The organism is Myxococcota bacterium, assembly GCA_039030075.1.
Lineage (GTDB): Bacteria > Myxococcota_A > UBA9160 > UBA9160 > SMWR01 > JAHEJV01.
Genome location: JBCCEW010000028.1, coordinates 1 through 56,773, shown reverse-complemented (window position 1 = coordinate 56,773; position 56,773 = coordinate 1). Strand labels below are relative to the sequence as shown.

54 protein-coding genes (1 of these 54 cut by a window edge) are annotated in these 56,773 nt (G+C 70.4%); 20 read left to right on the top strand and 34 right to left on the bottom strand.

The features are described 5' to 3' along the window. Positions 1 to 181, top strand: the final stretch of a protein-coding gene (locus tag AAF430_22625) for a rhomboid family intramembrane serine protease (GenBank protein MEM7413045.1). 1,904 nt of this gene lie to the left of the window's left edge; the window shows 181 of its 2,085 coding nt (coding positions 1,905–2,085); its start codon lies beyond the left edge, outside the window; it ends in the stop codon at positions 179 to 181. On the opposite strand, the gene AAF430_22620 is transcribed toward AAF430_22625, so the two are convergent. From AAF430_22620 to ispD, 6 genes are all read right to left on the bottom strand, one after another. After that, positions 127 to 2,439, bottom strand: coding sequence for a DNA internalization-related competence protein ComEC/Rec2 (locus tag AAF430_22620; protein ID MEM7413044.1), 2,313 nt, complete (start codon positions 2,437 to 2,439; stop codon positions 127 to 129). The two genes, AAF430_22625 and AAF430_22620, sit on opposite strands and share 55 nt — an antisense overlap. 83 nt (positions 2,440 to 2,522) lie before the next feature. Then, positions 2,523 to 2,885 carry a hypothetical protein gene (locus AAF430_22615; GenBank protein MEM7413043.1) on the bottom strand — a complete coding sequence of 121 codons (363 nt, stop codon included), beginning with the start codon at positions 2,883 to 2,885 and terminating at the stop codon, positions 2,523 to 2,525. Positions 2,886 to 3,093: 208 nt separating this feature from the next. Next, positions 3,094 to 4,965 carry an excinuclease ABC subunit UvrC gene (gene uvrC, locus AAF430_22610; GenBank protein MEM7413042.1) on the bottom strand — a complete coding sequence of 624 codons (1,872 nt, stop codon included), beginning with the start codon at positions 4,963 to 4,965 and terminating at the stop codon, positions 3,094 to 3,096. 2 nt (positions 4,966 to 4,967) lie between these two features. Then, on the bottom strand, positions 4,968 to 6,959 hold the full coding sequence (uvrB, locus tag AAF430_22605; GenBank protein MEM7413041.1) for an excinuclease ABC subunit UvrB: 1,992 nt from the start codon (positions 6,957 to 6,959) through the stop codon (positions 4,968 to 4,970). Next, a complete protein-coding gene (ispF, locus tag AAF430_22600; GenBank protein ID MEM7413040.1) occupies positions 6,956 to 7,441 on the bottom strand; it encodes a 2-C-methyl-D-erythritol 2,4-cyclodiphosphate synthase in 486 nt (161 codons plus the stop codon). Before ispF ends, uvrB begins: the two co-directional genes overlap by 4 nt. Then, on the bottom strand, positions 7,438 to 8,106 hold the full coding sequence (ispD, locus tag AAF430_22595) for a 2-C-methyl-D-erythritol 4-phosphate cytidylyltransferase (protein MEM7413039.1): 669 nt from the start codon (positions 8,104 to 8,106) through the stop codon (positions 7,438 to 7,440). Before ispD ends, ispF begins: the two co-directional genes overlap by 4 nt. 105 nt (positions 8,107 to 8,211) lie before the next feature. Here ispD and AAF430_22590 point away from each other — a divergent pair, with 105 nt between their 5' ends. Further along, complete coding sequence (locus tag AAF430_22590) at positions 8,212 to 9,825, top strand: TolC family protein (GenBank protein ID MEM7413038.1); 1,614 nt, start codon at positions 8,212 to 8,214, stop codon at positions 9,823 to 9,825. 38 nt (positions 9,826 to 9,863) lie between these two features. After that, positions 9,864 to 10,385 (top strand): polymer-forming cytoskeletal protein, encoded by a 522-nt coding sequence (locus AAF430_22585; protein MEM7413037.1) that lies wholly within the window; start codon positions 9,864 to 9,866, stop codon positions 10,383 to 10,385. Positions 10,386 to 10,447: 62 nt separating this feature from the next. Here AAF430_22585 and secF read toward each other — a convergent pair whose 3' ends face one another. The 18 genes from secF to AAF430_22495 form a co-directional block, all read right to left on the bottom strand. Then, complete coding sequence (gene secF / locus AAF430_22580) at positions 10,448 to 11,506, bottom strand: protein translocase subunit SecF (protein ID MEM7413036.1); 1,059 nt, start codon at positions 11,504 to 11,506, stop codon at positions 10,448 to 10,450. 12 nt (positions 11,507 to 11,518) lie between these two features. Then, the gene (secD, locus tag AAF430_22575) at positions 11,519 to 13,102 is read right to left on the bottom strand and encodes a protein translocase subunit SecD (GenBank protein ID MEM7413035.1); all 1,584 of its coding nucleotides are present in this window, start codon (positions 13,100 to 13,102) and stop codon (positions 11,519 to 11,521) included. Beyond that, the gene (gene yajC / locus AAF430_22570) at positions 13,099 to 13,449 is read right to left on the bottom strand and encodes a preprotein translocase subunit YajC (protein MEM7413034.1); all 351 of its coding nucleotides are present in this window, start codon (positions 13,447 to 13,449) and stop codon (positions 13,099 to 13,101) included. The genes secD and yajC overlap by 4 nt, the downstream gene beginning before the upstream one ends. Next, entirely contained in the window at positions 13,446 to 14,528 is a 1,083-nt protein-coding gene (locus tag AAF430_22565; GenBank protein ID MEM7413033.1) for a SpoIID/LytB domain-containing protein, read from the bottom strand. The genes yajC and AAF430_22565 overlap by 4 nt, the downstream gene beginning before the upstream one ends. Positions 14,529 to 14,555: 27 nt before the next feature. After that, on the bottom strand, positions 14,556 to 15,719 hold the full coding sequence (gene metK / locus AAF430_22560) for a methionine adenosyltransferase (GenBank protein ID MEM7413032.1): 1,164 nt from the start codon (positions 15,717 to 15,719) through the stop codon (positions 14,556 to 14,558). A gap of 175 nt (positions 15,720 to 15,894) precedes the next feature. Further along, on the bottom strand, positions 15,895 to 16,197 hold the full coding sequence (locus tag AAF430_22555; GenBank protein ID MEM7413031.1) for an HPr family phosphocarrier protein: 303 nt from the start codon (positions 16,195 to 16,197) through the stop codon (positions 15,895 to 15,897). After that, on the bottom strand, positions 16,194 to 16,604 hold the full coding sequence (locus tag AAF430_22550) for a PTS sugar transporter subunit IIA (GenBank protein MEM7413030.1): 411 nt from the start codon (positions 16,602 to 16,604) through the stop codon (positions 16,194 to 16,196). The genes AAF430_22555 and AAF430_22550 overlap by 4 nt, the downstream gene beginning before the upstream one ends. After that, on the bottom strand, positions 16,601 to 17,464 hold the full coding sequence (rapZ, locus tag AAF430_22545) for an RNase adapter RapZ (GenBank protein ID MEM7413029.1): 864 nt from the start codon (positions 17,462 to 17,464) through the stop codon (positions 16,601 to 16,603). The genes AAF430_22550 and rapZ overlap by 4 nt, the downstream gene beginning before the upstream one ends. After that, positions 17,461 to 17,970, bottom strand: coding sequence for a hypothetical protein (locus tag AAF430_22540; protein ID MEM7413028.1), 510 nt, complete (start codon positions 17,968 to 17,970; stop codon positions 17,461 to 17,463). The genes rapZ and AAF430_22540 overlap by 4 nt, the downstream gene beginning before the upstream one ends. A gap of 2 nt (positions 17,971 to 17,972) precedes the next feature. Next, positions 17,973 to 18,434 carry a PTS sugar transporter subunit IIA gene (locus AAF430_22535; protein MEM7413027.1) on the bottom strand — a complete coding sequence of 154 codons (462 nt, stop codon included), beginning with the start codon at positions 18,432 to 18,434 and terminating at the stop codon, positions 17,973 to 17,975. A 30-nt stretch (positions 18,435 to 18,464) separates the two neighbouring features. Next, on the bottom strand, positions 18,465 to 19,985 hold the full coding sequence (gene rpoN / locus AAF430_22530; GenBank protein ID MEM7413026.1) for an RNA polymerase factor sigma-54: 1,521 nt from the start codon (positions 19,983 to 19,985) through the stop codon (positions 18,465 to 18,467). Between the two features lie 36 nt (positions 19,986 to 20,021). Further along, on the bottom strand, positions 20,022 to 20,747 hold the full coding sequence (lptB, locus tag AAF430_22525) for an LPS export ABC transporter ATP-binding protein (protein MEM7413025.1): 726 nt from the start codon (positions 20,745 to 20,747) through the stop codon (positions 20,022 to 20,024). Then, positions 20,744 to 21,727, bottom strand: a complete 984-nt coding sequence (locus AAF430_22520; GenBank protein ID MEM7413024.1) for an LptA/OstA family protein — start codon at positions 21,725 to 21,727, stop codon at positions 20,744 to 20,746. The genes lptB and AAF430_22520 overlap by 4 nt, the downstream gene beginning before the upstream one ends. Then, complete coding sequence (gene lptC, locus AAF430_22515; GenBank protein ID MEM7413023.1) at positions 21,727 to 22,263, bottom strand: LPS export ABC transporter periplasmic protein LptC; 537 nt, start codon at positions 22,261 to 22,263, stop codon at positions 21,727 to 21,729. The genes AAF430_22520 and lptC overlap by 1 nt, the downstream gene beginning before the upstream one ends. 75 nt (positions 22,264 to 22,338) lie before the next feature. Continuing rightward, positions 22,339 to 22,602, bottom strand: a complete 264-nt coding sequence (locus AAF430_22510) for a hypothetical protein (protein MEM7413022.1) — start codon at positions 22,600 to 22,602, stop codon at positions 22,339 to 22,341. 161 nt (positions 22,603 to 22,763) lie between these two features. Continuing rightward, a complete protein-coding gene (gene asnB, locus AAF430_22505; protein ID MEM7413021.1) occupies positions 22,764 to 24,623 on the bottom strand; it encodes an asparagine synthase (glutamine-hydrolyzing) in 1,860 nt (619 codons plus the stop codon). A gap of 2 nt (positions 24,624 to 24,625) precedes the next feature. Next, the gene (locus AAF430_22500) at positions 24,626 to 25,303 is read right to left on the bottom strand and encodes a CmcI family methyltransferase (protein ID MEM7413020.1); all 678 of its coding nucleotides are present in this window, start codon (positions 25,301 to 25,303) and stop codon (positions 24,626 to 24,628) included. Beyond that, positions 25,300 to 26,571, bottom strand: a complete 1,272-nt coding sequence (locus tag AAF430_22495) for a hypothetical protein (protein ID MEM7413019.1) — start codon at positions 26,569 to 26,571, stop codon at positions 25,300 to 25,302. The genes AAF430_22500 and AAF430_22495 overlap by 4 nt, the downstream gene beginning before the upstream one ends. A gap of 31 nt (positions 26,572 to 26,602) precedes the next feature. On the opposite strand from AAF430_22495, the gene AAF430_22490 reads away from it, so the two are divergent. After that, positions 26,603 to 27,601: a glycosyltransferase gene (locus tag AAF430_22490; GenBank protein MEM7413018.1), complete on the top strand. Its 999-nt coding sequence runs from the start codon at positions 26,603 to 26,605 to the stop codon at positions 27,599 to 27,601. Here AAF430_22490 and AAF430_22485 read toward each other — a convergent pair. From AAF430_22485 to AAF430_22470, 4 genes are read right to left on the bottom strand one after another with little or no spacing between them, the layout of a single operon-like run. Next, complete coding sequence (locus AAF430_22485) at positions 27,526 to 28,773, bottom strand: glycosyltransferase (protein MEM7413017.1); 1,248 nt, start codon at positions 28,771 to 28,773, stop codon at positions 27,526 to 27,528. The genes AAF430_22490 and AAF430_22485 overlap by 76 nt on opposite strands. Beyond that, a complete protein-coding gene (locus AAF430_22480; GenBank protein ID MEM7413016.1) occupies positions 28,770 to 29,639 on the bottom strand; it encodes a hypothetical protein in 870 nt (289 codons plus the stop codon). The genes AAF430_22485 and AAF430_22480 overlap by 4 nt, the downstream gene beginning before the upstream one ends. Positions 29,640 to 29,650: 11 nt before the next feature. After that, positions 29,651 to 30,247, bottom strand: coding sequence for a DJ-1/PfpI family protein (locus tag AAF430_22475; GenBank protein ID MEM7413015.1), 597 nt, complete (start codon positions 30,245 to 30,247; stop codon positions 29,651 to 29,653). After that, a complete protein-coding gene (locus tag AAF430_22470; GenBank protein ID MEM7413014.1) occupies positions 30,238 to 31,227 on the bottom strand; it encodes a helix-turn-helix domain-containing protein in 990 nt (329 codons plus the stop codon). The genes AAF430_22475 and AAF430_22470 overlap by 10 nt, the downstream gene beginning before the upstream one ends. A 226-nt stretch (positions 31,228 to 31,453) precedes the next feature. Here AAF430_22470 and AAF430_22465 point away from each other — a divergent pair, with 226 nt between their 5' ends. After that, complete coding sequence (locus AAF430_22465; GenBank protein MEM7413013.1) at positions 31,454 to 31,705, top strand: hypothetical protein; 252 nt, start codon at positions 31,454 to 31,456, stop codon at positions 31,703 to 31,705. Positions 31,706 to 31,729: 24 nt separating this feature from the next. Here AAF430_22465 and AAF430_22460 read toward each other — a convergent pair whose 3' ends face one another. Next, entirely contained in the window at positions 31,730 to 32,455 is a 726-nt protein-coding gene (locus AAF430_22460; protein ID MEM7413012.1) for a DsbA family protein, read from the bottom strand. Between the two features lie 224 nt (positions 32,456 to 32,679). Here AAF430_22460 and AAF430_22455 point away from each other — a divergent pair, with 224 nt between their 5' ends. Together AAF430_22455 and AAF430_22450 are read left to right on the top strand one after the other, a co-directional pair. After that, a complete protein-coding gene (locus AAF430_22455) occupies positions 32,680 to 33,801 on the top strand; it encodes an SGNH/GDSL hydrolase family protein (protein MEM7413011.1) in 1,122 nt (373 codons plus the stop codon). 215 nt (positions 33,802 to 34,016) lie between these two features. Next, entirely contained in the window at positions 34,017 to 35,156 is a 1,140-nt protein-coding gene (locus tag AAF430_22450; GenBank protein ID MEM7413010.1) for a PilZ domain-containing protein, read from the top strand. On the opposite strand, the gene AAF430_22445 is transcribed toward AAF430_22450, so the two are convergent. After that, positions 35,131 to 38,328, bottom strand: a complete 3,198-nt coding sequence (locus tag AAF430_22445) for a S8 family serine peptidase (protein ID MEM7413009.1) — start codon at positions 38,326 to 38,328, stop codon at positions 35,131 to 35,133. The two genes, AAF430_22450 and AAF430_22445, sit on opposite strands and share 26 nt — an antisense overlap. 82 nt (positions 38,329 to 38,410) lie before the next feature. On the opposite strand from AAF430_22445, the gene AAF430_22440 reads away from it, so the two are divergent. The 5 genes from AAF430_22440 to ilvN all read left to right on the top strand — a co-directional run bounded on the left by AAF430_22440 (position 38,411) and on the right by ilvN (position 44,410). After that, a complete protein-coding gene (locus AAF430_22440; GenBank protein MEM7413008.1) occupies positions 38,411 to 39,535 on the top strand; it encodes a hypothetical protein in 1,125 nt (374 codons plus the stop codon). 48 nt (positions 39,536 to 39,583) lie between these two features. Continuing rightward, complete coding sequence (locus tag AAF430_22435) at positions 39,584 to 40,774, top strand: alpha/beta hydrolase (protein MEM7413007.1); 1,191 nt, start codon at positions 39,584 to 39,586, stop codon at positions 40,772 to 40,774. 35 nt (positions 40,775 to 40,809) lie between these two features. Beyond that, entirely contained in the window at positions 40,810 to 41,850 is a 1,041-nt protein-coding gene (locus tag AAF430_22430) for an LLM class F420-dependent oxidoreductase (protein ID MEM7413006.1), read from the top strand. Positions 41,851 to 42,129: 279 nt separating this feature from the next. Beyond that, positions 42,130 to 43,845 (top strand): biosynthetic-type acetolactate synthase large subunit, encoded by a 1,716-nt coding sequence (gene ilvB / locus AAF430_22425; GenBank protein MEM7413005.1) that lies wholly within the window; start codon positions 42,130 to 42,132, stop codon positions 43,843 to 43,845. A 43-nt stretch (positions 43,846 to 43,888) separates the two neighbouring features. After that, positions 43,889 to 44,410 carry an acetolactate synthase small subunit gene (gene ilvN, locus AAF430_22420; protein MEM7413004.1) on the top strand — a complete coding sequence of 174 codons (522 nt, stop codon included), beginning with the start codon at positions 43,889 to 43,891 and terminating at the stop codon, positions 44,408 to 44,410. A 12-nt stretch (positions 44,411 to 44,422) separates the two neighbouring features. On the opposite strand, the gene AAF430_22415 is transcribed toward ilvN, so the two are convergent. Beyond that, the gene (locus AAF430_22415; protein ID MEM7413003.1) at positions 44,423 to 44,908 is read right to left on the bottom strand and encodes a hypothetical protein; all 486 of its coding nucleotides are present in this window, start codon (positions 44,906 to 44,908) and stop codon (positions 44,423 to 44,425) included. Between the two features lie 30 nt (positions 44,909 to 44,938). After that, a complete protein-coding gene (locus AAF430_22410) occupies positions 44,939 to 45,748 on the bottom strand; it encodes an SDR family NAD(P)-dependent oxidoreductase (protein MEM7413002.1) in 810 nt (269 codons plus the stop codon). Positions 45,749 to 45,928: 180 nt separating this feature from the next. Here AAF430_22410 and AAF430_22405 point away from each other — a divergent pair, with 180 nt between their 5' ends. From AAF430_22405 to AAF430_22390, 4 genes are all read left to right on the top strand, one after another. Further along, a complete protein-coding gene (locus AAF430_22405) occupies positions 45,929 to 46,615 on the top strand; it encodes a hypothetical protein (protein MEM7413001.1) in 687 nt (228 codons plus the stop codon). A gap of 14 nt (positions 46,616 to 46,629) precedes the next feature. Continuing rightward, positions 46,630 to 47,280 (top strand): HAD family phosphatase, encoded by a 651-nt coding sequence (locus AAF430_22400; GenBank protein MEM7413000.1) that lies wholly within the window; start codon positions 46,630 to 46,632, stop codon positions 47,278 to 47,280. 89 nt (positions 47,281 to 47,369) lie between these two features. Next, complete coding sequence (locus AAF430_22395) at positions 47,370 to 48,410, top strand: aminoglycoside phosphotransferase family protein (protein ID MEM7412999.1); 1,041 nt, start codon at positions 47,370 to 47,372, stop codon at positions 48,408 to 48,410. Positions 48,411 to 48,482: 72 nt separating this feature from the next. Continuing rightward, positions 48,483 to 49,226, top strand: a complete 744-nt coding sequence (locus tag AAF430_22390) for a hypothetical protein (GenBank protein ID MEM7412998.1) — start codon at positions 48,483 to 48,485, stop codon at positions 49,224 to 49,226. 7 nt (positions 49,227 to 49,233) lie between these two features. On the opposite strand, the gene AAF430_22385 is transcribed toward AAF430_22390, so the two are convergent. Further along, the gene (locus AAF430_22385) at positions 49,234 to 49,836 is read right to left on the bottom strand and encodes a hypothetical protein (protein MEM7412997.1); all 603 of its coding nucleotides are present in this window, start codon (positions 49,834 to 49,836) and stop codon (positions 49,234 to 49,236) included. 151 nt (positions 49,837 to 49,987) lie between these two features. Between AAF430_22385 and AAF430_22380 the strand changes: the two genes are divergently transcribed. The 4 genes from AAF430_22380 to AAF430_22365 all read left to right on the top strand — a co-directional run bounded on the left by AAF430_22380 (position 49,988) and on the right by AAF430_22365 (position 55,492). Beyond that, entirely contained in the window at positions 49,988 to 50,845 is an 858-nt protein-coding gene (locus AAF430_22380; GenBank protein ID MEM7412996.1) for a PEP-CTERM sorting domain-containing protein, read from the top strand. A gap of 36 nt (positions 50,846 to 50,881) precedes the next feature. Beyond that, entirely contained in the window at positions 50,882 to 52,423 is a 1,542-nt protein-coding gene (locus AAF430_22375; protein MEM7412995.1) for a M48 family metalloprotease, read from the top strand. A 72-nt stretch (positions 52,424 to 52,495) separates the two neighbouring features. After that, the gene (locus tag AAF430_22370) at positions 52,496 to 54,541 is read left to right on the top strand and encodes an acyltransferase family protein (protein ID MEM7412994.1); all 2,046 of its coding nucleotides are present in this window, start codon (positions 52,496 to 52,498) and stop codon (positions 54,539 to 54,541) included. Between the two features lie 162 nt (positions 54,542 to 54,703). Then, the gene (locus AAF430_22365) at positions 54,704 to 55,492 is read left to right on the top strand and encodes a PEP-CTERM sorting domain-containing protein (GenBank protein ID MEM7412993.1); all 789 of its coding nucleotides are present in this window, start codon (positions 54,704 to 54,706) and stop codon (positions 55,490 to 55,492) included. Here the strand turns inward: AAF430_22365 and AAF430_22360 are convergent. Then, positions 55,489 to 56,469 carry a 3'(2'),5'-bisphosphate nucleotidase gene (locus AAF430_22360; GenBank protein ID MEM7412992.1) on the bottom strand — a complete coding sequence of 327 codons (981 nt, stop codon included), beginning with the start codon at positions 56,467 to 56,469 and terminating at the stop codon, positions 55,489 to 55,491. The genes AAF430_22365 and AAF430_22360 overlap by 4 nt on opposite strands. Between the last annotated feature and the right edge of the window lie 304 nt (positions 56,470 to 56,773).

Genomic DNA, 56,773 nt, shown 5'->3' with positions numbered 1-56,773 from the left:
GAGCGCCGACAAGCCGATGCTCGACCGCCTGCGCGCGCTTGCCGAAGCCCTGCTGACGACCGGCGCCGTCAGCGCGGTCACGTCCTTCGACGGGGCGCCGCCGAGCTTCGCCAGCCTGGACGCCTATCAGCGCGAGCTCCTCGGCGTCGCCGAGGCCGGCTCGCCCGACCCGCACGCGTAGGCCTCACCGCTCGACTTCGGAAGCAGCGGACCGCGCAACGGGACGCGGAGCGCTCCATCGCGTCCGGTCCAACCCCAGGGAATCTCGCGACCGGCCAGTCGGGCCCGCACCGCGACGTGGGGCAGCGCGAAGCGGCCGCGGCACGGGGCCGATACCCAGGCCCAGCGCGGTGCGACGGCGCGCAACAGCGCGTTCGAACTCGATCCGCCGCTGCCGTGGTGCGGGAGGAGCAACAGCTCGGCGTCGAGCGGCGCCGCGGTCGCGATGAGCGCAGCTTCGGTCTCGACGTCGATGTCCCCGGGAAGCAGCACCCGCGCGCCCCCTTCGAGATCGATGCGCACCACCAGCGAGCGTGCGTTGCGCGATCCCGAGCCTCCCCGCGGCGGCCAGAGGGGGTCGACGAGCAGATCCCCGAAGCGCCGGCGCGGACTCCCCCTCCCGACCTCACGGACGGTCACCCCGCGCTCGCGCGCGCGCCGCACGAGCGCGTCGAAGCCCGGGTCGGCCGGCGCGCCGTGGGGCAGCCAGAGCTCCCGGGTGGGTACGGAGTCGAGCACCGATCCGAGGCCACCACGGTGATCGAGATCGGCATGGGTGGCGATCACGAGATCGAGCCGCTCCACGCCGAGTGCCGCGAGGCCGGGGACGACGCGGAGGGCCCCGGCGTCGCGGCCATCCGGATAGGCGGGCCCCCCATCGACCAACACCACCGCGCGTCGGCCGCGCACGAGCGTCGCGTCGCCCTGGCCGACGTCGAACGCCACGAGTTCGGGGCTCGCTGCGGGAGACACGGAGATCGTAATCCAAAGCCAGGTTAGGCATACGAACAAAGCTCTCCGCCCGAGCCCCGGACTCCACCAGGCCGCTGCCCACAGCGCGGCCAGCAGACCCCATCCCACCGCGCCCAAAGCGGGAGCTCGCGGCAGGGGGATCCACTCGGCGCCGTCTCGCAGCGCCGCCAGGCCGTGCTCGCTCGCCGCCGTCGCGGCCCGCACCCACTCCGCCTCGGGCGCCACCCCCACGAGCAGCGCGGCCGCGCCGAGGAACGCGAGTGGAAGCACGCCCAACGCAAACAGGGGAAGCAAGACGAGATTCGCCAACACGCCGGCCGGCGACGCGGCCAGCCCGTGGGCCGCCAGGATCGGAAGGCTCGCCATCCACGCGACGAGCGGTGTTCGCACCCAGACGAGGCGGAGGTGCTCGCCCTGCGGACGCGGAGCCCACAGCAAAGCGGCCACGACCCCGAACGACAGCTGCGCGCCGAGCGCAAAGAGCTCCGCCGGTGCCGAGACGAGCACGGCGCCACCAATGCAGGCGAACGCGGGAGCGGGCCGGACGGGTCTCCGCAGCCACTGAGCGACGACGCCCGCCACGAGAAGACCCGCGGCGCGCTGTACGGGGACCGCGCCGCCTGCCAGCGCCGCGTAGCCCAACCCGCAGAGCGCCGCGGGGCCCAGCGCCGCACGACGCGTGTCCCCGCGCCGACCCGCGCGAGCACTGCGCGCGAACAACGCGGCGAACACCGCAAAGCTCACGACGCACCACCACGCCAGGTGCCAACCCGAGACCGCCAGCAGGTGGGAAAGACCGAGTCGCCGAAACGCCTCGCGGGCCCCGGGCGCGATCGCCCCGCGATCCCCGAGCACCAGGCCGCGCCAGAGGCCGCTGTCGTCCCCGGCCGCCTCCATGCGCTTCGCGAGAGCGACGCGCGCCCGGGCGATGCTCCCGCTGGACCGCGGTGCCGCGCCGCGGCGTACCGCCAGACCCGGGTGCCGGAGGGACGCGCGCTGGCCGATCCCGCGACGCGCGAGTCTGCGGGGGGACGGCCCGCCTGGATTGCGCGCCACCCGCTCGGGCCGCAGCGTGACGCGCAGACGCCAACGCTCGCCGCGACGGGCCTGCGCTTCGAGCGCCGAGATCGCGCCGTAGACCCGCAGCCGGGCGCCGGGGAGCCCGCGCAGCGACGCGAACTCGAGCCAATGCGGCTCGACCAGCCCGCTGCGCCCCGTGACTACGCCCTCGAAGACCGCCCCTCCAGCAGGCGCTGCACGCGCCCCCTCTGCGCGGGCCAGCACGCCCTGCTGCGCATCGTGACCCGCGAGGAAGGCCAACAGCAGCGCTGCGAGGGCGCGTCTCCGCGGCCCCAGGCCCAGTCCGATTCCCAGGGCTGCCGACGCGCTCCAGGCGGCCGTCGAGAGGCCGCCGAGATCGGCCGCAACGATGCCGAGGGCGACGCACGACGTGAGCGCTACGAGCACGCGCACACTCCGCGGGACCGGAGTGGCGAGACGTTACCGCGCGCGACTTCCGTGCGTCGACGCGCCCAGCAGGACTCGTGGGATCAGTGCAGCGTCTGGTCGCGGCTCCCGCGCGTCTCGTCGCGCAGTCGGACCAGATACGCGGTGAGCACGCGCAGTCCCTCGTCGAGCTTCTTCAACTCGCTGGCGAAGTCTTCGAGGATCGGGGTCAGGCTCGAGGTGCCGCTCTCGTGGATGCCGCTCCCGGCGCGTCGCAGGCGCTGGCCGAGCACGACTCCTTCGACGAGCGCCCGATACTCGGCAGCCGGCAGCTTCTCGGCCATCCGGAGCAGTTCGCCGGCCAGGGGCTCTGCCTCGTCGCGGGACAGGCCGAGCCGCACCAGCTCCTCGCTGAGCTGGACGCGGTGGGGGTCCGGGGTGTGCAGTTCGAGCGGTTTTCGTCCCATGGGACGAGAAAATGAGCAAGATCGATGCCACGGCCCCAGGCGTGTGCAGCTGCGACGCCAAGTCCCCGAACCCCGGGACCTTCCCGCGCCGCGATCCGATCGGGCGTCTCCCCCGCCCACGACCGCCGAGGGAAACGAAGCACCCAGCCAAGGGAAACGAAGCACCCAGATGGGCAGTCGCCTTCCCTCGCTGGATGTGGCGGTGGGCTCAACCGGCCTGCCCTTCGCCGCCGCGCAACGCCGCGAAGAAGCCGTGGATCGTCTCGGCGTTGGCGCGCGAGATGCCGGGGAGCGCGGCCAGTGTCTCGGGCGATGCCTCGCGAATCGCGCGCAAGGTCCCGAGCTCCTTCAACAAGGTGCGCCGCTTCCCCGGACCGATCCCGGGCAGCTCCTCGAGGATCGACGTGAAGTTCTGCTTCGAGCGCAGGGAGCGCTGGAACTCGATGGCAAAGCGGTGCGACTCGTCGCGCACGCGCTGCAGCAGCAACAGCCCCCGCGCACTCGGCGGCAGCTGGATCGGGTCTTTTCGATTCGGGAGGAAGATCCGCTCGGCCTTGAGCCCCCCCGAGCGGCGAACCCGGAACTGGGGCGCGTCCTCGTCGCGTTCCTTCGCGATCGAGGCCGCGGGAACCTCGCGCCCCGCGTCCGCGAGCGCTGCCGCGACCACCGCGAGCTGGCCCTTGCCGCCATCGATCAGCAGCAGGTCCGGCAGCGGGTCCGTGTCGGCCTTGGCGAGGCGCCGGGTGAGCACCTCGCGCAGGCAGGCGTAGTCGTCGTCGGGCGGCGCCTCGCGAATCCGGTAGCGCCGATAGCCCGCCTTGTGGGGCTGACCGTCGACGAAGCAGACGCGACTCCCCACGGTGAGCGTCCCGTGCAGCGTCGAGATGTCGTAGCCCTCGATCGTCCGCGGCGGCTCGGGGAGCTGGAGCGCACCGCGGAGCTCCTCCAGGGTCGCGGCCACGCTCTCCTGGGCTTCGAGCCGGCGCTGCAGTCCGAGCTGGGCATTCTGGTCGGCCATCTCGACCAGCTCTCGGAGCGCACCGCGCTGAGGAACCCGAACTCTCACGCGATGTTCAGCAAGATCCGTCAACCAGGACTCGAGGGCCTCACCCGCCTCGAGATCAACGGGCGACACGACCTCGCGCGGGATCTGCCGGCCCGTCCCCACCGCGTAGTACTGCCCCAGGAAGGAGCTGACCAGATCGGCGTCGCCGAGCACGACGTCGTCGAGGCCGTAGCCCTGCGCGCCGATCACCCGACCCTCACGAACATGGAGCACGTGCAGCTCGACGTCCCCTCCGCGGCGCGCCACGCCGAACACGTCGCGATCGGCCTGGCGCTCGCCCACGATCTGCTGGCGTTCCACCGTCCGCTCGACGGCGCCGATGCGATCGCGGAGCCGCGCCGCCTCTTCGAAGCGTTCCTCATGCGAGGCGCGCTGCATGCGTTCGCGCAGCCGGTTCACCAGCTCGTCCGAGCGACCGCGGAGGAAGAGCGAGGTCCCCTGCACCAGCTCGGCGTAGGTCTGGGCATCCACCTTGTCGCAGCAGGGCCCGAGGCAGCGCTTCATCTCGAACTCGATGCACGGGCGTCCGCGCCGGCGGTAGTCCTTGAAGGTGCCTTCGCTGCACGACCGCAGCGGGAAGATCCGCCGCAGATTCGAGAGCGCCTCGTGCATCGCGACGCTCGAGGTATAGGGTCCGAAGTAGTCGGCGCCGTCGTCGGCGAACTTCCGGACTTCGCGCAGCCGGGGCCAGGTCTCGCGCGGGTGGAGGCGCAGCGCGAGATACTGCTTGTCGTCGCGCAGCCGCACGTTGAACGGGGGCTTGTGGCGCTTGATCAGCTCGTTCTCGAGCAGCAGGGCGTCCTTCACGTTGGGCGTGACGATCACGTCGACGTCGCGCGCACGGTCCAGGAGCTTCGGGATCTGATAGCGGCCGTCGCCACCGCCGACGTACTGCTTCACCCGGCTGCGGAGGTTCTGGGCCTTGCCGACGTAGAGGACGCTCCCCTTCTCGTTCTTGAACAGGTACACCCCGGGACCGGTCGGCAGCCCGTCCGCACGTTCGGCCAGCGACACGCCTACCCCAGCCGGATGCGCTCGCGCTCGAGCGCCTGAATCCGGTCGCGCAGCTCGGCGGCCTTCTCGAACTCGAGCTCGCGCGCCGCTTCGCGCATCTCCTTGCGCAGGCTCTCGACGAGACGCGGCACCTCGTGGGCCGGCACGCCCTCACCCGGCGCCTCGGCCGGAACCGTCACGTAATCCTGCTCCCAGATCGATTCGCGAATGCTCGTGATCCGCTTCGAGACCGTGCGTGGCGTGATGCCGTGCTCCTGGTTGTAGGCCTCCTGGATCTCCCGGCGCCGCTGGGTCTCGCTCAAGGTCTCGCGGATCGAGTCGGTCTCCTGGTCGGCGTAGAGGATTACCTGTCCGTTCACGTTGCGGGCCGCGCGGCCGATCGTCTGGATCAGGGACCGCGTCGATCGCAGGAACCCCTCCTTGTCGGCGTCGAGGATCGCGACCAGAGACACCTCGGGGATGTCGAGGCCCTCGCGCAGCAGATTGATCCCGACCAGGACGTCGAACTTGCCTTCGCGGAGCTCGCGGATGATGTCCATCCGCTCGAGGGTCTGGACTTCGCTGTGGAGGTAGCGCACCCGGATCCCGAGCTCGCTGTAGTAGTTGGTGAGCTCTTCGGCCATGCGCTTCGTCAGCGTCGTGACCAGGACCCGCTCGCCCTTCTCGACGACGGCGCGAACCCGCTCGAGCAAGTCGTCCACCTGGCCCTGGGCCGGTCGCATCTCGACCTTCGGGTCGACCAGGCCGGTGGGCCGGATGATCTGCTCGACGACCACGCCCTGGGAGTGCTCGAGCTCGTAGTCCGCTGGGGTGGCCGAGACGTAGATGCGCTGGGGGGCCCGCGATTCCCACTCGTCGAAGCGCAGGGGCCGGTTGTCGAGCGCCGAGGGGAGCCGCCAGCCGTATTCGACCAGCGTCTCCTTGCGCGCTCGGTCCCCGCGGAACATGCCGCCGATCTGGGAGACGCTGAGGTGGCTCTCGTCGAGCACCACGAGCAGGTCTTCGGGGAAGTAGTCGTAGAGGGTGTAGGGGGTCTCGCCGGCCGCACGTCCGTCGAGCCAGCGCGAGTAGTTTTCGACGCCGTGGCAAAAGCCCATCTGCTCGAGCATGTCGAGATCGAACATGGTGCGCTGCTCGAGGCGCTGAGCTTCGAGCAGCTTGTTCGACTCGCGGAAGAACTGGAGCCGCTTCTGCAGCTCGTCGCGGATCCCCGAGATCGCCCGCTTCAGGATGGCTTCCCCCGCGACGTAGTGACTGGCCGGGTAGATCATCGCCTTGCGCGGCCGTGAGAGGACCTTTCCGCGCAGCGGGTCGATCTCGGCGATGCTGTCGATCTCGTCGCCGAAGAACTCGATGCGCAGGGCCCGCTCGGCCTCGTACTGGGGGAACACCTCGACGACGTCGCCGCGCACGCGGAAGGTGCCGCGGTGGAAGTCCATGTCGTTGCGCTCGTAGAGCATGTCGATCAACTGGCGCAGGAACTCGTCACGCACGCAGGGCATGCCCGGCTCGAGGTAGGCGTGCATCGACCCGTAGTGCTCGGGCGCCCCCAGGCCGTAGATCGAGGAGACGCTCGCGACCACCAGCACGTCCTTCCGGGTCAGGAGCGAGTGAGTAGCCGAGTGGCGCAGCTTGTCGATCTCGTCGTTGATCGACGAATCCTTCTCGATGTAGGTGTCCGTCGTCGGGATGTACGCCTCGGGCTGGTAGTAGTCGTAGTAGGAGACGAAATACTCGACGGCGTTGTCGGGGAAGAGCTCCTTGAACTCGGCATAGAGCTGCGCGGCGAGGGTCTTGTTCGGTGCCATCACCAGCGTCGGGCGGCCGAGCTGCTCGACGACGCAGGCGATCGTGAAGGACTTCCCGCTGCCCGTGACCCCGAGCAGGGTCTGGTGCGGATCGCCCCGCTGCACCCCCTCCACGAGCTCCTCGATCGCGCGGGGCTGATCGCCGGTCGGAGAGAACTCCGAGACGAGCCGGAAGCCGTCGCTCATGAACGCGCCTCCAGCAGCACCACCGCCATCGCCGCGATGCCCTCCCCTCGCCCGAGGAAGCCGAGATGATCGGTGCTCGTGACCTTCACGTTGACCCGGTGACGCCCGGCGCCGAGCACGTCGGCCAGCGAGGCGCGGAGCTTCTCGAGATGGGGCCCGAGGCGCGGCTCCTGGGCCACGACCGTCGAGTCGACGTTGGCGATCGCGAAGCCCGCGTCGCTCACGCGCTGCATCACGCGCTCGACCAGCACCCGGCTCGCGATGCCCTCGAGGCTCGGATCCGACGACGGGAAGTGGGTGCCGAGATCGCCGTCGCCGAGTGCACCCAGCAGTGCGCTGGCCACGGCGTGCAACAGGGCGTCGCCATCCGAGTGTCCGGCCAGACCCTTGTCGTGGGGGATCTCCAGTCCGCCGAGGACCAGCGGGCGGCCCTCGGCGAGGGCGTGGACGTCGACGGCCTGACCGATGCGGAACCCGCTCACGCTCGCTCTCCCAGGATGCGCCCGGCTGCCTCGAGATCTTCGGGGTAAGTGATCTTCCAATTGTCGCGGTCGCCCTCGACGATCTCGACCGGCACACCCAGCGCCGCGACGAGCTGGGCACAGTCGGTGCCCTGCCGCCCTTCGGCGCGGGCCTTGTCGAGCGCTTCGCGCAGCAGTTCGACCCGGAACACCTGGGGCGTCTGGGCCGCCCAGAACGACTCCCGGGGAGGCGACTCGACCACGCGGGTCCCCTCGACCCGCTTCAGCGTGTCGGCCACCGGGACGGCCAGCAGCGCGGCACCGTGGGACTGGGCTGCCTCGACGACCCGATCGATCGCCGCCGGCCGCACCAGGGCCCGCGCCGCGTCGTGCACGGCCACCCACTCGGCGGTGTCGGGCAGCGCGTTCACCCCGGCCGCCACGCTGTCCTGGCGCTCGGTGCCGCCGGGCACGGGAGGCAGGGACTTGGCGGTGGCCGCATCGGCGGGCAGTTCGGTCCCGGCGGGCAGCACCGGCAGCACCCCGTCGACCCGGGACGCCTCGGCCAGCGCCGCGACCGCGTGTCCCAAGAGGGTGCGTCCGGCGACCTCGAGCAGTGCCTTCGGCCGCTCGCCGCCGACCCGCGTCCCCTGCCCTCCGGCCACCACGATCGCCACCACCCGCATGGCGGCCAAGATAGCCGAGCCGGGTTCCGGCGAGCCCTCGGGCATGGCGTCGCGCATTCAGCGACGGCGCTGGTAGAGTTCGCCTCCGGCGCCCAGGAGGAAATGATGCCGTTCCGAAGATCCGTGGCCCTGTGCCTCGCCCTCGCCCTGCCCCTTCCCGGCCTCGCCGAGGAGATCGAGGAAGCTCCGGTTCTCGAACCGGGGCCCGCCACGAGCGCCGGCGGCCCCCTGCTCCACGGCAAGCTCGAGCTGAGCCTCCAGGACGCGATCCGGATGACGCTCGAGAACAACCTCAACGTCCAGGTCGAGCGCTACTCGCCGATCATCGCCCACCTCGACGAGGACGTTGCCTGGGGCGCCTACGATCCCACCGCCTTTGCGGAGATCGGCTACAACGACCAGACGACTCCGAACGCGAACGCCCTGGCGGGCAATACGGAGACGCGGCTGCGCACGACCGACGGGGCCGGCGGGTTCCGCGGCCTGCTGCCGTGGATCGGTACCGAGTACGAAGCGCGCTACGAGGGGGCGAAGAACTCGTCGAACCAGGCGTTCGCCAGCCTGTCCCCCGAGTACACCTCGGGCTGGAACGTCAGCCTCACCCAGCCCATTTTGCGCGACCTGATCTGGAGCCAGCCGTGGACCCAGGTGCAGACCAACCGGATCCTCACCAAGGAAAGCACCGAGAACTTCCGCCGCGCGGTGATGGACGAGATCCAGTCGGTCGAGGACGCCTACTGGACCCTGATCGCGAACGCCGAGGCCCTCCGCGTGGCGGAGAAGAGCAAGGAAACCGCGGCCGCGCTGCTGGACCAGACCCAGACCCAGTACGACGTCGGGGTCGTCTCGAAGGTCGAAGTGACCGAGGCCGAGGCCGGCGTCGCCCAGCGCGACGTCGAGCTGATCCGGGCCCTCAACACCTACCGCAACCAGCAGGACGTCCTCATCGATCTGGTGCTCGGACCCAACCTGAGCGCCGAGTCCAGCCTCGAGATCGTCCCCCAGGACCGCCCCGACGACTACACGCCCTACGAGATCGACGTCGAGTCGGCGGTGAGCCGCGCGTTCCAGAACCGGCCCGAGATCATCGCAGCCCTGAAAGCCATCGAGCGCTCCGAGGTCCAGTCCGCCTTCGCCCGCAATCAGCGCCTCCCGGAGCTGGACGGCATCTTCTCGGTGGGCCAACGCGGGCTGTCGGGACAGTCCTCGAACCGGAGCTTCATCCCAGGCGGGGCCTTCGCCCCGGATCAGGGCGGCTTCCGGCGCAGCGTCGACGACTACGAGGACTCTCCCGTCTATTCCGGCCGGGCGCGGTTCTCGATCCCGTTTCCCAACACCTCCGCGAAGTCGACCGAGTCGATCCGCGATCTCGAGATGCGCCGCGCGCGCACCCAGCACCGCCGCCTGCGCCAGCAGATCGTGATCGAAGTGCGGCAGGCCGCACGCAATCTGGAGGCAAGTCAGGAGGGCATCGAGGCGGCGAAGAAGGCCCGAATCGCCGCGGCCGAACAGCTCCGCGCCGAGGAGATCCGGCTCGAGTACGGCGAGTCGACGCCCTTCGACGTCCTCCAGCGCGAAGAAGACCTCGTGGACCGCGAGCAGGCCGAGATCGACGCCTTCCGCAGCTACCGCGTGTCGGTCACGGCACTCGATCGCGCCCAGGGCACGATCCTGCGCAGCCGCAACATCAAGATCGCTGACGTCTCTCCCCTGAGGTAAACTGCGCCTTCCGCGTTGGTTGACTCGGGAGTCCCCCCATGCCCCTGTTCAACAAGCCGGCCGCGAAGGCGGCACCGGCTGGCCCGGCAGACGAGGCCGAGCCCAAGTCCGAACTCCGAGAGCGCCTGGAGCGCTCGACGGTGCCGGTGCGGCGCGGACGCGAAACGACCCAAGGGAGAACCATGGCGAACATCGGCAAGTCGATCACCATCGCGGGCGATCTGACCGGCGAAGAAGATCTCGTGATCGAAGGCAAGGTGGACGGCAAGGTCACGCTTCCGAACAGTCAGCTGACGGTCGGAGCCAACGGCACCGTCCAGGCGGAAGTACGGGCGAAGTCGGTCGTCGTGATCGGCCGCATCGCCGGCAACGTCCACGGAACCGACCGCGTCGAGATCCAGGCGACGGGCGTGGTCGAGGGCGACGTCAGCGCGCCGAAGCTCATCGTGGCCGAGGGCGCCGTCCTGAACGGCACCATCCAGATGGGCTCGGGAAGCGGCAAGGCCAGCGGCAGCAGCAGCGCTCCGACCGACGACGCCGAGGTCCGGAAGGCCGGCTAGTCCGCCGCCTCGGGGCCACCGCACCCCGACGGATCCGATCTCAGTGAACTGCCAACGAGCCGCTAGGCGGCCCGCTCGCGGTCCTTCTCCTTCTTGCGCTTCGCGGCGGCCGCCTTCGCGTCCGGCGAATCGCCGAAGCGCGTCTCGAGGAAGAGCAGCGTCGGCGCAGCGATGAAGGTCGACGAATAGGTGCCGACCACGATCCCGATCGCCATCGCCAGCGCGAAGGGCCGGATCACCTCGCCGCCCAGGAAGAGCAGGCAGAGCACGGCGGCGAGGGTCGTCACCGACGTCAGCAACGTCCGCGAGAGCGTCTGGTTGACGCTCCGGTTGAGGACGTCGAGCAGGTCGTACTTCGTCCGGATCTCCATGTTCTCGCGGATCCGGTCGTAGATGATGATCGTGTCGTTCAGGCTGTAGCCCAGGATGGCGAGCAGGGCCGCGAGGACGCGCAGGTCGAACTCGAGCCCGAAGATCACGAAGACGGCGCAGGTGATGCCGACGTCGTGCACCAGGGCGACCACGGCGCCGGGCGCGAAGCGCGAGCTGAACCGGAAGGCGATATAGGCGAGGATCAGCAGCACGGCGATCGTCATCGCCTGGACCCCGGCCTCGGTGAGCTCGCTGCCCACGCGCGGGCCGACGAAGTCGACGCGCAGCGTCTCGTACTCGCCGACGTCGTTGCGGATGCCGCGCTGGATCCGGCTGATGATGTGGGCCGACTCGAGGTTGCCGGCGTCGCCGCCCTGCTTTTCGGCCTTCTCCGCGAGTTCCGCACGGTCGGTTTCCGTGAGCGGACAGTCGGGCACCTCGCCGGCCTCGGCGCCCTTGAACTTGATCAGGAACTCCTTGCGCTCGACGTCATCGCCGTAGCGAACGACTGACGGCTCATCGACGCCGCAGCGGCCCACCACGTTGCGCAGCGCGCTCTCGTCGACGTCGACGCCCGGATCGAAGCGCACGGCCATTTCCGTGCCGCCGACGAAGTCGATGCCGAATTTGACCCCCTGGATGGCTCCCGCCAACACGCCTGCGGCAAGCACCGCAAGCGACACCGCGATCGCGATGTGGCGGCGCCCCAGGAAGTCGATGTGAGTCCCGGACGGGACGATTTCGCGCACGGAGGCCTCCGACTAGATCGAGAGCTGCTCGACGGGCTGGGTTCCCGGATGCACCGAGAACATCAGCCGCGTGAGCACCAGGGCCGAGAACACGCTGGTCACGATGCCCACGGCCAAGGTCACGGCGAAACCCTGGATGGGTCCGGTGCCGAACTCGAAGAGCACCAGGGCCGTGATGAAGGTGGTGATGTTCGCGTCCATGATCGTCCAGAAGGTCTTGTTGTACCCCGTGGCGATCGCGGCGCGCGGAGCCTTGCCCGAGCGCAGCTCTTCGCGGATGCGTTCGAAGATGATCACGTTGGCGTCGACCGCCATGCCGACGGTCAGCACGATGCCCGCGATCCCCGGCATCGTGAGCGTCGCTTCGAAGAGCGACATGATGCCCATCAGCATCACCAGGTTCGCGGCGAGCGCGAGGCTCGCGTAGCCGCCCGAGAGGCGGTAGTAGCCGACGACGAAGCCGATGATCACGATCAGGCCCAGGATCGACGCGCGGTAGCCGCGGGTGATCGAGTCCTGGCCGAGGGCCGGACCGACGGTGCGCTCCTCTTCGATCACCACCGGGATCGGCAGCGAGCCCGAGCGCAGCACGACGGCGAGGTCGCGGGCCTCTTCGGTGGTGAAGCGTCCCTCGATCTGGCCCCGGGCACCGATCCGCGAGCGGATCGCCGGGGCGCTGTAGACCCGGTCGTCGAGGACGATCGCGAGCTGCTCGTTGATGTTCGCGCCGGTGAGCTCCCCGAATCGCCGCGCTCCCTCGCTGTTGAAGCTGAAGGAGACGATCGGTCGCTGCTGTCGGTCGAAGGCGACGCGCGCGTCGGTCAGGAAGTCACCCGTCAGGTCGGGCTCCTCCGGGAGCAGGTACGCGGTGAGCTTGCGATCGTCCTCGGGGTCCTGCTCCGAGACGATCTTCGTCCCGGGCGGAAGGCCGGTCGGGTAACGGTCGTTCAGGAGCTTCTCGTTGTCCGCGAGGTCCTGGACGATCTTGAACTCCAGGAAACCCGTGACTTCGAGCAGGTCGTCGAGGCGATCGCGGTCGATCTGACCGCCCGGCACCTGCACCAGCACCCGGTCGTCGCCCTGACGGGTGACCACCGAATCCGGAATGCCCTGGATCGGGTCGGCGATGCGCAGTCGCAGCACCTCGAGCACCTGCTCCATGCCGCGCTCGCGGACGTCCTGCCGGACCTGATCCTCGAGGGTGTACTCGAGGCGCCCGGCCTCCTCGCTCACCAACGAGAGGGAGCGCGAGTCGTCCGCCCAGCTCTTCACGCCGGCCCCGTCGTCGCGCGGGCTCACCACCAGCACGCCGTTCTCGACCACCGCGTTCGAGACGCTCAGCTGAGGGTCCTCGTCCGCTTCTTCGAGGAGCGCGTCCTTGAGGAACACCAGCTCCTGGAGTTCGGCCTCCTCGAGCTTCACGCCCACCACGCGGTGGATGCCGCCCTGGAGGTCGAGGCCGAGACGCAGGCCATCGTCGGGAAGCACGGGGCTCGCGAGGCGCGTCTCCTCGTCGATGAAGTTCGCCGCCGTGAGGAAGGAGAACAGCGCCACCGTGGCCAGTACGGCGCCGAGGCGCCAACCCAGACCGCTCATGAATCTTCGCCCTTCTTCGCCTTTTGCACCGTGTCCACTTTCATGCGCGCCGCCTTCACGCGAATCCGCTCGCCGCCCTTCAGCGTCGCGATCTCCAGGGTCAAGACGTCATCGGTCACGCCGACCACCTTGCCGTGCAACCCGCCCAGGGTGACCACCGAGTCGCCTTTCTCGATCGCCTTGAGCATCTCGTCCTGTTCCTTCTGTCGCTTCTGCTGGGGTCGGATCAGCAGGAAGTAGAAGATCAGGAAGATCATGCCCATCGGCACGAGCATGCTGAAGGGAGAGGGTTCTGCCGCCGCCTGCAGCGGGACGAAGCCCAGGGAAATCGGTTCGGTCCAGTTCACGGGTTCCTCCGAGCGAGGGTGGTGCCGGGATAGAAGGTCGCCAGGATTTCGCGGTAACCGGCACCGCGCTCTGCCATCGCCTGGGCTCCCCACTGACTCATGCCGACTCCGTGACCATGGCCCGAGCCCACGAAGGAGACGGCGTCGTCGGTCTCGCGGATCTCGAACAGGGTGCTGCGCAGAACCGAGGCGCCGAGCACCGTGCGCAGCGCCCGGGCCGTCACGCGCTCGCTCCCCTGCGAACCCACGAGCTCGACGTGGGCGACCCGCCCGCTGGGGGTGCGTCCGACGACCCGGAGGGTCCGGATCGCACCCAGATCGAGCCCCAGCGGGGCAAGCGCGGGCCCCAGTTTGGTGCGTGCAATCCGCGCGCGCCAGTAGGTGTGGGGCGACGCGTCCTCATCGGCCACCGCCCGACTTCGCAGGTAGGGCACCGCCCGCCCCCAGACCTCGGCGGCACTCGCGGTCTGACCGCCCGAAGCCGAGTGGAAGGCGGCGAGGATCGGCTCGCCCTTCCACAGCAGCACCTCGCCGCGGGTCCCCGCCACCGCCTCGCGGATCTCCGGGGTCTCGGCGGCCAGCCCGCGATACACCTGGTCGCGGGTGCTCGTCCCCACGTCGTAGGGCTCGGCACGCCGCCGGCGCTGCTGATAGAGCGCATAGGTCCGAGACGCCACTGCTTGCGCCTGGAGGGCCGCCGGCTCCCAGCGGGCGTACATCTCGGCGCCGAGGGTCCCTGCGACGTAGGCCTCGAGGGGGACTCGGTTGATCACGCGGAGGCCGTCTCGGGTGCGTTCCACCTCGACCCGGCCGCGGACGTGGTGGTCGCCGACCTGGTGCGGCCCGGACCCAGGCGCCTCCCAGCGCGGTCCCTGGACCTGGCCGTCCACTTCCAGGCGACCGCCCGGTCCGCCGGTCGGCGCCACGCGTGCGGTACCGACCGCGAGGGTCTGACGGGTCTCGAGCAGGAGCACCCGCACCTCCTCCGCGCGCACGGCGCCGGCGAGCGCCACGACTCCCAGGCTCCAGCCGAGGCAGGCCAGGGCCGGGAGGCCACGCACGGACGTGCGGAAGCGCATCGGAACCGAAGGGCGGTGAATCGCCGGCTAGAGGCCCGCGGCGCGGCGAAGGGCGTCGGCGCGGGGAGTTTCCTCCCAGGGGAAGCCCTGGTCTTCGCGTCCGAAGTGGCCGTGGTACGCCGTCGCGCGGTAGATCGGACGGCGCAGGTTCAATGACTCGCCGATCCCGCGCGGCGTCAGGTCGAAGTGGTCGCGGACCAGCTTGTCGAGGGTCGCGACGTCGAACTTGGACGTGCCGAAGGTCTCGACCCGGATCGACACCGGCTCGGCCACACCGATCGCGTAGGCGAGCTGCACCTCGGCGCGGCCTGCGACGCCCGCCTTCACCAGGTTCTTCGCGACCCAGCGCGCGGCGTAGGCGGCACTGCGGTCGACCTTGCTCGGGTCCTTGCCCGAGAACGCGCCGCCGCCGTGGCGACCCATCCCGCCGTAGGTGTCGACGATGATCTTGCGGCCGGTCAGGCCGGCGTCGCCCATCGGTCCCCCGACCACGAAGCGACCGGTCGGATTCACGTGGAATACGGTGTCGTCGCTCAGCAGCGCGGCCGGCAGCGTCGGGCGGATCATCTTCTCGATGACGTCGCTCCGCAGCTGGTCGTAGCTGACGTCCGGCGCATGCTGGGTCGAGAGCACCACCGCAGTGATGCCCTTCGGCTTGCCCTCGGCGTACTCGACGGTCACCTGCGACTTCGCGTCGGGCCGGAGGTACGGAAGCTCGTTGGTCTCGAAGAGCTTGCGGTGGCTCTCGATCAGCTTGTGCGACAGTCGGATCGGTGCCGGCATCAGCTCTTCGGTCTCGTCGCAGGCGTAGCCGAACATCATGCCCTGGTCGCCGGCGCCCTGTTCCTTGTGGAGGCCTTCGCCCTCGGTCACGCCCTGGGAGATGTCGGGAGACTGACGCCCCAGCGCCACCTGCACCGCGCAGGTGTCGGCGTCGAAGCCCATGTCCGACCCCGTGTATCCGATGAACCGCACCACGTCGCGCACGAGCGCGGGAAAATCGATCTCGGCCGAGGTGGTCACTTCGCCCGCGAGCAGCACGAGCCCGGTGGTGGTGAGGGTTTCACACGCCACGCGGGATCCCGCGTCCTGCTCGAGCATCGCGTCGAGCACGGCGTCGGAGATCTGGTCACACATCTTGTCGGGGTGACCCATCGAGACGGACTCGGAGGTGAACAGATCGCGGGGCATGCGGCCCTCCTGCAGCGCGCCTTCGCCGGTCGTCGGTCAGCGCGGGAACATCGGTTTTCGAAGGAGAAACGGCGGGCTACGCCTACGCCGTCGAGCGGCGGCACTCTAGGCGAGGCCCTCCTGCCTTTCAATCCGACGGAGCGATTCCGGGGGCCGGCGCCCGGGCGTGCGCCCCTCAGCGCTCCGGCGACGGGGGGGCCGCGCCGTCCTCGGCCTCGATGATGGCGCCGACCGCGGCCACGGCCGCCTCGGCGTCGGAACCGGCGGCCTTGACCCGCAGCACGGTCCCCTGCCCTGCGGCCAGGGACAGCAGCGACAGAATGCTCTGGCCGTCCACCCACTCGTCGTCGCCGTCCCGGGCGACCTCGACCTTCGCCTCGAAGCGCCCGGCGGCCGCGACGAGTTGGCCCGCCGGTCGCGCGTGGAGGCCGAGCTCGCCGCGAACGGTGAAACAGCGTTCTAGCGTCGCGTCGCTCACGTCCCCGGGTCCGGCAGGATCTCGCTGGCGACCGAGATGTTGCGCTGGCCGTAGCTCTTGATGAACGCCGCCAGCTCCTCGAGGGGCTTCTCCTCGCCGAGGGTCGCCAGCTTGATCAGCATCGGCAGGTTCACCCCGGTGACCACCTCGACGCGATGCTCGTCCAGGAACGAGAGGGCGATGTTCGATGGCGTGCCGCCGAACATGTCGGTGAGGACGAGCACCCCGTCCCCGCGATCGGCCGACTTCAGCGCTTCCTCGATCCGGCTGCGCATCTCCTCGACGGTCTGGGTGGGCTCGACGGAAACCGACTGGAACTCGGGCGCCTCGGGCACGATCAGGCGCAGCGCCTGCAGGAACTGCTCGCCGAGGCGGTAGTGGGTGACGATCACGATTCCCTGCTTCATGAGCCCTTCTCCACGTCCCGGTGCGTCACGTTGACCTCGCGTCCGGCCTCCCGGAGCGCGTGGGCGGTGGCTTCGGCCAAGGCGACCGACCGGTGCCGACCGCCCGTGCACCCGAAACCGACCGTCACGTAGGCCTTGCCTTCTGCGTCGTAGAGGGGGAGCAGAAAGGCCAACCAGTCGCGCAGCTTCGCAAAGAACTCGGCGCCCCGCTCGGAACGCAGCACGTAGTCGGCCACCGGTGCCTCGCGTCCGGAGTGCGCGCGAAGCTCGGCCTCGAAGTACGGGTTGGGCAGGAACCGCACGTCGAAGAGCTGCTCGAGCGCGTCGGGCGTGCCGTGGCGGAAACCGAAGGACACGACGTTGACCACGGTCGGGCGTGCGCGACCGGACACGGCGAGCACCACCGCGGCCTTCAACTGGTGCACGTTCAGGGAGGTGGTGTCGATCGTGTGGTCGGACAACGCGGCCAGCTCGCGCAACCGTTCCCGCTCGGCGCGAATTCCCTCGGCGACGGATCCGTCGGGCGAGAGCGGGTGGACGCGGCGCGTCTCGCGATAGCGCCGCGCCAGCTCTTTCTCCGCACACTCGAGATAGACGATCTCGACGTGATGCCCGGCCTGGCGGGCCCGCTCGACGACGGCGGGAATCTGGTCGAGTCCCTGGGCGTCCCGCGCGGCCAGCGCCAGCGCGATCTTCTCGAGCGGTGGCGAGGACTTCGTCGCGAGATCGAGAAATTGCTCGATCAGCGGCGCCGGCAGGTGGTCGGCGCAGTAGAAGCCGAGGTCCTCGAGGGCGGCCATCGCGGTGGTCTTGCCGCTACCCGACAGCCCCCCGACGAATACGAGGCGGGCGCCACTCACGGCTGTCGCACCGGTCGCAGGGTCCGCGCGGCGAAGCGCTCGGCGGCGCTCGGCCCAACCCGACGCCACAGGGCGTCGCGTGCCGCCGCGTCCACGATCGTCGCCAGGCTGGCTCCGGGCTGCGAAGGCAGCACCACGCGGGGCACCGCCACCCCGAGCCACTCCTCGTGGCCTCGGTCGAGGCCGGTGCGGTCCGGCTCCTCGACGACCGGCTCGACCCGACACACAAGCCCGAGACACGCCTCCTCGGCCAGCGCGTCGGCGCCGTAGAGCTCCGCGACCGACAGGATGCCGAGCCCCCGGATCTCGTTGTGGCCGGCGATCGCCGGCACGGCGCGCCCCACCAGCTGGTCCCCCTCCCGCTCGAGCTCGACGGCGTCGTCGGCCACCAGGCGCTCGCCGCGGGCCACCAGCTCGAGCGCGCATTCACTCTTGCCCACACCGCTGGGTCCGACGAGCAGCACGCCACTGCCCGCGATCTCGACCAGCACCCCGTGCACGCGCACGGTCAGAGCTTGGCGTCTTCTTCCTCGATCGCGCGGAGCACGTCCTCGAGGGACTCTCCATCCGTCAGGCTCTGGCGGAAGGCGGGATCGCGAAAGAAGCGCGAGATGCGCGCGAGGGCCTTCAGGTACTGGCCGCCCGAATGCTCCGGGACGACGAGCAGGAAGAAGTGGTGGGTCGGCTGGCCGTCGATCGAGTCGAAGTCCACCCCTTCGCGACTGCGCGCGAAGGCGGCGACGAGCCGGTTGAGGCCGCCGAGCTTCCCGTGGGGGATCGCGACGCCTTCCCCGATCCCGGTGCTCTGCAGCGCTTCGCGCTCCATCAGCACTTCGAGGAGGTCGTCGGCTTCGATCTGGGGTTCGACCTTCGCGAGACCGGCCGCCATTTCGGCCAGCACTTCGCGCTTCGTCCGGACGCCGAGATCGAGAATCACGGCTTCCTTGACGAGGATCTCCATGATCTTCATGCGGGAGCCCCTGGTTTGGGACCCGGCACTCTAGCCAACCTGCCGGCGCTTCGTCGACGACAGCAGGTTCATCGACTCGCGGTACTTGGTGACGGTGCGACGGGCGATGTTGATGTTCGCCACCCGCAGCATCTCGGCGATCCGCTGATCCGAGAGTGGGCGCCGGGGATCCTCGTTGACGATCAGCCGGCGGATGCGCTCCTTGACGCTCTCGCTGGCAATCGCTTCTCCTTCGACCCGATTGATGCTGGAGTTGAAGAAGTACTTCAACTCGAAGATGCCCTGGGGCGTGTGCGCGTACTTGTTGGTCGTGACGCGGCTGACCGTCGACTCGTGCATCTCGATGTCGTCGGCGACGTCCCGCAGGTTCAGGGGCTTCAGGAAGTTGATGCCCTTCTCGAAGAAGTCGCGCTGATACTTGATGATGCTCTGCATCACCTTGTAGATCGTGCGCTGGCGCTGGTGGATGGATTTGATCAACCACATGGCGCTTCGCACCTTGTCGTTGACGTATTCCTTGGTGTCCTTGGTGGCGGGATTCCCCTTCGCGAGCACCTCCCGGTAGACCGAGTTGATGCGCAGCCGCGGGAGCCCGTCGTCGTTCAGCACGACGTGGAAGTCGTCACCCACGCGGTACACGTAGATGTCGGGGACGATGTAGACCGGGTCCTCGCCGCCGAAGTCGCGGCCCGGCCGCGGCTCGAGACGGCCGATCACCTGGGCCGCCGCCGCGACCTCTTCGATCGGGACGTTCAGGGCCCGGGAAACGCCGCGGAAATCGCGCTTGATCAGCGCGTCGAGCTGCTCGTCGAGGATCCGGAGTACGAGGGGGTCGTCGATCTCGAGGGCACGCGCCTGGATGCACAGACACTCGCGCAGATCGCGGGCGGCGACGCCGGAGGGGTCGAACTCCTGGATCGCGCCGAGCGCCTCGGCGACCCCCTCTTCGCGAACGCCGCTCTGCCGGGCGATCTCTTCGAGGGGGGACTGGAGGTACCCGCGGTCGTCGAGGTTGCCGATGATGAACCGGGCAGCGACGTCCTGCTCGACCGGCAGGGAGGCCAACTGCAGCTGCCAGAGCAGGTGGTCGCTCAGACTCTCGCGCCGCGCGTAGGTGGCGTCGATCGAGGGTCGATCGTCGGGCCCGATCGCCTCGCGCATCCCCGTGTGCGGGTTCGCGTCGAGGTAGTCCTGCCAGTCGACGTCCGCGATCTTCTCGGCGTCGGTCGGCTCGCTCTCGACGGGTTCGGCATCCGGACCGGCCTCGGCCTGCGCTTCCGCATCGGCCGCGCTCGTGGTCGGCAGCTCGGCAGTCGCCTCGGTGGCGTCGACCACCTCGTTCGACTGGCCCGGCTCCGCGGCCTCGGCGGCCGCGCGATCCTCGTCCATCTCCACGCCCTCTTCGAGGACGGGGTTCTCCTGGAGCTCCTGGTGCACCAGATCGACCAGCTCCATCCGCGACAGCTGCAACAGCTTGATCGCCTGCTGAAGCTGCGGCGTCATCACCAGCTGCTGACTGAGCCGTACCTGCTGCTTGAGCTCGAGCGCCATGGGGCTTGTTGTCCGGTTCCTAGTCGCGAGCTGCCGTCAGGACAGCTGAAAGTTCTCGCCCAGGTAGATCTCGCGCACCTGGGGATCGGCAGCGACCTCTTCGGGCGGACCTTCCCGAATGATGTGGCCGTCCTTGATGATGTAGGCGTGATCACAGATCGAGAGCGTCTCTCGCACATTGTGGTCCGTGATGATCACGCCGATGCCTCGGGTCTTGAGCTGCTCGATGATCTTCTGGATGTCGATCACCGCAATCGGGTCGATCCCCGCGAAGGGTTCGTCGAGCAGCATGAACTTGGGGTCGAGCACGAGCGCCCGGGTGATCTCGACCCGCCGTCGCTCGCCACCGGAGAGGAGATCTCCCCGCCTCCCTGCCTTTTCGGTCAGTCCGAGCTCAGCCAAAAGCTCGCGGAGCCGCTCCCGGCGGACTCGCCGGTTCGGCTCGACGGTCTCCAGGATGGCGTTGACGTTGTCGGCGACGGAAAGCTTTCTAAAAATCGAGGCTTCCTGCGGAAGATACGTGATGCCGAGGCGCGCCCGGCGGTACATCGGCAGCTCCGTAATATCCTGCTCGCCGAGCCGCACCGTGCCTCCGCTGGGGCGGATGCCGCCCGCGAGCATGTTGAAGGTCGTGGTCTTGCCGGCTCCGTTGGGCCCGAGGAGCCCGATCACCTGAGCGGGCTCCACGCGCACGTCGACGTGGGAGACGACCTCCTTCTCGCCGTAGCGCTTGCACAGATCGGCGCCCACGAGGGTCGTCATTCCGGGCCGCCCTCTTCGTGATCGGCCGGGTGGACCCACAGCCGCGCGTTCCCCTCGATGTCGACCCGGCGCCGCTCCAGGTCGAAGGCGATGCGATCGCCCTCCAGCTCGTCGCGGCCGTCCCGCAGTTGGGCGTCTCCGCGGCAAGCCACCCAGCGCTCGGCCGGGCGGTACTCGGCTTCCTCACAGCGCGCCTCGCGATCGGCCTGGCGGACCTCGACCGCATCCCGCGCCAGCAACTGCTCGGGCTGCGTCGCTCCCGCCGGGTAGACGGCTTCGAGGTGCTGGGCCCGGAGTTCGAGATCGCCCTGGCGCACCACGACGTCTCCTTCGAAGGCGATCCGCCGGGCGGTATCGCCATCGCTCGCGCGCCCGGAGCGGGCCTCGATGTGGACCGGGCCCGCGTCCCGCTGCTCGGCGAGCCACTCGCGCTCGGGTCCGTCGCCGTCTCCCTCGGCGTCGTCCGCACCCGGCTCGGTGCCGGGCAGCTCCCGATGGATCTCGAGCGCCGTGCCGCCCTCGACGGTCACCTGGCGCGTTTCGAGATCGAAGTGGAACGCGCTTCCGGAGAGCTGATCCTCGCCATCCCAGAGGCGCGCCGGGTTCCCGCGACACACGAGGGTCGCCGCGCGCCGGTCGTAGCGGGCTTCGTCACAGTGGGCGCGACGCGCACCATCGCGCACGCGTACGGCGCCGCGTGCCTCCAGGGCGTCGGGCTGGTTCGCGTCGGCGCCGTAGAGCGCCTCCAGCTCGTTCGCGTCGAGCTCGAGCGGTCCCTGTCGCACCTGAACGCGATCGCGGAATACCAGGAAACGCTCGCCATCCTTGTCGCTCGCCTCGAGCGCGTCAGCGGTGATCCGAATCGGCTCGTCGCGGTCGAAGCCGCCGAAGCCGAAGTTCACGTCGGGTGCATTCGCGCTGGCCGCCTGTAGGGACAGCAGCGCGTACCCGAGCGTCAGGCTCCATTGGCCCCACCGCATCACGGCGTCTGCTCCACACGCACATTGCCGATCAACTGAAAGCGCCTCTCATCGACGTGGTAGCGGAACCCGTCGCCGCGAAACGATCCGCGGGCGTCGCGCACCTCGACCGGAGCGTCGGTATAGAGCAGCCCTTCCTCGTGGCGGTAGCGCACCCATTCCGTGCGGTAGTGCTGACCGTCACTGGTGTTGCCCCGTACGTCCCCCTCCGCGAGGAAATCGTTGCTCGCAATGTCCAGATCGACACGCGCGCACGTCATCGAGAACTGGCGGCCGTCGTCCGGATCCGTCACCTCGGCCTCGACGACGGAGAGCAGCGCTTGATCCTGTCCCGGACGCAGCCAGGCTTCTTCCGAGCGCAGCACCATTTCGCGAACGCCGGTTCGGCTCCCGACGAACGTCATTCCGGTGACCTTCAGCGAGGTGCCCTCGGCCGACATCGAGAACGCGGAGCCGGGCCAGAGCGCGGCCAACGCCAGCCCTGCCACCCCGAGTACGGTCCAGGGCGACCGAACGCGCGCTCTCACTCCGTGCATGCAATAAACATACCGAAGTGAAGCCCGCGACTCCAAGGGAATCGCGCGAAACGCCCGGCTGGGCGCGGAGATCGACTAGTCGACGTAGGGCTCGTGCCCGACGAACTCGTCGACGCCGTAGAGGCTGCCGATCCAGTGGGCCGGGCGGAGCAGGAGGACGTCGATGATCACGCCGACCGGGTGCAGCGCGTAGGCGGCGATCCGCACCGGATGGCCAGCGCGCTGGGGGTCGTACTCGTCGGCGGCGACGGGCGAGGCCCAGCCCAGCAGGAACCCGGCCGTGAGGACGGCGGCGAGGCCGCGAACTCGGGTGGGGAGCGATCGGTGCGATACGGCCATGGCGACGAACCTCTCGGAGGAGCGGCGGACCCGCCTCCCGACGAGGGTGGCGTTCCTTTGGAAGGGGGCGTTCCTTTGGAAGGGGGCGTTCGCGCCTCCGGCGCGCGCGCCGCGGGGAGTGTACCTCGCGATTGGGTTTATCGGTCGGCCCCTGCGGCGAGTCAAGCCTGTTGGGCGAGCCACGCCTGAAATCCCACCAGGTTCCACACGAGGCGCGTCCGATCGACGCGGCCGCTGCAGTGGAGCGTCCAGATCTGCCCCACCGCATCGGCCTCCAACAGGCCCTGTTGCCGGAGCGCTGCCGGTGCGAGCAGATCGTCGGCCCAGCCGCGCAGCGGCCCGCGCAACCAGGCCCCGATCGGCAGCGCGAAGCCCCGCTTCGGCCGCTCGGTCCAGGCCTTCGGGAGATGCCGGGCGAGGAGCTGCCGGAGCGGCCACTTCCCGCGTCCGGACCGCACGAGCCAGTGCGTCGGCAGGCGCAGCGCGAAGTCGACGAGCCCGCGGTCGAGGAGCGGCGATCGCACCTCCAGCCCGTGTCCCATGCTCGCGCGATCGACCTTCACCAACATCGACTCGGGGAGTCGACCGCCGAGGTCGAGGGCACGCAGCCGAGCGAGCGGGTCGGCGATTCCCGGCCAGGGCTGGCCGGTCTCCACCGGCCCCCGCACACCGCGCACCAGCGACACGTTGGCCGGGTGACGACTCGCTGCGGTCACGAACAGGGCGTCGGGTCCGCCCGCGCTGACCCCCATCGCGAGCCGCTCGCGTCGCGGCCCGGTTCGCTCCGCGGCCTGCCCCAAGACCTCGCGCCATCGCGCCGGCACCCGAGCGAGCCAGCGGCCGCGCCGCGCGCAGCGCAGGGTCCGCGGATAGCCGAGGAAGACCTCGTCGCCGCCGTCGCCGGACAGCGCCACCGTGACCTCGCGTCGGGTCGCCTCGCAGAGCAGGGCCATGCCGAGCTGGGCCGTGTCGCCGAAGGGTTCGTCGAAGAGCCAGGGCAGCGCGGGGATCCGCGCGCGCGCCTCCTCGGGCCCGAGCACCCAGGTCTCGTGGCGGGTGCCGAGCCGCTTCGCCACCGCCGCGGCGTCAGCGCGCTCGTCGAATCCGGCCTCCGAGAAACCCACATGAAAGGTCTCCAGCGGCGCGGACTGCTGCTGTTGCGCGGTGGCCGCGACGAGCGCGGAATCCACGCCCCCGGAGAGCAGCGCGCCGAGGGGAACGTCCGCGACGAGCCGGCGGCGTACCGCCTCCGTGACCCCCTGCTCGAGCGCGTCGAGCGCTTCCGCCCGACTGCCGCGAAAGGGATCCCGGGCGGCCGCTTCGGCACGCGCACGCCAATCGAAGAAGCGACGCGACTCCCCTCCCCTGGCCTCGAAGCACCGGTGTTCGCCGGCGCACAGCTTCTCGGTGCCGAGATCGATGCTGCGCGGCGCCGCGATGAACGAGAAGCGGAGGTGCTGGGCCAGCGCCTCCCGATCGATCGTTCGCTCGTACTCGGGGTGCGCCCGAAGCGCCTTCAGCTCCGAGCCGAACCAGACGGAGCTCCCGACGTCGCGCACGTAGAGCGGCTTCTTGCCGAACGGATCGCGCACCAGATGCAGGCGCCGTTCCCGACGGTCCCAGATCGCGAGCGCAAACATGCCGTCGAAGCGCGCCAGGCTTCCGTCGACGCCCCAGGCGGACAAGGCCGCCACCAGCACGGCCGTGTCCGAGCGTCCCGACACCCGGGTTCCCGCCACCTCGACCGTCTCGCGCAACGCCTCGAAGTCGTAGAGCTCGCCGTTGAAGACGACGACGTAGCGTCCGCAGGGCGAGGCCATCGGCTGATGTCCGGCCGCACTCGGGTCGATGACCGCGAGGCGCCGATGGCCCAGTGCCACACCGGCGCTCGCATCGACCCAGACGCCCTCGCCGTCGGGCCCGCGGTGGGCGAGCACCTTGGTCATACCGGCGACTTCGTGACGCAAGCGCGCCTCCGGGCGATCCGCCGGCCAGCGCACGATCCCGCACAGCCCACACATGGCTATCGCGTGCGGCGGAGATACCCGCCCGGGTTGAAGGTCAGATAGAACTTCTCGCGGTCGCGATCGATGACGAAATCCTCGCGCTCGGCCAGGAACGCGCGGGTCGCCTCCTGGGGACCGGGCCCGAACTCGCGGGCCACGGGATGACCCCCGACGTTCCCGTCTTCGACGATGCAATAGCTACCCGGCGTCACGAGATCGCCATAGGCGCGCAGCTCGCGCAGCACATGGTCGCTGCGGTGGTCCGAATCGAGCAACACCAGCACCGCTGGCGCTCCGGCCACCCGCTCGCGCACCCGGCCCACGATCGCCGGATCGACCGAGTCGCCGGTCCAATACTCGATGCGCTCGTGGACGGGACGCGCGGGCTGGTCATCGCAGTCGATGCTCACGACGCGACCGTGCCCGAGCAGGCTGCAGAGGGACGCCAGGTACGCCGCGCTCCCGCCATCCGCCGTGCCGGTCTCGATGATCCAGTCGGGCCGCAGCTCGCACACGAGCTCCTGCATCACCCAGAGATCGAAGGGACACTTGCGGACGTCGGTGCCGAGCCAGCGCGTGTTCCGCCAGGTCTGGGCGCGCTGGTAGTAGAAGAGCTTGTGAAAGCGCCGCGTGATCCAGCCCGACACGAAGGGCGGCGTGTACCAGGCGTCGCGCAACGCCTTGCGGAGCTTCACCCGGACGTCCCGACGCGGCCGCCCGCCGCCAGGACGAGCGCCACCTGCTCTGCCGCGAGGTCCATCCCCGCGGCGTTCCAGTGGGTGTCGTCCCGCCAGTAGACGAGCCGCGCCTCGGCCAGCGACGCCTCGGCTCCGCGCCGCAGCTCCGGCGTGAGATCGTGACAGGCCAGACCGAGCGTCTGGCAGCGCGCTGCGAGATGCGCCCAGCGCGCGTGGTTCAATCGCTCCTCTGGCGCGACCCACGGCTGGTACACGCGGTACTTCGTGGGCACGAAGAAGACCGCACCGATGTCCGGCGCGAGCGAAGCGAGCGCGGCGTCAAAACGCGGTGTCTCCGGGACCTGCGCATCCCGCGTTCGTTCGATGTACGCGCGGTAGAAGCCGACCTTGCCACGCGCGAGCGGGATGATCTCCACGTCTTCACCGGATTCGATGCGCGACGCCCCCAGCAGGCGCCCCGTCGCCGAGCGCACGAAGCGCGCCAGCAGCGTCTCGCGAAACGGAGCCTCGAGGGTGCGCCGCCAGTAGCGCCAGGAACGGCGGGCCGGAGACGCGACCGTGCGTCCGGCGCGCTCGGGTAGATCGTTCCCTTCGAAGACGAAGAGCAGCAGGCGGGGCCGGCCTGCCGGGTGTCGCTGGCGGAACGCGTGCCAGTAGTCGGCGTAGTCGGCGGGACCACCGGGGAACCCCAGGTTGTGGACGCGCCAGCCCCGGCGCGCGAGCGCCTCGGACACCAGGGCGCTGTGATCGCTCCCGGACCCGGCGACGAAGGAGTCGCCCAGCAACACCCACGGCTCCCCCGCGTAGTCCCGGAGGTTCCGGAAACCGTTCGAATCGGTGCGAAACCGCACCTGGCGCGGTTGGGCGATCGGAGCCCGCGTGAGGGGCTGCAGATCGCCGTGGCGCACCTGGACCTGGACGTCCAGGGACGGCCGGTAGGCCCGGTGTCCGTGGCGCGCGTTCCACTCGGCGAAACGCTCGTGGGGTCGGTAGAAGAGATCTTCCGCCGCACCGCTGGCGTAGAGCCAGCCGGTCGCGCCCGCCCATGCGGCGGCGCCGCCGAGCAGCAGCGCCGCGATCGGCGCGGCCGCACCGCGCCAGACCCCGATACCCGCGCAGGCTCCGGCGAACCACGCACCCCAGGACGGCATGCCGAAGGCGAGGCACAGCCCCGGCACGAGCACGCACGCGCCGATCGCCCCGGTTCGCCTCCACTGCCGCATGCCTGGCTGCCCCCGCGTCGCAGCGTATCGCGCGTCGCTCACGCACCGCACCCGAGGGCTACCTTCGCCGCGCATGCCGCTCCACCTGGTCTTCGAGAAGGAAGACGCGCCCTCCACCCGGATCCGCCTGGTGCAGATGGCGCCTTTCCTCGAACGGGAGGGCATCGCCTGCCGCATCGCGCCCTACCCCCGCACGGCCGCGGGCCGACGGGACCTGGCCGCCGCGCTGACGCCGGGGGACGCCGTGCTCTTCCACCGCGTGCGACCAGGGCGCCGCGACGCCCGCTGGTGGCGCTCGCTCCCCGCGAAACGGCTCTACGACTTCGACGACGCGGTGATGTTCGGTCGGCGACGCGGCTGGCGCGGCGCCTGGGAACGCCAACGACGTCGCCGGGGCTTTGCGCGTGCCCTGGAAAGCGTCGACGCGGCCACCCCGGGCAACGCGTTCCTCGCCAGCCACGCGTCCGGACTTCCCTGCCGCGTCGTACCGTCCGCGGTCCGGATCGACGTTCCCCGCCAGGCGCCGCGCGCGGCGCCTGCCCGGCTACGGATCGGCTGGGTCGGGCGCGCCTCGAACTGGGGCTACGTCTCCGCCATCGCCCCCGCACTGGAGCGGGTGGCCGCGGCCCGGCCGATCGAAGTGATGGCCATGAGCGAACACCGCGTCGCCCTCCCCCGACTGCCGGTGCGCTGGGTCCCCTGGAGTGCGAAGGAAGAAGCCGCGACCGTCGCCGGCTTCGATGTCGGGATCATGCCGCTGGCGCGGAACGAGGTGTGGTCCCGGGGCAAGTGCGCCTACAAGCTCTTGCAGTACCTGGCCGCCGGCGTGCCCGCCGTCGCGAGCGACGTCGGAGCGAATCGGGACATCCTCGACGACGGCGTGAACGGTCTGCTCATCACGAGTCTGGAGGCCTGGACCGAAGCGCTGCTGGCGCTGGCCGACGACGACGGATTGCGCGAGCGACTCTCCGCCGCAGGCCGCGCGACGGCGCCCGCCTACGGGTACGCCGCCGTGGCCGCCGAACTCGCGGACTTCCTGCGCACGCTCGAACCGCACATCGCTTCCAGGTAGCGGGGCGCGACCCGCTCCACCGAGAAGCGCGCAGCGCAGCGACGCCGGGTGGCCGCGTCTCCCGGCGCCTCGAGGGTGCGCGCCATCGCCGCGGCCAGCGCCGCCGCGTCCTCGACGGGAACCAGCGCGTCGGGCAGCGTGTCGCCCAGGATCTCGGTCGGGCCGCTCGGACACGCCGTGCTCACGACCGGAGCGCCACACGCGAGCGCCTGGATCAGCGCACCGGGCAAGCCCTCGAAGCGCGAGCTGCAGACGAAGAGCGCGCACTGCGCCATCCAGGCAAACGGGTTGGCGACGAACCCGGGGAACGCCACGTCCTGCGCCAGCCCGAGGCGCGCCGCCTGGCGTTCCAACGCGCCCCGCTCGGGGCCCACACCCAGGATCGCGAGCCGGGCCACCCGCTGGCTCCGCAGCCGCGCGAAGGCGTCGAGCAACACATCGAAGCCTTTCTGGGGCTTCAGCTTCCCCACCGCCAGCACGAGCGGCGGCGCTTCGGGAGCGCACCACGGATGCACCGGGCGCTGCTCCGCGAGCCTCGGGAGGTCCGGCGTCACGACCGGATTCCCGGTGACCCGGATCCGTTCGGGGCCCAGCCCCGTCACCGCGGCGAGGTCGGCGGCGACACCGGCGGATACGGCGAGAATCGCGTCCGCGTCGGGGTACCACGCGGTCGCCAACGCGGGCAGCACACGCCAACGCCGGCCACGCGCGGAACGCGCGCGCGCGCTCAGCGTGTTGCGCTCACTGATCGCGATCCGCGTGTCGACCCCGGCACGCGCCCGGGCCCACAGCGCCGTCACGTTCCCGTAGGTCAGAAACGAGAGCAGCGCACGCGGCCGTTCTCGTCGCAGGTAATCGGCCAACGCCGGTGCGGCGCCGAGAACCGGCGATGCGCTCGGGTGGCTCAGCGCGGGACCCAGGCGCCGCGCGCCGCGCGGATCGCCGAAGGCCGCGCGCCAGGGCCCGGCGACGCCCCCGGTGCCCAACTCGATCGTTCGCACCTCGGGCGGTACGTCCTGCGCGAGATGTCCGCGCCGGCGGGCGAGGACGAGATCCACCGGGAAACCGCGGGCCGCGAAGTCGCCCGCGAGGATCAGCGCATTGCGCTCGGCCCCGGCCCCGTCCGCGCCCAGCGAGCGCAGGAAGAGCGCCAGTCGCGGGGCCGCGCTCAACCCGAACTGCTTTCGAGGAGTCCCGTCAAAATCCCCGGATTCACGAACTTCTTCTTCCCCTCGAGGAGTGAGCTCTTGAGCCAGAACGCGCGGAACGACAGCTCGACGAAGGGGAAATACGCAAAATAGTCGGGGCAGCCCTGGGCCTTCAGGGCGTCGAGGAACGCGGCGCACGCGTCGGGCCGGGTCCACCAGCGCAGGCACGCCTTCGCGGCGCCGACCCCGAGCAGCTGGTCGGCCGCGAGGCTCTCGATGTCGACGGCCCGCAGCCGGTCGCTCGGAGACGTCACGAAGTTCTTCGGAATGGCGTCGCTGCAGTCCACGCCTTCCCACACGTGGGAGGGCGCGATCCCGTCGGCCCACTCGGACAGCGCTCCGGCGGTGGCTCGATCCAGGACGCGCACCTGTTCCAGGAACGCGAGGTCCGCACGTAGCTCGGTGAGCCAGGGGGTCTCGCGCAGCGGGACGCGCCGCGGCGCGCGCTTCTGGAGCGTGGCCAGCAGCGCGGCGAGGTCCGGGAGCACCGCTTCGTCTCCCCGCCCCACGGGCTCCCCGGGAATGAACTCGACCCACAGCTCGCGCTCGCGCTCCAGCAGCAGCAACGGGTAGATACGGTCGGCGGCGAACTGCCGCAGCCGCTGGGCGCAGTCGGCGGCGTGGTGGGAGTCCGCGAACACGACGCGCTTGCACGGCATGCCATCGAGCTCGACCCGGTAGACCCGCTGGCGACGCGGCGGTCGCGGGCCCGGGGACGGCGTCGCCGCGCGGATCCAGCGCGACCACGGCTGCAGCGAGCGCTGTCGGAAACCGGTCAGAGCGACGCCCCCCTCGACGCCGATCTTCGCAGCTCGTCGCCGAAAGCCCAAGCTCTGCCGACTCAGACCTCGGCGAGGTAGGGCGGCGCGGGGTCGTACTCGATGTAGCGCCGCACGGTGCGCGCCACGTCGACTCCGTAGAGCTGACCGGCCAGCCAGAGCGCCATGTCGATCCCCGCGGAGACGCCGGCCGCCGTCACGAGCGAGCCGTCGCGGACGTAGCGCACGTCCGCCAGCACCTCGACGTCGGGATATCGCGCCCGCAGGGTCTCGACGAAGTTCCAGTGGGTCGTCACCCGGCGCCCCTGGGTCAGACCGGCTTCGCAGAGCAGCAGCGAGCCGGTGCACACGCTGGTCGTCCAGGTCGTCCCGGGCCCGATCTTCCGCAGCCATTCGACGAGCTCGGGCCGCTCCACCTCGCGCCGCGTGCCCTGCCCGCCAGGCACCAGCACCACATCGAGCTGGGTCACCTGGTCGAGGGTCCGATCGGGCAGCACCCGCAGCCCTTTCGCACAGCGCACCGTGTCCCCGCGCTCGGCGACCGTGAACACCTCGAGGTCGTCGCGCGCCTGGGCGAGCGAGGCGAACACCTCCCAGGGCCCGACGAAGTCGAGCTCCTCCACGTCGTCGAACAACAACATTCCCAGGGTCAGGGCCATGCCGGCACCTCCGTCGTTTCCCACGTGCAGCGGGCAAAGCTCTCGCGGTAGGCCGATGGCGACACCCCGAGCTGCCGCTGGAACGCGCGACGCAGGGTCTCGGCGCTGCCGAAGCCGCAGGCGTCGGCCACCTCCTCGACGCTCGCCTCGCTTTCCTCCAGGCGGCGGCGGGCCGCCTCGACCCGCGCTCGCTCGACGTACCGGGCCGGCGTCACCCCGAGTTCGCGGGCGAAGACCCGGGCGAAGTTGCGGGGACTCATCGCCATCCGCGCGGCCAGCGCCTCCACGCCCAGCTCGGCCTCGGGGTGGTCGTGAATCCAGTGCTGCAGCTCGGCCAGCGAGGGACGCTCGCTCCAACGACTCTCCAATTGCGCGCTGAATTGGGACTGTCCGCCGGGACGCTTCAAGAAGAGCACGAGCTGTCGCGCCACCGCACGCGCCAGCTCGGTCCCGAGGTCTTCCTCGACCAGTGCGAGGGCGAGGTCCATCCCCGCGGTGACCCCTGCGGACGTCGCCACCGCGCCATCGCGCACGAAGATCCGATCGGCGTCGACCCGGACCTGCGGGTAGGCCCGGGCCAGCGCTTCGCACACCTCCCAATGCGTCGTCGCGCGCCGGCCGTCCAGGAGCCCGGCCTCCGCCAGCACGAACGCCCCGCTGCACACCGAGGCGAGCCGGCGAACGCGGCGCGGACTGCGTCGCACCCAGGCGAGCGTGTCCGGCTGCTGCAAGACCTCCCGCACCCCGAGGCCTCCCGCCACGATCAGCGTGTCGAGCGGCCCGCGGACCTGCCCCAGCCGGCGTTCGGCCACCAGCATGACGCCGCCCGAGGTGCGCAGCGGTCCCGCCTCGCGGGCGACCACCTCGAGCGCGTAGCCCGGATCGCGGTGACCCGCCTGGGCGAGCAGCCGGCTCGCCATCGCGAACACTTCGAGGGGCCCGGTGACGTCGAGGATCTGCACGTCCGGGAAGGCGAGCATCGCGATGCGCCGCGGGCGGGCGGAGGTCGGCGCCCGGCCTCGGGACGTCGCCCCAGACCCCCGAGCGGTCCCTGCGAAGTCGACCGAGGTCGTTCCGTTTCGTCCCATGCGCTCAGGCTGGCACGCGGGTCGCCTGGCATCAATGACGGTGTTCCCACGAATTCGGCCAGCCGGGTCCGGACCCCGGTCGGTCAACCCGCGGGCGCGCCCGACCGATGCGGAGGGCATGCGCTGGCGCTCCACACTGCTCTGCGGCCTCCTCGCCACCACGCTGGGCACCTCGGCCTGCCTGATGCCGACCCGGGGGACCCCGGTGTTCGTCGACTCGTTCGCCGGCGACTACTGGTCGGGCGAGGGCCTGCTCGTCGAGGTCAGCCCGGACCAGAAGCAGTGCAGGGTCGCGCTCCGCGACAGCGCGCTGATCGTGCGCGAGGAATGGGTGGCGTGCACGTCGGTCCACCCGCGCCGCGGACGCTAGCGACGACCCCTCCGCAGAGGCGCCTCAGCCCTTGCCGAGCTCCTCGTCGATCAACGCCTTGAAGGCCGCGAAGGGCTGAGCGCCCGACAGGAACCGGCCGTTGATGAAGAAGGCCGGCGTCCCGGACACGCCCAGGCGGGCGGCCTCGGCAGTATCCGCTTCGACACGGGCTCTTACCCCAGGATCCTGAAGGTCCTTCTTGAACTGATCGACGTCGAGCCCGATCTCCGCTGCGTACGCGAGGTACTTCGCTTCGCTCATGCCGCGCTGGTCCGAGAAGATCTTGTCGTGCATCTCCCAGAACTTGCCCTGCTTGTGGGCCGCCTCCGCGGCCGCGTGGGCCGCGGGCGCCTTCGGGTGGATGCTGAGCGGCAGGTGCTTGAAGACGATCTGGACCTTGTCGCCGTAGGTCTGTTCGACCTGGCGCAGGGTGGGCATCACCCGGTTGCAGAACGGGCACTGGAAGTCGCTGAACTCGATCACCTTCAGGGCCTTGGCGTCGCCCTTCGCGGGAGATCCCTTCGTGTTCACCGCGTAGCGACGACTCGGATCCGGGCGACCGGGGCGATCGGCGCGGCGCGGCTCGGGGCGCGTGGGCGCGGCGATCTGACCGAAGGTTTCCTTGAGCGAGGCCACCTCGTCGGCCGCGTTCTGGACCGAGCCCTGGATCAACAGCGCGGCGGCGACGATCGCCGCACCGATGATCAGGGCGCCGATCACGGTCGCGCCGGCGTTGTTGTTCTGCGCCACGAGAAACCCTCCGCTGGGAAGCTTCGATGGGGTCCCACAGCGCCGCAACCGCGTGTCGGGGGCGGCGCTCGGGGGATGGGCGAGGAACCTAACCGTTCGCCCCGGCCGACGCCCGTTCTGTGCTATCTCGCTCGCCGCGGGCCGATCACCGCTCCCCGCGCCCCCAGAGAGAACACGTGGAAACGTCTTCCCGGGCTTCGAGACGCGAATGGATCTTCCGCAGTGTGGCGGTGGTCCTGGGCATCCTGATCCCCTTCGGAATCGTCGAGGGCCTGGCGGCGATCGCCCTCTCGATCGAGAAGCGCAACTACAAGCCGCAGATGCCGGCCGAGGTCGAGGCCGCCATCAATGAAGACGACCGTCACATCCCGACCCTCCCCGACCCCTTCCTGACCTACCGCGTGCAGCCCGAGATCCAGCGCGAGCGGGTCCAGACGAACGCGCTGGGTCTGCGGGAAGGGCCCATCAGCACCACCCCTGCACCCGGCACGACGCGCATCCTGTTCCTCGGGGGCTCGGTGGCGTGGGGCTACACGGCGAACTCGAACGACGACACGATCTCGAGCTACCTCGAAGCGGCCCTCGAGCAGCGCGCCGCGTCCGACCCGGCGCTCGCCGGGCAGCGATTCGAGGTGCTGAACGGCGGCGTGCCCGCCTATGTGTCCTGGCAGGAGGCACTCGCCTACGCACTCGAGCGTCGCACGCTCGGCGCCGACTGGGTCGTCACTCTGGACGGCACCAACGACGTCGCCTCGGCGATCATCAACAGCCGCGCCGGCGTTCCGATGCGCTTCCGCGCCACCGAAGCCGCCTACCTCGCGGCCCAGCCCACCCTGCGCCAGGCACTGCGCCACTGGTTCTGGTCGGGGGTCGGTGACCTGCGCGTCGTGAAGGCCTTCGAGCGCCTGCGACCAAAACCCCTCGAGGCCTACGACGCTCCTGCGCCGACCGCGATCGCCGACTCCCTGGCCGCTTCCCTCCGCTACCTCTCGGACGCCGCGGAAGCCGAGCAGGCGCGGGTCCTGACCGTCCTCCAGCCCATGGTGATCCTGCCGGACACGAAGCCCCTCGCCCCCTTCGAGGAGCAGATCGTGGTCGCTCACGACCGCAAGATGCCCGGTCGCAACGCGTACTACGCGGAAACGTTCGCTGTGTTCCGGGAAACCCTGACGGCGCTGTCCAGCGAACGCGCTCCGGTCTTCGCGTGGCTCGACGCCACGGACGTCTACCGCGAGACCCCCGAGATCACCTACACGGACCATTGCCATCTGACGCCCACCGGGCGACGCGTCCTCGCCGATGCGATCGCCGACCGGCTGATCCTCGCGTTCTCCAGCGGCTCCTAGGCGCCGCGACCCGGGTCGCGCCGTCGCCCAGGCGCCCATCCGACGACACGGACATGGGCGCCCCTTCAGGAAGCGGCAACCCGCTCCGCCGCCGTGGCAATTTTCGCGCCGCGCGCACGGCGGGGTGGAGTCTGGGCCCCCTGGCGCGCGTGCCCCTTCAAGGGCCCGCCCCCGCCGGCCGATGCAAGAGACGCTGTGCACGTCGAGCCTCGCTGATGACCCAAGAACTCTCGGCTCCGAAGACCCTGATCGTCCACGACGGCGAACTGGCGGATCTCTGTCCGCTCTTCGAATCGCTCGGCACACCGTTCACCGACCGCTGCGGCGAACCGTCCCTCGAGGACCGCGAGACCCAGTGGTCGCTGGTCATCGCGACACCGAAGCGGATGCTCAGTCTCCACCTGCATCCCTCGGACATCCAGCCGGCCCAGATCGCCGTCCTCGACCAGGAGTCGAAGACGCTTCGCAACACGCTGCGCCGCGCCGGAATCCGGCTGATGGTGCGCCGCCCGGTCCATCGCTCGGCGCTGCGCGCGCTCGTGCTCCACGCTCTCTATCGCGGTCCCGAGAAGCGACGCAACGTGCGCGTCAGCATCGGCGCCCACGTGCGCTACCGGGCGGGCTGGCGCCAGCGCCCCGCCCTGCTCGCCGACCTCTCGCTCGGCGGCTTCCGGCTGCTGACCCACCAGCCCGTGAAGCGCGACCAGAAGATCGCGCTGCAGATCCCCGCCGCGATCTCCGGCGAGAAAGCCTTCTCGGCGAAGGGCCGCGTGCTGCAGTGCACCGCCTCGGAGAATCTGCCGGGCACCCTGATCGTCACCGCGCGCTTCGAAGGCATGAGCACGCGGCTCCACCAGAAGCTGCGCAAGACGATCGAAGCCCACGCCAGTGGCCCTGCGTTGTACGAGGGCACGAAGGACGCTTTCGCGGTCGCCCCGAACGCCGTGGCCGGCGCTCCCCTGTCGGATGCCGACGCGGACGAGAATGCCGACAGTGAACGCCGCGAGAGCGCGCGACACGCGATGGAACGCCGCGTGATCGCCCTGGGTGACGAAGCCAGCAAGGTGCTCATGGGGCGCGATATCTCGGTGGGCGGCATGCGCGTCAACCCGACCCCCATGCTGTGCCTGGGCAGCGACCTGCAGCTCGCCGTGCACGTGGGCAACCGGGAAGTCCCGCTCGTCGTGCGAGCCCGCGTCCATCGGGACGACGGCGAGAAGGGGATGGTGCTGCGCTTCCACCAGCTCGACGCCGAAGCCTCGCGCTACCTGAACGAGATGATGGACGAGCTGCCGATCGTCGACGACGACGAAGGCGACGGCTACCTCGTCACCGAGATCCTCGAGGCCGACTGACCCTCCCGGGCTTCCACGCCCGACCGGGCTCGACCTGCACCACCCAGGTGCGTCGGCTGAAGAGACCGCCCGCCGTGCGCGCCTCGACCACGATGTGGTGCGCACCGACATCGCCGGGACCGGGTCGCCAGGCGAGCCAGCCTCGTCCGTCGCCGCGATCGCGCAACCGAATCCCCCGCGACGACAGGGGCGAGCCATCGGCGAAGCGGCCGTGAAGGGTGAGCGCCGCGCGTTCGGGGCCGTGCGCGCGAACTCGCAGCCAGAGGAGTCGGCCCGTGCGGACCGTGCGCGGCGGGAGCGGCAGGACTTCCGGGAGCCGGGCTCCGAAGATCGCCCGGCCGCCGGCGCGATCGTCCTCCCAGACGACCCGGGCTCCCGAGACGTCCGGCGCGTCCTGATCCCCGGCCGCCCCGGTCAGGCGCTGGACGGGACACTCACGCGTGTCGCGGTCGTATTCACAGACGTAGACGTCGCGGTTGCCGTCCTGGACCCCGCTCCACGTGATCCGGCGGCCGGAGATGCGGGGACGCCCGATTCCGCCGGTCGCCACCACCGCGGGCTCACAGCGACCGTCGGCCTCCCGGTGACACGCGACGAGGCGGTCGGCGAAGTCACGCCAGGCCACGAGCGAACCCGCGAGGTCCGTCTCTTGCGCCGGGATCTCGGCGGGCACTGGCTCCGGCTGGGCACACCCGTTGCCGGTCAGCCGACAGCGCAGCGTAGCCGGGAAGCCCCCGCTCCAGTCGGTCCACAGCAGATCGCGCCGCGACAGCACCGGGTCGGTCTGTCGCCCTGCGGTGTCGGGCATCGGCCAGGCCGCGCAGCCGCGGGCCGTGAACTGACAGCCGAGCAGTCGCTGCAGGCCGCCGACCTGCGCCGTCCAGACCAGGAAGCGGCGCGAGAGGGTCAACCGCTGACGACCGGCCTCGCCCGCCGCCACCGCCTGCGCATCACAGGCCCCGCCGATCCGGCGGATGCGGCAGGTGTGTACTTCGTTGGTGGCGGCCCGGTCGTCGAACCAGGCGAGGCGCCGACCGGCGAGTCGTACTTCGTTCTGATCCCCCGGCCCGGAGACGGCTCGCCACTCGTGGAGCGCGTTCCTCGGACCCCAGGCCGTCACGAAGATCTCGCTCCCGAGATCTTCGTCGGGCGCCTCTTCGAGATTGCGGCGCGACTGCCAGGCCACCCACGCTCCCGATAGGTCGGGCGCCTCGGCGTTCTGGCCGGGAGAGGACAAGCGCACCGGCTCCTGGTGCTCCAACGCAAACGGCAGGTATTCGACGACCTCGCGCCCGTCGCTGCCTCGAACCGTCAGGCGGAACAGCACCGATCCCGGCGCGTAGGTGCCGACCGGCCACTCGGCGAGCACGCCGTCGGTCGCGCGCCCGCCCGCGCGCAAGCCCACCACCTCGAATCCCGACGGCACGAGCCCCCGACCGACCGCGAGCTCCCGAAACACGTCATCGCCGAACACCTCGCCTTCGAGGGCCAGCGTGTCGCCACGCAAGACGACCACGGCGCCCGGCAGCGGGTACGTGAAGCGCGCGCCGGCGGCCGGCGGATCCGTCTCGAGGGCGACCGCGGCGTCCAGCACGCCGGCTCCGCTCTCGGCGTCGTGTCCAGGCGCCCCGACGTCGCGCGCCGAGGCGCGCAGGATCCCGCGCACCTCCTCGGGCGTGAGCGCGGGGCGGTCGGCGAGCAGGAGCGCCACCGTACCGGCCACATGGGGCGCCGACATCGAGGTGCCGACCCAGCGCAGGTACTCCCCGGCGACCGTGAAGGCCCCGGCGCCATCCGCGTTGTCGTTGGCACCCGATGAACGCGTCGAGAGGATCGCGCGCTGCGCGAAGAAGCCGGGACCCAGCGGATCGGCGCCGCCGGGCGCGAGCAGGTCCATCAACAGGCCGCGGCTGCTGAACGCGGTGGTTTCGTCCTGGAGCCCCGACGCCCCCACCGCGATCGTCTCGCGTCGGTTCTCGGGGCTGTAGAACAGGACGTCGTCGCTGCGATTGCCGGCCGAGGTCACGATCACCGCGCCCAGGGATTCGGCCAGCGCGACGACCTCCTCGATCACCGGGTTCTCGGGACAGCGCTGACCACAGGACCAGCTGTTGTTCACGACGCGGGCGCCGTTCCACAGGGCATACGCGACGCCCCGGGCCAGCACCTCGACCGGCGCGCCCTCGTTCTCGGGGAAGACCTTGACGCCCATCACTGTCGCGCGGGGCGCCACGCCCGCGACACCGACGCCGTTGCCGCCAACGGCCGCCACCGTCCCGGCCACGTGGGTGCCGTGCCCCCAGTCGTCGAAGGGGTCGGCGTCGGAGACGTCTTCCGGGTCGTCGAAGTCGCCGTCGTCGTTCGCATCGATCGAGTTCGCGAAGTCGAAGCCATGGAAGTCGTCGACGAAACCGTTCCCGTCGTCGTCAACGCCGTTGCGCTCGTCGGGCTCGATGCGACCACTGCCATCGAGGTCCTCGCCGGGGTTCACCCAGACGTTCGCGACGAGATCCGGGTGTTCGGTGTCGAGGCCCGTGTCGACCACGGCCACCAGCACGCCCTCCCCGCGCGTGCGGGTCCAGGCTTCGGGCGCGCGGATGCGGTCGAGTCCCCAGAGATCGGCATGGTCCTGGCCCCACGCGCCGGAGCTCGCGAGGAAGGGATCGTCCGCCACGAAATCGATGCGTCCCTCGAAGTTGGGCTGGGCCCAGACGACATGGGAGTCCGCCGCGTAGCGGCGGGCGGCCTCTGCCGGGTTCGCACCGGGCGGAAGCGCGACCCGGTAGACGTGGGCAAGATCCGGCGGATCGGGAAGTCGCGCGCGCCCGGGCAGCCGCGCGCGCGGCCGCGTGGCCCGCGCCCGCAGCGCTGCGCGTTGAACCTGGAAGGATCGGCCATCCGAGCGGCGAAACACGGCGCGCACCCGGCGCACACCCAGCTCGGCATGCAGCCGGTCGAGGCTCTCGGAGCCGTCCTCGAGGATCTGCGCCATCGGCCGGCCCATGCGTTGCTGGTGTTCCGCACAGGCGGTCACCGCGGCGGGACCCTCGGCGCGTAGCCGCACCAGGATCTCGGCGGCGGCGATCGGCATCGCGAGAAGCAGCGTCGTCCCCAGGCTCAGGGCGAACCCAGCCTTCGAGCCAGCGCACACGATCCGTCGCGACCACGGCATGTGCCGAGTCTACGGGCGGCGCGCCTGGCGGCACGGGGAATCCGCGCTCGCACCTCGGTTTCCGGGGCTACGGTCCGCTCCGATGATGGCCGCCGACTGCCCGCATCGACCTCCCTGTCCGGGCTGCCCCCGCTTCGGCGACGCGGCCGTGCCGCCCCGCGCCCGGGAAGCCCTGCGGGCGTGGAGCGCCGCGCATGGGGGCCCGGAGCCCGCCTTCGAGACCGCGCGCGGGCTGGGCAGTCGCCATCGGGCCCGCCTGATGGTCCGCGGGCGCACCCGCGTGCCGAAAGTCGGTCTGTTCCAGGCCGGCAGCCACCGGATCGTCGACATCCCCCGCTGCGCCGTGCATCACCCGACCATCAACCGGGTCGCCGCCGCAGTGAAAGAGGCCGCTGCCGGCGTCACGAGCTACGCCGACGCACCCCACCGCGGGAGTCTGCGGGCGGTCCAGGTCGCGGTCGCGTCCGAGAGCGGGCGCGCCCAGATCGTGCTGGTCGAGAACGCCCGCGAGCCGGGCCCGGTCGCCGCGATGGCCCCGGCTCTCGCACAGCAGCTCGGTGACGCACTGCTGGGGCTGTTCTGGAACGGCAATCCCGAGCGCACGAACACGATCCTCGGACCCCACTGGCAACACCTCGCCGGTGACGCACTGCTGTGGGAGCGGGTGGCCGATGGCGACGTCGCGTACCCGCCCGCTGCCTTCGGACAGAGCCAACCCGAAGTCGCGGACGCGATCGCCCGTCGCGTCCGCGCTTGCGTGACACCCGGACGCCGGATCGTCGAGTTCTTCGCCGGGACGGGCGCCCTCGGGCTCGCGCTGCTCGGCGCCGCGGCCTCGGTCCACTTCGTCGAACTGAACCCGGCCGGCGCGATCGGTCTGCAGCACGCCCTCGCGCGACGCTCTGCCGCCGAACGAACGCGGGCCGAGGCCTCCACCCGCGCCGCCGAGGATTGCACCGACCTGCTCGCCGAAGCCGAGGTCGTGGTGCTCGACCCGCCGCGCAAAGGCGTCCATCCCGCCTTCCTCTCGGCGCTCGCAGTCAGCCCGGTGCAGGAAGTCGCCTGGGTGAGCTGCGGACTCGACGCGTTCCTGGCACAGGCCACCCAGCTCCTCGCAACGTCGTCGCTGCGCCTCACGGGTCTCTGGGCGTACCCGCTCCTTCCCTTCACCGAACACGTCGAGACCGTGGCCCACTTCCGCCGCTAGCGGAGCTTCGCCCCGTATACTGCGCGCCCCAGCACGAGGCCCGTCCCCATGCCCCACGCACTCGGATCGCAGCGTCCCCTCGGTCTGGGCTATTGGCCGCTGCCCGAGGACGATCCGGGCGTGACCCTCGGCCGGGAACCGATCCGCCTGGTCACCGCCGACGGTGCGCTCGTGCGCGGCGTGCTGTGGACGCCTCCTGCCGGCGAGCCCTGGAAGACGGCGGTCATCCTCAGTCACCCCCGCGGCGACTTCTCGGTGCACTACGCCTGCCCCCTCCTCGCGGCGGCCGGCTACGCGGTCTTCGGCTTCGCCACCCGCTACCTCAACAACGACACCGACTGTCTCCACGAAGCGCTGGTCCGCGACGTCGAGACCGCGGCGGCCGAGATGCGTCGGCGCGGCGCCGAAGCCGTCTTGCTGCTCGGGAACAGCGGCGGCGGCTCACTCATGGCATTGGCCCAACAGGAGACCGGCTGCGGAGACGCCTGGATCGGGATGGCCGCGCACCCCGGCGAAGGGGTGTTCATGCTGCAGGTGATCGACCCATCGGTCGCTGACGAGTCGGATCCCCACGCCGTGGTCCCCGAACTCGACATGTACAACCCGGACAACGGCTGGCGGCCCTGGCCCGAGCCGAGTCACTACGACCGGGCCTGGCTCGACGGCTATCGCGCGGCCCAGCGGGCGCGGGTGGCGCGCATCGACGCGAAGGCCCAGCGCTCGATCGAAGCGGCGCGCGACGCGCGAAAGACGCTGAAGGGCTTCGACGCCGAGCAGGACCCGGCGGGTTGGCGTCACTGGCGACAACGCGCCGTCGCCGGAGAGGTGCTCACGATCTACCGCACCCTCGCAGACCCGGCCTACCTCGACCCGACCATCGACCCCGACGACCGACCGTTGGGCTCGCTCTTCGCCTTCCCCGATCCGCTCGACGCCAACTACGGCCGCGGCGGGCTGGCGCGCACCATGACCCCTCGCGGCTGGCTCTCGACCTGGTCCGGCCTCTCCTCGAAGGCGCGCCTCGCCGACACCCTGCCCTCGGTGAAGGTGCCCACCCTGCTCGTCCACCCCACGGCGGACACCGAGATCCGGCTCTGTCAGGCCGAGGAGATCCGCGCGGCAGCGGGTGCGGACGACGTGACATACGTTCTGATGCGCGGTGCCCCGCACTACCTCGAAGGCCATCGCCCCGAGGCGCTCGCGCGCGTGGCCGAGTGGATCGGCGCGCGTTTCCCCTGAGCCCTCGGGCTCCCACCCCCCAAAGGAGTTCCCCCATGAAGCTCGGCGTTCTGCTCGGCTATTCCGGCAAGCGGGTGTCCATCGACCTGGACCCGATCCGCTCTGCCGAATCCCTCGGTTTCGACTCGGTCTGGACGGCCGAGGCCTACGGCTCGGACGCGGTGAGCACCGCGGCGTGGGTCCTGGCCCAGACCACGAAGATCAAGGTGGGCACGGCGATCATGCAGATGCCCGCGCGCTCCCCGGCCTGCACCGCGGGAACCGCGATCACCCTCTCCCAACTCTCCGGCGGTCGCTTCCTGCTGGGACTCGGACCCTCGGGCCCCCAGGTCGTCGAGGGCTGGCACGGCGTGCCCTACGGCAAGCCCCTGACGCGAACCCGCGAGTACGTCTCGATCATCCGCAAGATCGTGGCCCGCGAGGCGCCGGTCGAGCACGACGGCGAGCACTACCAGCTGCCCTACCAGGGACCGGGTGCCACCGGTCTCGGCAAGCCGCTCAAGGCGATCGTCCACCCGGACCCGGACCTCTCGATCTACACCGCCTCGATCTCGCCGAACGGCCTGCGCTGCGCGGCGGAAGTGGCGGACGGCGTGATCCCGGTCTGGATGAACCCGGACCGATTCGACCTCTTCGAGAAGTCGTTCGCCGAGGGCTTCGCGAAGGCCGGCGGTGGCAAGTCCCTCGCGGACTTCGACATCGCGCCCTTCGTCACCGCGGTGGTGGGCGATGATCTCGAGGCTTGCCGGATGCCCGTGAAGGGCATGCTCGCGCTCTACGTGGGCGGCATGGGCGCGAAGGGCAAGAACTTCTACAACGACTACACGAAGCGGCTCGGCTACGAGGAAGCCGCCGAGAAGATCCAGGACCTCTACCTGGCCGGCTCCAAGGCCGAGGCCATGGCCGCCGTCCCGGACGCACTGGTGGACGAGATCGCCCTGGTCGGCCCGCCCGATCGGGTCCGCGACCGTCTTTCGGCCTGGAAGGAAGCCGGCAAGAAGGGCCACGTAGGCTCGATGCTGGTGGCGGGCACGAACGCCGCCACCCAGCAGCTGCTGGCCGAGACGTTGCTCTAGACGTCAGCGCTCGGCGATCGGAGGGACGCATCGGCCCAGATTCGTAGTTCCCCCAGGGAAAAACGACGGAATCGGACCCGATTCCTACGAATGGACACTCGAAGCGCCCTCGCCACGCGATTTTCGCGTGCGCGAGGGCGTTTTCCATCTACACTCTGGCGCTCAGTGACCCGAGTGGAGAGGGAAACGGCGTCCCGAACGCCAAACCCGACTCTCCTCCAGAGACTCTGCACCCATTCCCTGGCCTGAAACGGCCAACTTCGATTCTCGAGAACCACGATGGACCAGAAGATGACGACCGGCGGCGAAAAGCTCATCCAATGCCTCGAGCGAGAAGGTGTCGAGTACATCTTCGGGCTCTCGGGCGGTGCTGCCCTGCCCATGTTCGATGCGCTCGCCGACTCGAAGATCGAGCTGGTCCTCGTCCGCCACGAACAGGGCGCCACCCACATGGCCGACGGCTACGCCCGCTCCACGGGCAAGCCCGGCGTGGTGCTCGTGACCTCGGGACCGGGCGCGACGAACACGGTGACTGGCCTGCTGACCGCGCTGATGGACTCGGCGCCGATGATCGTGATCAGCGGCCAGACCATCTCGCCCATGCTCGGCAAGGATGCCTTCCAGGAAGCCGACGTCACCGGCATCACCTACCCGGTGGTCAAGCACTCCTACCTCGTGAAGGAAGCGGCCGAGATCCCGCGGATCGTCCGGGAGGCCTTCCACGTCGCGACCACGGGCCGGCCCGGGCCGGTGCTGATCGACGTGCCGAAGGACATCGGCCAGGGCCCCTGCGACGCCCCGTTCACCGACGAACTCGACCTGCCGGGCTACAGCATCCCCGCGCGCGGCGATACCGACGCGATCGCCGAGATGGCGCGCCATCTGTCAGCGAGCAAGAAGCCACTGCTCTACGTGGGACACGGCGCGGTGATCGCGGGCGCTGGCAAGGCGATCACGAGCCTCGCCGAGAAGCTGCGCGCCCCGGTGGTCAATACGCTGCTCGGCAAGGGGGCCGTCGACGAAACCCACCCGCTGCACCTGGGCATGCTGGGCATGCACGGGACGGCGTACGCGAACAAGGCCGTCGCCGACTGTGACTTGATCATGGCGATCGGCGCCCGCTGGGACGACCGCATCACGGGGAAGCTCGAAGAGTTCTGTCCCGACGCGGTCAAGCTCCACATCGACATCGACCCCGCGGAGTTCGACAAGATCGTGAAGCCGGATGTGTCGGTGCTCGGCGACGCGCGACTCGTGGTGGAAGACCTGATTCCGCTGGTCGAGATGGCCGACACCCAGACCTGGCTCGCCCAGTGCGAGCGCTGGCGCAAGCAGTACCCGCTCAAATACCCGAAGAAGGGCGGACTGCGTGCCCAGCACGTGCTCGACCGGCTGAACCACATCAGCGGCGGCGACGCGATCATCACCACCGACGTCGGCCAACATCAGATGTGGGCCGCCCAGTTCTGCCTGACCCGCAACGGACGTCAGTGGATCAGCAGCGGCGGCGCCGGGACGATGGGCTTCGGCTGGCCTGCGGCGATCGGCGCGAAGTTCGCGAACCCGGACCAGAAGGTCTGGGCCGTGGTCGGCGACGGCGGCTTCCAGATGACGCTCTGCGAGCTCGCGACTGCCCAGATCCACAAGATCGCGGCGAAGTGTCTGGTGGTGAACAACAACTACCTGGGCATGATCCGCCAGTGGCAGGAGCTCTTCTACGAGAACCGGCTGTCCGGCGCGGACCTCGTCGGCAATCCGGATTTCGTGAAGCTCGCCGAGGCCTACGACGTGAAGGCGTTCCGCATCAAGCGCGCCGGGGACGTCGACCGCATCCTGCAGGAGGCCCACGATTACGAGGACGGCCCCTGCGTCGTCGTCGCCGAAGTCGTGAAGGAAGACAACGTCTTCCCGATGATCCCGGCCGGCGCCGCGGTGAAGGACATGATCATCGAGCCTCCGAAGGAGAAGCTCGAGAAGCCCACCGGCAGCACCTGAGCCGACCCCGCCCTCTTCTCTTCGCAGACACTCAGGAGACACGATGAGCGCTGCACCCGCCCTGCCCCAGAGCGACGTCGATACCCACGCCATCTCCGTGTTCGTGAACAATCAGCCCGGCGTCCTCGTGCGCGTGGCGCTGGTGTTCTCGCGGCGCGGCTTCAACATCGAGAGCCTGGTGGTCAGCCCCGGCGTCGAGGGCCGCTTCTCGCGCATGACGATCACCTGCACCGGCCGCGCCGAAGATCTCGGCCAGGTCGTGAAGCAGCTCGCGAAGCTCGTGGACGTGGTCCATGCCATCGACCACACCGCCGACCAGACCTACTCGGTCGAGATCGCATTGATCAAGCTCGACTGCAGCCTCGAAGACCGCACCCAGATCCTGCAGATCGCCGAACACTACAAGGCGCGCGTGGTCGACTTCGGCCGCGAGGCGCTGATCCTGCAGGCTCACGGCTCGAGCGAGAAGCTCGACGCACTGATCGAGCTCTTGCGTCCGTTCTCGCTGGTGGAGCTGGTGCGTTCCGGAAAGCTCTTGATGGCCCGCGGCGAGAGCGTCACCTAGCGCGTACGCGCCTCAGCGACCGCGCGCGGCCGCCTCGCTCAGTCCGTAACGAAGCAGGTAGGCGGCGATGCCGACATCGATCCCGCCGGCCAGGAATGCCAGCGCGTAGTCCGTCGCGACCCGCAGGTAGGTCTCGTCGTCGAGCCCGGTACCGGTGAAGCCCACGTGGGCCAGCGCAGTCGGCGCCTGCAGCCAACTGCCCATCAACACGAGCCCCGTCGCCATCAGCGCCCAGAACGCCAGGCGGAACGCGACCCCCCAGCGCAGCGCCAGGAACGCCGCGAGGACCAGGGGCAGCGCCGTCCACACCAGTGGATTCGTCGGCGTGTAGAAGGAATCCCCGCCGAAGCGGATCCAGACCACCCGCCCCATCGCCCAGCTCAGCACCGGCACGGCGATCGCAGCCGCGATCCACACCCAGAGCACGCGGTCCGCCCGCGGCGGCCAGCCGTGGGACACGTGCTCCGCGGGCGTGTAGCGCAGGAATCGGAGTTTCACTTCCAACGCTCCTGTTGGAAATGGAACGCGCTAGGACCACCCCTGCTCGAGATCCTCGATCGTCTGGGTGCGGAGCCGACGCCCCGCCGTCCAACCGCCGTCGACGGTGAGCGCGTGGCCGGTGACGAAGGACGCGTCGTCCGAAGCGAGGAAGAGCGCGCACGAGGCCACTTCTTCGGGCTTCCCGAATCGGCCGAGCGCATGCCAGTCCTGCATCTGCTGCTTGACGTCGCCGAGCGCTTCTTGACCGAGCAGCGCCGTGAGCGGTGTCTCGATCAGCCCCGGGCACAGGCAGTTCACCCGCACGCCGAACTCGGCGTAGTCGAGGGCCATGTTCTTGGTCATCAGCACCACGCCGCCCTTCGAGGCGTTGTAGGGCAAGGAACCGCTCATCCCCTCGAGCCCTTCGACGCTCGCCAGGTGAACGATGCTGCCCGCGCGCTGCTCGATCATCGCCTGCAGCACGTACTTCGCGACGAGGAAGGAGCCCTTGAGGTTGATGTCGACGACGCGGTCCCACTCTTCCGCGTCGAGGGCGTGGGCCGGGCCACCGCCCCCTACCCCCGCCGCGTTCACGAGGATGTCGATCCGACCCTGGCGCTCGCGGACGCGCCCGATGGCGGCGGCCACCGAGGACTCGTCACGCACGTCGAGCCCGTCTTCGAACTGGGAATCCGCAGCTTGTGCGACCACGCGCTCCCACGCGGCCGCATCCACCGGCTTCTGCACGTCGAGCCCGGCGATCACGGCGCCCTCGCTCGCGAAGCGCTCGGCGCAAGCCGCTCCGATCCCCGATGCCGCTCCGGTAATCACGGCGATGCGTCCTGCCAGTCGTCCCATCTCGCGTCTCCTTCGTGTGGGCGGCGCATCGCGCGACGCCGACGGCAGGGTAGGCTCTTCCTCCGCCCGAGGGCAGACACGGAGCGATTCCTGGACACCACGACCTTCGCCGGCCCGCTCTGGCAAGACCACGCGCTGGCGCCCGAGCTCGAGCGCGCGCTGGCCGACGAGAACCAGCTCGTGCTGATCGGGCCGCCGGGCGACCCGGAGGTCTGGCTCGGGGTGCCCCATCACGCGCCGATCGGCGTCGAGCGGATCGCCCTCGAGCGCCCGGAGGGATCGCGCATCGCCGACGAGAATGCGGTGCTCTACGCCCTGGTCTGCCTCGAGGCCCTGCTCGCCGCCGGCGTCCAGGCACGGCTGGCCGTCGCGTCCCAGGCGCGCGACCACGACCCCAACAAGGACCCGCGGAGCGTCTATTGCCAGGCCCTGTGGCATCAACCCGCCGCGCTCCTCGTCGAATGCCACGGGGCCGGCAGCCACGCTCCCCACGAACTCGAACTCTCGGCGGGAGCGAACCGGCGGAGCGACCCGCTGGGGTTCGGCCAACGCCTGGCAGAGGCGCTGGGCCCGGGGTTCCACCTCGCCGCACAGTCCGAGCCCGGCGTGCGCCACGGCTGGATCCTCGACGCGGACCAGCGCGCCGCCCCCACCCAGCTCCGCTACCCCGCCCTGCGCACCCGATCCCTCGAAGCCGCCGCCGAGCGGGGCATGGCCGCGTTCCACCTGGAAGCGAAGCTGCGGTTTCGCAGCGCGGGTCCCCGGCTCGGCGTCCCGACCCCTTCCGGTCGCCGCCTCGGGCTGGCCCTCGCCAGCGCGATCCGCCAGCAGTTGCCCGCCCGGGATGGTGCCCATCCCATGCGGTGATAGGGTTCGGCTCCATGCAGCCCATTCGCGCCGTACTCTTCGACTTCGGCGGGGTCTTCACCGCCTCGCCGTTCCACATCTTCGTCGAAGCCGCCGCCGAACTCGGCGCGGCCCCGGACCGTGTGCTCGACCACGTGTTCGGCCCCTACGACCGCGACACGGACCATCCCTGGCACCGCCTCGAACGCGGCGAGATCGGGCTCGGAGACGCGCGAAACGCGATCATGGCGCGAGCGGCCGCGGATGGTCTGGAGTTCGATCCGCTGCAGATCCTGGCGCGCCTCGCCGGCGGCGAAGGCGTCCGAAAGGACGTCGTCGCGAGCGTGGAAGCGACTCGACGGGCCGGCTGCAAGACGGCGCTCGTCACCAACAACGTGGTGGAGTTCCGGGCGAGCTGGGAGGCCAGCCTGCCGGTCGGCGACCTCTTCGACGTCGTCGTCGACTCGAGCGAGGTCGGCGTTCGCAAGCCCGACCCCATGATCTTTCATCTCGCGTTGGAGCAGCTCGGCGTCGAAGCCGGCCACGCCGTGTTCCTCGACGACTATCCCGGAAACATCCAGGCGGCCGAAGGCGTCGGGGTACGCGGCATCCTCGTCGAGCCGGACCCGGGTCCCGCCCTCGCCTCCCTCGCGGCCCTGCTCCCCGATCCGGCCGCGACGCGTTGACGCCGAGCGACACCACCCCGGAAGCGGGGCCGCCGGCCCGAACCTCACTGGGCGAGGTGCTAGTCGCGCTCGTTCCCGACGCACGCCTCGTGTCGATCGAAGCACTGGGTTCGGGACACATCCACGACACCTATCGGGTGCGCCTCGCGGACACCGCGCGCGGCGACCTGGTGTTCCAGCGCATCAACACCGCCGTCTTCCCGGCCGCCGAACGGCTGGCCACGAACCTCGAACGCGTCACCCGCGCGCTCGCGGCAAGCCTGACACGTCGGGCGCTCGACCAACCCGAGCGACGCTGCCTGCGTCTGATCGAAGCGCCGGACGGACGCACCCACCTGCAGGACGCCGCAGGGCGTTGGTGGCGTGCGTTCCCCTTCATCGCGGCCAGCCACGCGTCCGACGCACCGGCCCACCCGGATCAAGCGCGCGCCGCCGGTCGCGCGTTCGGCGGCTTCCTGGCCGATCTGTCGGACCTCGACGCCAGCCAGCTCGAGGAAACGATCCCGCACTTTCACGACCTGGGTGCACGCCTCGCCACCCTCGACGCCACCGAGCGCGAGCTGGCCCCCAAAGCCGCCCGGGAGGAGGCCGACGCGTGTCGCCGCCTGGCCGAAGCCTTCCCCGCCCGCTGGGAGTCGGCGTTGCCCCTCCGCCCGGTCCACAACGACTGCAAGTTCAACAACCTGCTCTTCGACGACGCGACCGGCGAGGCGCTTTGTGTCGTCGACCTCGACACGGTGATGCCCGGGCGGGCGCTCTACGACTTCGGAGACCTGGTTCGCACCGCGTCCTGCACGACGCCGGAGGACGAGCCCGATCCCAGCCGGGTCGGCGTCGATGCGCCGCTCTTCGCGGCCCTCGGCGAGGGATTCGTGGCGGGGACCCGTGGCCAACTCGCCCCCGAGGAGGTCGCGAGCCTGGCCGTCGCGGGCCCGCGAATGGCGCTGGAGAACGCCGTCCGCTTCCTGACCGATCACTGGCAGGGCGATCCGTACTTCCGGGTCCACCGTCCGGGCCAGAACCTCGACCGCTGTCGGGCCCAGCTGGCCCTGGGCCACGCCTTCCTGACCGAGCGGAGTGCCGCCGAGGACCGCTTCGCTGCCCTGGCCCGGGAACACGCCGCGGGGTGATCCGGGGGCGGACGTGGGTATGCTCTCGGGCCCGCCGCCCTGTCGGCTCCGGCTCCACCCACCAGGTTCCCGATGTCCTTCCCTCCCCCGGCCCGCCCCGTCCTGATCGCCGCCCTGCTCGTCGTCGCCACGGCGGCCGCGTCGGCCCGGGCGGACATCTGCAGCGATCTGACCGACCACGCCAACGAGGTGCGGCTGATCTCCGGGGAGTCCCGCCGGGCAGGAGACGACCTGACGAAGGAGCAGGTCGAGCGCGTCTCCGAGATCGCGGAGAAGCTCCAGAGCACCGGCAAGAACCTGGCGACGGGTCCCGCGACGAACCGCGAGGTGAAGCGCCTCGCCCGCGCCGTGGACTACGCAGCGCGCGACGCCAGCGCCTCGCTGAAGCTCGATCCCCTGCTCTCGGATCAGCTCGAGAGCCTCGACGAGCTCGCCGCCTCGGTCGAAGCCTTGCTGGAGCATTGCCAGTCGGCCGGCGATACGCCCCGCTTCGAATGCGACGCCATCCTCAAGCGCTCGCGCGAGTTCGCCGTGCTCGCGAAGCATCTCCGCAACCGGAACCTCCCGCTCGAGCCGAAGGCCACCCAGGCCCTGCGCAACACCGGGACCCAGATGCAGAACCTGGGAGCGCGGATGGCCCAGGACGCCAACGCTCCCGCGGACGAGCGTGTCCTGTTCGAGAAGCTCGGAGTCTCCGCCGGCGCCATGGTGGGAAAGCTCGACGGCCCCCCGCGCCAGCTGAGTCCGGCCCTGCAGAACCTGAGCGAGGACCTCAAGAACCTCGGGACCCGCTGCCGGAAGACCAACGCGGGCTGAGGGACGGCTAGCGCTGCGCCCGGGACGACTCCCAGCTCGGAATCCGCGCCGCCCGATAGGCGTGGGTCCGGTGGAAATCCGGCACCGCGCCGCCCACCGGATCGGCGGCATAGTGCCGGCCCGCCTCGATCGCGAAGGCTGCGATGGCATCGATCGGCTCGGGAAACCAGTGCCGCGGTACCCGGGCCTCGTGTCGCCAGCGTCCCTCGCGGACCTCGAGACGGCACTCGATCGGGGGCTGCGCCAGCGCGTCGTCGAGCTCGCGCGGCCCGGAGAAGCGCAGCGCCAGATAGTGCCCCGCAACGCCGAGCTCCAGCTCGAGGTAGCGCCCGTCGCTGGCCCGGAAGAAGCACTCGACCACATCGAAGGTCCACAGGCGGTCGACGCGTGTGCCCGGCGGTGCGTCCGGCGCGAGCGCTGCGGCGTGCACCGGGCCCTCGGCGACCACGACCATCGCTTCGGGCGTGGCCGTCAGCGCGGCAACCAACCCCGTGCCTCCGGGTACCGCCGCGCCATCCCAACTGCGATCGATCGGGAGCGTGAGCGCACCCGGGGCCCCCGGCACCTCGCGCACACCGGCTCCGTCTCCCACGCCCGACCGACTTCCCACGACCGAAGGGTGCCGGGAGAGGGCGTGCCGGCGCCAGCGCAACGAACGGTTCCCCCACCCGCCGGGATGTGGGAAACTCTCCACACTTCGACGGCTTCGCGCCGGATCTGCAAAGGAATCTCTCATGGCTTTCCTCACAAGGATGCGGGGAATGCTCCCGGGAGCCCTGGGCCTGTTGGGAACCCTCGGCATCTGGGTGCTGGTCGCGTCCACGGGTCACGCCGCCGTCCTGGAGTACACCGGGACCTACGGGGTCCGTTTCTCGAACTTCGGTGGGTTCGAAGTCACCCAGACGGGCACCGGCGTCGCCATCGTGAACGGCCCAGGCGGGAGCCTCGGTGCGCTGAACTCGCTCGAGCTGATCACCCCCTTCGCGGAGATCAACACGACGGTCCCGGTCACCGACCCGACCGTCTCGATCCTGATTCCCGAGATCCAACTCGACGGCGTGAAGATCAACCCGGCGGTCCAGGGCGGCCTGTTCGCGCCGATCTCGGCCGTGGCGGGCAACCCGACCCAGATGCTCTCCGAGAACACGCTGCCCGGCGCCGGCGTGATCCGTCTCTGCCAGGTCATCGGGTGCGCCACGGCCATCTCCCAGACGCTCAGCCAGACCGTGAGCGGGATGGCGATCGGAGCCGGCATCGGCGGATCCTTCACGATCGGCGGCGCGGGGCCCACCCGGATCACCGTGATCGGCGCGCCCTGGACCGTGAACACGGCCACGGTCAGCAACCGCACCCCACTCGGCGGCCTCGAGAACGTCACGGCCATGGGCTTCGCCCAGGGCCCCGCGGCGATGTCCGGCTCGACGGCCCAGGTGGGGGGGATGGTCCAGCTCGTGACCGCCACCCAGACCACGTCGATCGGCATCCCCGGCAACAACGACATCAGCGGCCAGCTGACGCGGGTGACCCTCCAGTTCACCCCGGAGCCCGGCGTGCTGCTGCTGTTCGCGAGCGGCGCGCTCGGCGTGCTCGTGATCGGCCGGCGGCGCATCCGCTCCTGAACGAGGCCTCCCGTTCCCAGCCGCTACCATCGAGCGATGGACATGGGGACCCGGGCACGGCGCATGCGACACCAGGGCCTGCGCATGGCGCTGGTACTCGCGGCCGTGCTTCCCTGGCTCGCCTGCACGACGGCGGTGAACCCGGCCACCGGGCGTCGCGAAGTCGTCCTGATGACGCCCGAGGACGAGCAGCGCATCGGCGACCAGGCGAGGCGTGAGATCCAGAGCAGCCTCGGTCTGGTGCGCGACGAGGAGCTCGTCGCATACGTGCAGGAGATCGGTGATCGCCTCGCGCAGTTCTCTCCGCGACGCGACGTCCAGTACACCTTCTCGATCGTCGAACTCGACGAGCCGAACGCCTTCGCGTTGCCGGGTGGGCACATCTTCGTGTCCCGCGGCTTGATGGTGCTGGCGAACAGCGAGGCGGAGCTCGCCCACGTGATCGGCCACGAGATCGCGCACGTCGCGGCGAAACACTCCGCCAACCGCGACGCCCACGCCAAGACCTTCGGCATCGCCACCCTGATCAGCGACATGCTGAGCGGCGGGGGCGAACCGATCCACGAATCGGAGACGGCCGGCGCGAACCCGATCGCCCGCTACGCCCGCAACCAGGAGCGCCAGGCGGACCTGATCGGCCAGGAGATCGCGACCCGAGCCAACGTGGAACCCACCGGGATGGCGCGCTTCCTCACCGCCCTCGACAACTACACGAAGCTCTCCCAGGGCTTCTCGATGCCCCAGACCTACTTCGCCACCCACCCCGCACTGCGCGAGCGCATGGCCGAAGCCGCCACCCGCGCCCAGACCGAGGCATGGCGACAGCGCGGCGACGCGCCGCCGGGTCTGCAATCCCAGCAGCGCAGTCTCGAAGAGGACCGAGACATCTACCTCGATCGCATCGAGGGGATGGCGGTGGAGCGACCCGCGAGCGAAGGCGTCTTCGTCGACGACCGCTTCCTGCACGCCGACCTCGACTTCACCCTGCGCTTCCCCCACGGCTGGACGACCCGCAACGAAGCGAGCTGGGTGGGCGCCTTCGCGCCGAAGCGTGACGGCGTCGTGGCCCTCGAGCTCCAGGGTCCGGGAAACGACCCGGCCCAGGCAGCGGCCGACTATGCGACCCGCGAAGGTCTGAAACTCCAGGGCGCCACACCGGTCAAGATCGGCGAGCTGAACGGCTTTCGCGCGGTGTCGGTCATGCCGACCGCGTTCGGCCCGCTGAAGGCCGAGATCACCTGGATCGCCCACAACGATCTGGTCTACCGCCTGATCGGCGGGATGCAGTCGGGCCAGCTCCGCAAGTACCAGGGTCTGTTCCGCAAGTTCGCCCAGAGCTTCCGCCCCCTGTCGCGCGAGGAGTCCGGCTCGGTCGCCGAGCTGCGGCTGCGCACCGCCTTGGCCCTGCCCGGCGAGACCCTGCCCGAGCTCTCCGAGCGCACGGGCAACGAGTGGGACCTCACCTTCACCTCGGTCGCGAACGGCATCTTCACCCACGAGCCGCTGGCCCCGGGCCAGCGCGTGAAGATCGCCGTGCGCGAACCCTACGTCCCCGACGCGGCGGCCCCCAGCGAGTGAGTTCGGCGTGAGCCGACGCGACGCCTCGCGCCGTCGCCGCCCGCCTCTGGTTCCGGCGCCCGATCCTCGACCATGAGCACGTCGCGGCGGGACTATCGGCCCGAGATCGACGGGCTGCGCGCGCTCGCCGTGCTGGCGGTGCTCGTCTACCACGCGAAGTTCAGCATCGGCGAACGCACGCTCCTGACCGGCGGCTTCCTCGGCGTCGACGTGTTCTTCGTGATCTCGGGCTACCTGATCACGACGCTGGTCCTGCGTGACCTCGAGGCGGAGCACTTCTCCCTCGGCGACTTCTACACGCGCCGCGTACGCCGACTCCTCCCCGCCCTTGCCGTCGTGCTCCTGTGCTGCGTGCCGGCGGCGGTCGTCTGGCTCCTCCCCGAGGAGCTGCTCGCGTTCACCCGCAGTCTGCTCGCCACGAACCTGTTCGTCTCGAATCTGTGGTTCTGGAGCGAGGACCCCTACACGGCAGCGCCGAGCCTGCTGAAGCCGCTGCTCCACACCTGGAGCCTTGCGGTCGAGGAACAGTTCTACCTGTTGTTCCCCGTCGCGTTGGCCGGGCTCTGGGCCCGTTCGGCCGAGCGCGTCCCCGCGGTCCTGATCGGCGCGGCGGCCGCGTCCCTCGCGCTCGCGGAGCTCGGCCCTCGCCTGGGTCTCGCCGAAGCCGCCACGGGGTTCTTCGCGCTGCCCCAGCGTCTCTGGGAACTCGGGGCGGGCGCCTGGCTCGCCAGCCGCGAAGCCCGACGCGCGGCGCCCGTGAAGCCGCGACGGGGCGTCCCGACGCTGGGATTGCTCCTCGTCGTCGCGAGCTTCTTCCTCTTCGACGACGCGACGCCCCACCCCTCGCTGTGGACCGCGATCCCGGTGCTCGGCGTCGTCCTGCTCCTCGCGAACCCGGGGGCCGACCCCTGGGTCACGGCCCTGCTGCGCTGGCGGGTCGCCAGCGGCATCGGACTGATCTCCTACTCGCTCTACCTGTGGCATCAGCCGGTCTTTGCCTTCTCACGGATCGCCACCAGCGGGGAGCTGCCGACACAGGCGAAGCTCGCGCTCGTGGCCGTCTGCATCGGAGCCGCCGCGCTCACCTGGAAGTGGGTCGAAACGCCGTGCCGCGACGCGGCGCGTGTGCCGCAGCGTCGCTTGTTCACGGGAGCCGCCGCCTTCTTGCTCGCGTCGACGGCCTTCGTTTTCGCCGCGCATCTCGGCCACGGCTGGCCCCAGCGCTTCCCGCCCTGGCTGCAGTGGATCGCCGACCCGACCCAGCAGATCCAGCTCGAGCAGGACGGCGCGATCTGCAACCGGCGTCGGGTCGACGAAGCCTGTCGGTTCGTCTCGGGCGCGGAACCCCGTGAGCGTTGGTTCCTGGTGGGCGACTCGAACGCGAACCGGCTCGGACTCCCGCTCTGGGAAGCGCTGCGCGAGCGGGATGTCGAGTTCGTCCCCTTCGTCGCGAACGGGTGCTACTACGCGCCCGGTCTCTCGACCCGCAACGACGGTCGGCCCCAGTGCCACCGCAGCGTGAACCTCGAACGCCAGGCCCTCCTGCTCGAGAGCCCGCCGGCGACGGTGGTGTTGTTCGGCGCGCTTCCGGCCTACTACCACGGAGGCTTCCGCGATCCGGAGCTGCCCCCGATCTCCATGGAAGCCCCCAGCGTCGACGACGAAGACGGACGCCAACGCGCGATTCGCGCCAGCGTCACGGAGAGCGTGCGTGCGCTCCTCGACGCCGGTCACCGGGTGATGCTCGTGTATCCGACGCCCGAGCCGGGCTACCCCGTCGCGCGGAGACTCGCGGCCCTGCCTCGCTGGGCCGCCATCGCGCGCCCGCCCCCCGAGATTCCACGCGGAGTGCCCCAGACCGCGTTCCAGCAGCGCACCGCCCCGATCGAGACCCTCTTCGACGGGCTCGGCGAAGCCTCGGGCCTCGTCCGCGTCCGCCCCGAGACCCACTTCTGTGTCGATGGCCTGTGCCGCATCTTCGACGAGGACGTGTTCTACTTCGCGGACGCCTTCCACCTCTCCCTGGACGGTGCCGCGGTCGTCTCTCGCGCGATCGTCGAGGCCGCCCCTGGCCCCTGGCCGCCTCCGGAGGGACCCCGCCGGGATGACCCGCGCTGAGGTCACGGCCGGCCGCACGGCGGCTTCCTCGCCCCCTGCCACGCGCGTCCTGATACGATGGCGCCCGGGAAGGGGAACCTGACAGCGGCGTCAGGGGCCCTCGCATTGGTGCGCAAACGGCCCCTCGTTCCCTCGGCGGGGCCGAGTTTCGGAGCTGCTGTCATGCGTCTCGCGTCCCTCGTGTGTCTCGTGCTGCTGAGCCTCGCCGGCCCGGCTTTCGCTGTCACCAACCCGTTCAGCTACTCGGTCCAGGACTTCTCTATTCCGGAGCGCGGGATCGGCGACGACTTCGAGGATGGCTCCCTCGGATCCGACTGGTTCAACACCTTCGGCACCGCCGCCGAGGGCGGCGGGGGCGTGACATTTTCGGATCCGGGCCAGAGCGGCTTCCTCGACCCGCTCAACGTCGACTCGGACAGCAGCGGCATCTCGGGTTTCAACAGCGTGTTGAACAACGGTGGTTCCTTCACGGCCACCTCGATCTGGCTGCCCGAGGTTCCCGCGCCCGGCACCAGCTACACGATGGCGCTCGGCTCCTTCGATCTGGGCTCCAACCTCACATCGATCTCCATCGGGATCTCGAACACGCTCACCAGCGTCGCCAACCGCCTCGACGGGACCGGCTTCTTTGCCGGACTGCAGGTCAACATGCTCCAGATCACGCGGGATGCGTCCAACCAGGTCACCTCGTTCGACGTCTCCAGCAACCCGTTCGTGGAAGGCGACATCGCAGGCGCCATCCTGCTGATGATCGCCTTCGACGACCTGACCAATGAAGTCCAGGCGTCCTACAGCCTCGACAACGGAACCACCACGAACGCGTTCGCGCCGGTCAACTGGACGTTCCCGGGCGGGTCGTTTTCGCTGCTTGGCACCAGCACGGTGCCCGAGCCGAGTACCGCCCTGCTGGTGATGGTCGGGCTCGCGGGGATCGCGCTCCGCAGGCGCTAGGCGCCACGCACGCTCCGCACGGCGTCGATCACGGCGTCGTGGATCGGACCACAGGTCGCCACCACGCCCTGATTCTGGGCCAGCGTCGGTCCGTGGCGGAAGTCGAGGGGCTTGCCGTCGGCATCCGTCACGCGTCCGCCCGCGCATTCGACCACGAGACTTCCCGCCGCGTGATCCCAGATCTTCTCCTGGTAGTCGGCGCGGGTCGGCAGCCGCAGATAGATGGAGGCATCGTTCCGGGCCACGGCCGCGTACTTGCACTGACTGTCGATCCGGAACGGCTCTTGTTGGATCCCGAGGGTCTCGGCGATGCGCGCCGACTCGCTCTGGTTCGAGTGAGCCGACTCGACCGACTCACAGAAGCGGGCTTCGGCGGGAGACGCGATCGCCGCTACCGAAACTGGCGTCACGGGCGCCGACGCATCCCACAAGGAGGTGACCTGGGTCGTCTCGCCGCGCACCGCGGTGAAGAGCGCCCCCACCCCGTCACCGAGGGGCAGGTTCGGACAACCGAGGAGACCCATCACCACTTCGCCCTCCTCGAGGAGCCCGAGAGCGATGGCGTACTGCTCGCCGCGGAGGAAACCCTTCGTGCCGTCGATCGGATCGAGGGTCCAGTAGCGCGCGCTGCGCGCGTCGGCGTTGCCGCGGTCGATCCAGCCGAGGACGGTGTCTTCGCTCAGGGAATCGCCCTGCTCCGAAGCCACGTGAGAGACCACCCCGGCGCGGAGCTCGGCCTGCGAATCCTCGCGCAGGGACGCCGAGTCCTCCTCGCCCACGACCGGGTCGTCGGGCAGGCTCTCTTCGAGCGCCGCGCACACGATCGCCTGGGACGCGAAGTCGGCCACGGTCACCGGGGACTTGTCCTTCTTCTCCAACGTCTCTGGCGCGACCATGCGCTTCTGGACGGCCTGACAGACGCGGGCCGCCGCGCGGACGGCCGACACGGCGATTTCGAGCTCGTGGGCTCGGGACATGGGCTGGGTTTCCTCCGGGAGCGTGGGCGCGGCGGAGCATGCCCGCGGCGCGGGGCGGTGTCCAGCGGCCCGTTCCGGCCGTGAGCCGCCTTCCACCGGCCTCCAGGTGCCTGAATTGGGAACGAGACGTACAGTATCGGAATTCCGCTCCCCGGGCGGTGGACCGACCGACCGCCCCGCACCGAGGTCCCGCGTGGCCGCAGAGAACCCCGCCGCCAGCGCTGCCGGTCGCCCGCGCAGCGAGGAAGCCCACCAGGCGATCCTGGACGCCACGCTCGCGCTGCTCGCCGAGCACGGCTATTCG

Excerpts from the sequence above, each read along its gene's own strand:
- AAF430_22550 (MEM7413030.1), bottom strand. The coding sequence starts at position 16,604 with ATGAAGCAGGGAATCGTGATCGTCACCCACTACCGCCTCGGCGAGCAG.
- ilvB (MEM7413005.1), top strand. The coding sequence starts at position 42,130 with ATGGACCAGAAGATGACGACCGGCGGCGAAAAGCTCATCCAATGCCTC.
- AAF430_22590 (MEM7413038.1), top strand. The coding sequence starts at position 8,212 with ATGCCGTTCCGAAGATCCGTGGCCCTGTGCCTCGCCCTCGCCCTGCCC.
- lptB (MEM7413025.1), bottom strand. The coding sequence starts at position 20,747 with ATGACGACCCTCGTGGGCGCCGATCTGTGCAAGCGCTACGGCGAGAAG.
- metK (MEM7413032.1), bottom strand. The coding sequence starts at position 15,719 with ATGCCCCGCGATCTGTTCACCTCCGAGTCCGTCTCGATGGGTCACCCC.
- AAF430_22565 (MEM7413033.1), bottom strand. The coding sequence starts at position 14,528 with ATGCGCTTCCGCACGTCCGTGCGTGGCCTCCCGGCCCTGGCCTGCCTC.
- AAF430_22520 (MEM7413024.1), bottom strand. The coding sequence starts at position 21,727 with ATGCGGTGGGGCCAATGGAGCCTGACGCTCGGGTACGCGCTGCTGTCC.
- AAF430_22360 (MEM7412992.1), bottom strand. The coding sequence starts at position 56,469 with ATGTCCCGAGCCCACGAGCTCGAAATCGCCGTGTCGGCCGTCCGCGCG.
- ilvN (MEM7413004.1), top strand. The coding sequence starts at position 43,889 with ATGAGCGCTGCACCCGCCCTGCCCCAGAGCGACGTCGATACCCACGCC.
- AAF430_22375 (MEM7412995.1), top strand. The coding sequence starts at position 50,882 with ATGGACATGGGGACCCGGGCACGGCGCATGCGACACCAGGGCCTGCGC.
- AAF430_22535 (MEM7413027.1), bottom strand. The coding sequence starts at position 18,434 with ATGAAGATCATGGAGATCCTCGTCAAGGAAGCCGTGATTCTCGATCTC.
- AAF430_22585 (MEM7413037.1), top strand. The coding sequence starts at position 9,864 with ATGCCCCTGTTCAACAAGCCGGCCGCGAAGGCGGCACCGGCTGGCCCG.
- uvrB (MEM7413041.1), bottom strand. The coding sequence starts at position 6,959 with ATGAGCGACGGCTTCCGGCTCGTCTCGGAGTTCTCTCCGACCGGCGAT.
- asnB (MEM7413021.1), bottom strand. The coding sequence starts at position 24,623 with ATGTGTGGGCTGTGCGGGATCGTGCGCTGGCCGGCGGATCGCCCGGAG.
- AAF430_22370 (MEM7412994.1), top strand. The coding sequence starts at position 52,496 with ATGAGCACGTCGCGGCGGGACTATCGGCCCGAGATCGACGGGCTGCGC.
- AAF430_22465 (MEM7413013.1), top strand. The coding sequence starts at position 31,454 with ATGCGCTGGCGCTCCACACTGCTCTGCGGCCTCCTCGCCACCACGCTG.
- ispD (MEM7413039.1), bottom strand. The coding sequence starts at position 8,106 with ATGCGGGTGGTGGCGATCGTGGTGGCCGGAGGGCAGGGGACGCGGGTC.
- AAF430_22470 (MEM7413014.1), bottom strand. The coding sequence starts at position 31,227 with ATGCTCGCCTTCCCGGACGTGCAGATCCTCGACGTCACCGGGCCCCTC.
- AAF430_22445 (MEM7413009.1), bottom strand. The coding sequence starts at position 38,328 with ATGCCGTGGTCGCGACGGATCGTGTGCGCTGGCTCGAAGGCTGGGTTC.
- AAF430_22510 (MEM7413022.1), bottom strand. The coding sequence starts at position 22,602 with ATGGCCGTATCGCACCGATCGCTCCCCACCCGAGTTCGCGGCCTCGCC.
- AAF430_22400 (MEM7413000.1), top strand. The coding sequence starts at position 46,630 with ATGCAGCCCATTCGCGCCGTACTCTTCGACTTCGGCGGGGTCTTCACC.
- AAF430_22365 (MEM7412993.1), top strand. The coding sequence starts at position 54,704 with ATGCGTCTCGCGTCCCTCGTGTGTCTCGTGCTGCTGAGCCTCGCCGGC.
- AAF430_22390 (MEM7412998.1), top strand. The coding sequence starts at position 48,483 with ATGTCCTTCCCTCCCCCGGCCCGCCCCGTCCTGATCGCCGCCCTGCTC.
- AAF430_22410 (MEM7413002.1), bottom strand. The coding sequence starts at position 45,748 with ATGGGACGACTGGCAGGACGCATCGCCGTGATTACCGGAGCGGCATCG.
- AAF430_22475 (MEM7413015.1), bottom strand. The coding sequence starts at position 30,247 with ATGGCCCTGACCCTGGGAATGTTGTTGTTCGACGACGTGGAGGAGCTC.
- AAF430_22435 (MEM7413007.1), top strand. The coding sequence starts at position 39,584 with ATGCCCCACGCACTCGGATCGCAGCGTCCCCTCGGTCTGGGCTATTGG.
- AAF430_22450 (MEM7413010.1), top strand. The coding sequence starts at position 34,017 with ATGACCCAAGAACTCTCGGCTCCGAAGACCCTGATCGTCCACGACGGC.
- AAF430_22380 (MEM7412996.1), top strand. The coding sequence starts at position 49,988 with ATGCTCCCGGGAGCCCTGGGCCTGTTGGGAACCCTCGGCATCTGGGTG.
- lptC (MEM7413023.1), bottom strand. The coding sequence starts at position 22,263 with ATGCACGGAGTGAGAGCGCGCGTTCGGTCGCCCTGGACCGTACTCGGG.
- rpoN (MEM7413026.1), bottom strand. The coding sequence starts at position 19,985 with ATGGCGCTCGAGCTCAAGCAGCAGGTACGGCTCAGTCAGCAGCTGGTG.
- AAF430_22490 (MEM7413018.1), top strand. The coding sequence starts at position 26,603 with ATGCCGCTCCACCTGGTCTTCGAGAAGGAAGACGCGCCCTCCACCCGG.
- AAF430_22615 (MEM7413043.1), bottom strand. The coding sequence starts at position 2,885 with ATGGGACGAAAACCGCTCGAACTGCACACCCCGGACCCCCACCGCGTC.
- secD (MEM7413035.1), bottom strand. The coding sequence starts at position 13,102 with ATGAGCGGTCTGGGTTGGCGCCTCGGCGCCGTACTGGCCACGGTGGCG.
- AAF430_22440 (MEM7413008.1), top strand. The coding sequence starts at position 38,411 with ATGATGGCCGCCGACTGCCCGCATCGACCTCCCTGTCCGGGCTGCCCC.
- AAF430_22430 (MEM7413006.1), top strand. The coding sequence starts at position 40,810 with ATGAAGCTCGGCGTTCTGCTCGGCTATTCCGGCAAGCGGGTGTCCATC.